44 protein-coding genes and 2 pseudogenes are annotated in these 49,274 nt (G+C 66.2%); 27 read left to right on the forward strand and 19 right to left on the reverse strand.

Going from position 1 to position 49,274, the window contains the following annotated elements; all coding sequences use genetic code 11:
- The 3 genes from VGG53_RS03645 to VGG53_RS03655 all read left to right on the forward strand — a co-directional run.
- Nucleotides 1-1,033: MMPL family transporter (locus tag VGG53_RS03645; protein ID WP_331516632.1), on the forward strand; the 1,033-nt coding region annotated here is incomplete at its 5' end.
- The gene (locus VGG53_RS03650) at nucleotides 1,023-1,742 is read left to right on the forward strand and encodes a TetR/AcrR family transcriptional regulator (protein ID WP_331516633.1); all 720 of its coding nucleotides are present in this window, start codon (nucleotides 1,023-1,025) and stop codon (nucleotides 1,740-1,742) included. The genes VGG53_RS03645 and VGG53_RS03650, both read left to right, overlap by 11 nt.
- A 25-nt stretch (nucleotides 1,743-1,767) precedes the next feature.
- Nucleotides 1,768-2,415, forward strand: a complete 648-nt coding sequence (locus tag VGG53_RS03655; protein WP_331516634.1) for a class I SAM-dependent methyltransferase — start codon at nucleotides 1,768-1,770, stop codon at nucleotides 2,413-2,415.
- On the opposite strand, the gene VGG53_RS03660 is transcribed toward VGG53_RS03655, so the two are convergent.
- Nucleotides 2,412-3,125, reverse strand: coding sequence for an NAD-dependent deacylase (locus tag VGG53_RS03660; protein WP_331516635.1), 714 nt, complete (start codon nucleotides 3,123-3,125; stop codon nucleotides 2,412-2,414). The two genes, VGG53_RS03655 and VGG53_RS03660, sit on opposite strands and share 4 nt — an antisense overlap.
- Nucleotides 3,126-3,218: 93 nt before the next feature.
- Between VGG53_RS03660 and VGG53_RS03665 the strand changes: the two genes are divergently transcribed.
- The gene (locus VGG53_RS03665; protein WP_331516669.1) at nucleotides 3,219-3,584 is read left to right on the forward strand and encodes a GntR family transcriptional regulator; all 366 of its coding nucleotides are present in this window, start codon (nucleotides 3,219-3,221) and stop codon (nucleotides 3,582-3,584) included.
- On the opposite strand, the gene VGG53_RS03670 is transcribed toward VGG53_RS03665, so the two are convergent.
- Nucleotides 3,557-4,114, reverse strand: coding sequence for a DUF1697 domain-containing protein (locus VGG53_RS03670; protein WP_331516636.1), 558 nt, complete (start codon nucleotides 4,112-4,114; stop codon nucleotides 3,557-3,559). The genes VGG53_RS03665 and VGG53_RS03670 overlap by 28 nt on opposite strands.
- Before the next feature lie 62 nt (nucleotides 4,115-4,176).
- Here VGG53_RS03670 and VGG53_RS03675 point away from each other — a divergent pair, with 62 nt between their 5' ends.
- Nucleotides 4,177-4,620, forward strand: coding sequence for a PPOX class F420-dependent oxidoreductase (locus VGG53_RS03675; RefSeq protein ID WP_331516637.1), 444 nt, complete (start codon nucleotides 4,177-4,179; stop codon nucleotides 4,618-4,620).
- 39 nt (nucleotides 4,621-4,659) lie between these two features.
- Complete coding sequence (locus tag VGG53_RS03680) at nucleotides 4,660-4,848, forward strand: DUF5302 domain-containing protein (protein WP_331516638.1); 189 nt, start codon at nucleotides 4,660-4,662, stop codon at nucleotides 4,846-4,848.
- Here VGG53_RS03680 and VGG53_RS03685 read toward each other — a convergent pair.
- Complete coding sequence (locus VGG53_RS03685) at nucleotides 4,845-5,252, reverse strand: DUF4345 domain-containing protein (RefSeq protein ID WP_331516639.1); 408 nt, start codon at nucleotides 5,250-5,252, stop codon at nucleotides 4,845-4,847. The genes VGG53_RS03680 and VGG53_RS03685 overlap by 4 nt on opposite strands.
- A gap of 123 nt (nucleotides 5,253-5,375) precedes the next feature.
- On the opposite strand from VGG53_RS03685, the gene VGG53_RS03690 reads away from it, so the two are divergent.
- Together VGG53_RS03690 and VGG53_RS03695 are read left to right on the forward strand one after the other, a co-directional pair.
- Nucleotides 5,376-5,957 carry an HhH-GPD-type base excision DNA repair protein gene (locus tag VGG53_RS03690; RefSeq protein WP_331516640.1) on the forward strand — a complete coding sequence of 194 codons (582 nt, stop codon included), beginning with the start codon at nucleotides 5,376-5,378 and terminating at the stop codon, nucleotides 5,955-5,957.
- Between the two features lie 16 nt (nucleotides 5,958-5,973).
- A complete protein-coding gene (locus tag VGG53_RS03695; protein WP_067334757.1) occupies nucleotides 5,974-6,120 on the forward strand; it encodes a DUF1059 domain-containing protein in 147 nt (48 codons plus the stop codon).
- Between the two features lie 27 nt (nucleotides 6,121-6,147).
- On the opposite strand, the gene VGG53_RS03700 is transcribed toward VGG53_RS03695, so the two are convergent.
- Nucleotides 6,148-7,083, reverse strand: coding sequence for a hypothetical protein (locus VGG53_RS03700; RefSeq protein WP_331516641.1), 936 nt, complete (start codon nucleotides 7,081-7,083; stop codon nucleotides 6,148-6,150).
- Between the two features lie 70 nt (nucleotides 7,084-7,153).
- On the reverse strand, nucleotides 7,154-7,867 hold the full coding sequence (locus tag VGG53_RS03705) for a hypothetical protein (protein WP_331516642.1): 714 nt from the start codon (nucleotides 7,865-7,867) through the stop codon (nucleotides 7,154-7,156).
- 131 nt (nucleotides 7,868-7,998) lie between these two features.
- On the opposite strand from VGG53_RS03705, the gene VGG53_RS03710 reads away from it, so the two are divergent.
- A complete protein-coding gene (locus VGG53_RS03710) occupies nucleotides 7,999-9,270 on the forward strand; it encodes a mannosyltransferase (protein ID WP_331516643.1) in 1,272 nt (423 codons plus the stop codon).
- On the opposite strand, the gene VGG53_RS03715 is transcribed toward VGG53_RS03710, so the two are convergent.
- The 4 genes from VGG53_RS03715 to VGG53_RS03730 form a co-directional block, all read right to left on the reverse strand.
- The gene (locus VGG53_RS03715) at nucleotides 9,267-10,376 is read right to left on the reverse strand and encodes an acyl-CoA dehydrogenase family protein (RefSeq protein ID WP_331516644.1); all 1,110 of its coding nucleotides are present in this window, start codon (nucleotides 10,374-10,376) and stop codon (nucleotides 9,267-9,269) included. The genes VGG53_RS03710 and VGG53_RS03715 overlap by 4 nt on opposite strands.
- Before the next feature lie 3 nt (nucleotides 10,377-10,379).
- The gene (locus tag VGG53_RS03720) at nucleotides 10,380-11,594 is read right to left on the reverse strand and encodes an acyl-CoA dehydrogenase family protein (RefSeq protein ID WP_331516645.1); all 1,215 of its coding nucleotides are present in this window, start codon (nucleotides 11,592-11,594) and stop codon (nucleotides 10,380-10,382) included.
- 4 nt (nucleotides 11,595-11,598) lie between these two features.
- Complete coding sequence (locus tag VGG53_RS03725) at nucleotides 11,599-11,775, reverse strand: hypothetical protein (protein WP_331516646.1); 177 nt, start codon at nucleotides 11,773-11,775, stop codon at nucleotides 11,599-11,601.
- 334 nt (nucleotides 11,776-12,109) lie between these two features.
- Nucleotides 12,110-12,967, reverse strand: coding sequence for an NAD(P)H-binding protein (locus VGG53_RS03730; RefSeq protein ID WP_331516647.1), 858 nt, complete (start codon nucleotides 12,965-12,967; stop codon nucleotides 12,110-12,112).
- Nucleotides 12,968-13,068: 101 nt separating this feature from the next.
- Between VGG53_RS03730 and VGG53_RS03735 the strand changes: the two genes are divergently transcribed.
- A complete protein-coding gene (locus tag VGG53_RS03735) occupies nucleotides 13,069-13,524 on the forward strand; it encodes a MarR family winged helix-turn-helix transcriptional regulator (RefSeq protein ID WP_331516648.1) in 456 nt (151 codons plus the stop codon).
- Between the two features lie 61 nt (nucleotides 13,525-13,585).
- Here the strand turns inward: VGG53_RS03735 and VGG53_RS03740 are convergent, their stop codons facing one another.
- The gene (locus VGG53_RS03740; RefSeq protein WP_331516649.1) at nucleotides 13,586-13,870 is read right to left on the reverse strand and encodes a 4a-hydroxytetrahydrobiopterin dehydratase; all 285 of its coding nucleotides are present in this window, start codon (nucleotides 13,868-13,870) and stop codon (nucleotides 13,586-13,588) included.
- A 26-nt stretch (nucleotides 13,871-13,896) separates the two neighbouring features.
- On the opposite strand from VGG53_RS03740, the gene VGG53_RS03745 reads away from it, so the two are divergent.
- Genes VGG53_RS03745 through VGG53_RS03755 form a run of 3 tightly spaced genes read left to right on the forward strand, consistent with a single transcriptional unit; the run spans nucleotide 13,897 to nucleotide 18,153 of the window.
- Entirely contained in the window at nucleotides 13,897-14,304 is a 408-nt protein-coding gene (locus VGG53_RS03745; protein ID WP_331516650.1) for a (deoxy)nucleoside triphosphate pyrophosphohydrolase, read from the forward strand.
- A gap of 55 nt (nucleotides 14,305-14,359) precedes the next feature.
- Nucleotides 14,360-16,249: a translational GTPase TypA gene (gene typA, locus VGG53_RS03750; RefSeq protein WP_331516651.1), complete on the forward strand. Its 1,890-nt coding sequence runs from the start codon at nucleotides 14,360-14,362 to the stop codon at nucleotides 16,247-16,249.
- Nucleotides 16,250-16,293: 44 nt separating this feature from the next.
- A complete protein-coding gene (locus VGG53_RS03755; protein ID WP_331516670.1) occupies nucleotides 16,294-18,153 on the forward strand; it encodes an ABC transporter family substrate-binding protein in 1,860 nt (619 codons plus the stop codon).
- 315 nt (nucleotides 18,154-18,468) lie between these two features.
- On the opposite strand, the gene VGG53_RS03760 is transcribed toward VGG53_RS03755, so the two are convergent.
- Nucleotides 18,469-19,053, reverse strand: coding sequence for a TetR/AcrR family transcriptional regulator (locus VGG53_RS03760; protein ID WP_331516652.1), 585 nt, complete (start codon nucleotides 19,051-19,053; stop codon nucleotides 18,469-18,471).
- 129 nt (nucleotides 19,054-19,182) lie between these two features.
- Here VGG53_RS03760 and mshB point away from each other — a divergent pair, with 129 nt between their 5' ends.
- The 4 genes from mshB to VGG53_RS03780 all read left to right on the forward strand — a co-directional run bounded on the left by mshB (nucleotide 19,183) and on the right by VGG53_RS03780 (nucleotide 24,131).
- Nucleotides 19,183-20,106 (forward strand): N-acetyl-1-D-myo-inositol-2-amino-2-deoxy-alpha-D-glucopyranoside deacetylase, encoded by a 924-nt coding sequence (gene mshB, locus VGG53_RS03765; protein WP_331516653.1) that lies wholly within the window; start codon nucleotides 19,183-19,185, stop codon nucleotides 20,104-20,106.
- 113 nt (nucleotides 20,107-20,219) lie between these two features.
- Entirely contained in the window at nucleotides 20,220-20,636 is a 417-nt protein-coding gene (locus VGG53_RS03770) for a hypothetical protein (protein WP_331516671.1), read from the forward strand.
- Between the two features lie 129 nt (nucleotides 20,637-20,765).
- Entirely contained in the window at nucleotides 20,766-23,357 is a 2,592-nt protein-coding gene (locus VGG53_RS03775; RefSeq protein WP_414688875.1) for a bifunctional FO biosynthesis protein CofGH, read from the forward strand.
- A gap of 9 nt (nucleotides 23,358-23,366) precedes the next feature.
- Nucleotides 23,367-24,131, forward strand: a complete 765-nt coding sequence (locus tag VGG53_RS03780) for a maleylpyruvate isomerase N-terminal domain-containing protein (RefSeq protein WP_331516654.1) — start codon at nucleotides 23,367-23,369, stop codon at nucleotides 24,129-24,131.
- A gap of 4 nt (nucleotides 24,132-24,135) precedes the next feature.
- On the opposite strand, the gene VGG53_RS03785 is transcribed toward VGG53_RS03780, so the two are convergent.
- Nucleotides 24,136-26,154 carry an NADPH-dependent 2,4-dienoyl-CoA reductase gene (locus VGG53_RS03785; RefSeq protein ID WP_331516655.1) on the reverse strand — a complete coding sequence of 673 codons (2,019 nt, stop codon included), beginning with the start codon at nucleotides 26,152-26,154 and terminating at the stop codon, nucleotides 24,136-24,138.
- Nucleotides 26,151-26,747: a PadR family transcriptional regulator gene (locus VGG53_RS03790; protein WP_331516656.1), complete on the reverse strand. Its 597-nt coding sequence runs from the start codon at nucleotides 26,745-26,747 to the stop codon at nucleotides 26,151-26,153. The genes VGG53_RS03785 and VGG53_RS03790 overlap by 4 nt, the downstream gene beginning before the upstream one ends.
- Nucleotides 26,748-26,958: 211 nt before the next feature.
- On the opposite strand from VGG53_RS03790, the gene fdxA reads away from it, so the two are divergent.
- The 7 genes and pseudogenes from fdxA (at nucleotide 26,959) to VGG53_RS03825 (ending at nucleotide 37,701) form a co-directional block, all read left to right on the forward strand.
- On the forward strand, nucleotides 26,959-27,285 hold the full coding sequence (gene fdxA / locus VGG53_RS03795; RefSeq protein WP_331516657.1) for a ferredoxin: 327 nt from the start codon (nucleotides 26,959-26,961) through the stop codon (nucleotides 27,283-27,285).
- Between the two features lie 23 nt (nucleotides 27,286-27,308).
- Entirely contained in the window at nucleotides 27,309-28,394 is a 1,086-nt protein-coding gene (dapC, locus tag VGG53_RS03800) for a succinyldiaminopimelate transaminase (protein WP_331516673.1), read from the forward strand.
- 75 nt (nucleotides 28,395-28,469) lie between these two features.
- Nucleotides 28,470-30,260 (forward strand): acyl-CoA dehydrogenase family protein, encoded by a 1,791-nt coding sequence (locus VGG53_RS03805; RefSeq protein ID WP_331516658.1) that lies wholly within the window; start codon nucleotides 28,470-28,472, stop codon nucleotides 30,258-30,260.
- A gap of 95 nt (nucleotides 30,261-30,355) precedes the next feature.
- Nucleotides 30,356-32,284: pseudogene (locus tag VGG53_RS03810) on the forward strand (APC family permease); the annotation flags it as partial.
- A gap of 134 nt (nucleotides 32,285-32,418) precedes the next feature.
- Nucleotides 32,419-34,368 (forward strand): annotated as a pseudogene (locus VGG53_RS03815) (APC family permease); the annotation flags it as partial.
- 82 nt (nucleotides 34,369-34,450) lie between these two features.
- Nucleotides 34,451-36,775 (forward strand): APC family permease, encoded by a 2,325-nt coding sequence (locus VGG53_RS03820; protein ID WP_331516659.1) that lies wholly within the window; start codon nucleotides 34,451-34,453, stop codon nucleotides 36,773-36,775.
- Between the two features lie 23 nt (nucleotides 36,776-36,798).
- Entirely contained in the window at nucleotides 36,799-37,701 is a 903-nt protein-coding gene (locus tag VGG53_RS03825; protein WP_331516660.1) for a pseudouridine-5'-phosphate glycosidase, read from the forward strand.
- Between the two features lie 6 nt (nucleotides 37,702-37,707).
- Here the strand turns inward: VGG53_RS03825 and VGG53_RS03830 are convergent, their stop codons facing one another.
- From VGG53_RS03830 to VGG53_RS03850, 5 genes are all read right to left on the reverse strand, one after another.
- On the reverse strand, nucleotides 37,708-38,784 hold the full coding sequence (locus VGG53_RS03830) for a PDR/VanB family oxidoreductase (protein ID WP_331516661.1): 1,077 nt from the start codon (nucleotides 38,782-38,784) through the stop codon (nucleotides 37,708-37,710).
- 10 nt (nucleotides 38,785-38,794) lie between these two features.
- A complete protein-coding gene (locus VGG53_RS03835) occupies nucleotides 38,795-39,706 on the reverse strand; it encodes an alpha/beta fold hydrolase (protein WP_331516662.1) in 912 nt (303 codons plus the stop codon).
- An 18-nt stretch (nucleotides 39,707-39,724) separates the two neighbouring features.
- On the reverse strand, nucleotides 39,725-40,633 hold the full coding sequence (locus tag VGG53_RS03840) for a metal-dependent hydrolase (protein ID WP_331516674.1): 909 nt from the start codon (nucleotides 40,631-40,633) through the stop codon (nucleotides 39,725-39,727).
- A 109-nt stretch (nucleotides 40,634-40,742) separates the two neighbouring features.
- Nucleotides 40,743-43,991, reverse strand: coding sequence for a thioester reductase domain-containing protein (locus VGG53_RS03845; protein WP_331516663.1), 3,249 nt, complete (start codon nucleotides 43,989-43,991; stop codon nucleotides 40,743-40,745).
- A 616-nt stretch (nucleotides 43,992-44,607) separates the two neighbouring features.
- A complete protein-coding gene (locus tag VGG53_RS03850) occupies nucleotides 44,608-45,633 on the reverse strand; it encodes a diacylglycerol kinase family protein (protein WP_331516664.1) in 1,026 nt (341 codons plus the stop codon).
- Nucleotides 45,634-45,724: 91 nt separating this feature from the next.
- Here VGG53_RS03850 and VGG53_RS03855 point away from each other — a divergent pair, with 91 nt between their 5' ends.
- From VGG53_RS03855 to VGG53_RS03865, 3 genes are all read left to right on the forward strand, one after another.
- Nucleotides 45,725-46,594 (forward strand): oxidoreductase, encoded by an 870-nt coding sequence (locus tag VGG53_RS03855; RefSeq protein WP_331516665.1) that lies wholly within the window; start codon nucleotides 45,725-45,727, stop codon nucleotides 46,592-46,594.
- Between the two features lie 124 nt (nucleotides 46,595-46,718).
- Complete coding sequence (locus VGG53_RS03860) at nucleotides 46,719-47,645, forward strand: DMT family transporter (RefSeq protein WP_331516666.1); 927 nt, start codon at nucleotides 46,719-46,721, stop codon at nucleotides 47,643-47,645.
- Nucleotides 47,646-47,673: 28 nt separating this feature from the next.
- Complete coding sequence (locus tag VGG53_RS03865; protein WP_414688876.1) at nucleotides 47,674-48,918, forward strand: alpha/beta hydrolase fold domain-containing protein; 1,245 nt, start codon at nucleotides 47,674-47,676, stop codon at nucleotides 48,916-48,918.
- Here the strand turns inward: VGG53_RS03865 and VGG53_RS03870 are convergent.
- Nucleotides 48,915-49,274, reverse strand: a 360-nt coding sequence (locus VGG53_RS03870) for an adenylyl-sulfate kinase (RefSeq protein ID WP_331516668.1), incomplete at its 5' end; no start/stop codon positions are given. The two genes, VGG53_RS03865 and VGG53_RS03870, sit on opposite strands and share 4 nt — an antisense overlap.

The following is a 49,274-nucleotide window of genomic DNA, read 5'->3' on the forward strand; positions in this document are numbered from 1 at the left end:
CCTCAGCCGCTACGCCGCCGATCTGTCACGGGTGACCGACGTTTCGGCGGTGTCGGCGCCGACCGGAACCTTCGTCCACGGCAACCTGGTAGGACCGCCGTCGGCGGCCACCGGGATGGCCCAAGGCAGCGCGTTTCTGACCATCGCCACCACCGCGCCGCTTTTCTCCCAAGCCTCCGACGCCCAGCTCGACCGGCTGCACGCCGTGCCCGGCCCGGCGGGCCAGTCGGTACAGATGGCCGGGCTGGCCCAGATCAACCGCGACAGCGTGGACGCGATCACCAGTCGGCTGCCGGTGGTGTTGGGCCTCATCGCCATCATCGCCTTTGTGCTGCTGTTCTTGCTCACCGGTAGCGTGTTGCTTCCGCTAAAGGCATTGGTGTGCAACGTCTTATCGCTGACCGCAGCGTTCGGTGCGCTGGTGTGGATCTTTCAGGACGGCCATCTCGGCGCGATGGGCACCACGCAGACCGGCACGCTGGTGGCCAACATCCCGGTGCTGTTGTTCTGTGTCGCCTTCGGCCTGTCCATGGATTACGAAGTGTTCCTGGTCTCCAGGATTCGCGAGTACTGGTTGACTGCGACCGCGTCGCGACCCGCCACGGCGGACAACAAGACCAAACGCGACGACAACGACGAGAGCGTGGCGCTCGGCCTGGCGCGCACCGGCCGGGTGGTTACTGCCGCGGCGTTGGTGATGTCGATTTCGTTTGCCGCGTTGATCGCCGCACAAGTGTCCTTCATGCGGATGTTCGGTCTCGGCCTGACCCTGGCGGTCTTGGCCGACGCGACGTTGGTGCGGATGGTTCTGGTGCCGGCGTTCATGCACGTTCTGGGCCGATGGGGTTGGTGGGCGCCCAAACCGCTGACCTGGCTGCACGACCGGTTCGGGATCAGCGAATCGCACTCCGCGACGATTCCCTTGACAGCCGATCCCGTGGGCGGACGGCACCGGCGGGCCAGCGGGGATCACGTCACATCCGCCGCACCCAGCGTGGCGTGTACAGCCGCGACGGTCGCCGATGGTGGCTAGCCCGGCTCAACCTGCAGCGGACAATCTTCGCCGGCGGCGTGCCCCGCGTGGATCCGGAGATCTGCTGCGCGACGAAATCCTGGGCGCTGCAACCCAACTCCTGCTGGAAACCGGGCACGCCAAGGCGGTGTCGATCCGCTCGGTGGCCGAAGCCGTGGGTGTGACGCCACCGTCGATCTACCTGCATTTCCACGACAAGGATGCACTTCTGGATGCGGTGTGCGCGGGTTACTTCGAGAAACTCGATGAGGAGATGCAGCGGGTATCTGCACTGCAGTCGTGCGCCGTGGACGTGCTGCGGGCGCAGGGGTTGGCCTACGTGCGGTTCGCCACCAGAAACCCTGAGCTCTACCGGATCGCGACGATGGGCGAGTGGAGATCGGGCAGCAATGTCGATGCCGCACTGGCGAGTTCGGCCTTCGAGCACATGTGCGCGACCGTGCGGACGCTGATGGAGGAGGACGTGTTCCCGCGGGGCGACGCGGCCGCGGTCGCCCTAGAACTGTGGAGTGCCGCGCACGGCGTGGCCTCGCTGCTGATTGCCAAGCCGCACCTGCCGTTCGGCGATGCCGAAGCATTCACCGACCGGGTGCTGCGTGCCCTCTTCTCGGGGAATATGGTGACCGGACTGGTCGGCGCCGATGCCACACCCGAACAGGTGGTGCAACGCTTGAGGGCGTTGCGGTCTTCGGTGCAAGGATCTCCCTAGTAACCGTTTCGAAAGGCCGGCAGCCATGACGTCATCGACCGCGGACACCGTCTCCCATCCGTTCTTCGCCCGGATATGGCCCACCATCGCCGCACACGAGACCGAACAGATGCGGGAATCTCGCCGGGAGAACCTGGCCGGCTTGTCGGGCCGGGTGCTCGAGGTCGGCGCGGGCACCGGGACCAACTTTGCGTTCTACCCTGATTCCGTCGAACGCGTCGTTGCGATCGAACCCGAGCAACGGCTGGTGGGGATGGCCCGGGATGCGGCCGCCGCCGCGCAGATTCCGATCGAGGTCACCAATCGAACGGCAGAGAGTTTCTTGGCTGAGGAGCAGTTTGACGCGGTGGTGTGCTCGCTGGTGCTGTGCTCGGTAGCCGAACCCGATCTGGTTCTGCGGCAACTGCTTTCGCTGCTACGACCGGGCGGCGAGCTGCGTTATCTGGAGCACGTTGCCAGCGGGGGAATTCGCGGACGGTTCCAGCACTTTGTCGACGCGACGGGGATTTGGCCGAGGCTGGCGGGCAACTGCCACGCCCACCGCCACACCGAGAGCGCGATTCGCGCTGCCGGATTCGACGTTGCCCGGACCCGGACCGAGCATGCGCTGCCGGCGTGGGTGCCGCTGCCGGTGTCGGAGTTCGTGCTGGGCCGAGCGCGACGCCCGGCCTAATTCAGTAGCGCGGGCAGTCGCTGCAGCAATGTCGGAAGGGCCGTGCTGGCCGACTCGCGCACAGTGATCGTGGCGTTGCTCGACAGGGGTGTTGGCTCCGGATTGACCTCGACGATGATCGCTCCGCGGGCCAGCGCCAGCTCGGGCAGGCTCGCCGCCGGGTAGACAATGCTCGAGGTGCCCACTACGACCAGCAGGTCGGCGGCGCTTGTCGCTTCGACCGCGTGCTGCCAGGGGCCCTCGGGCAATGCCTCGCCGAACCACACGATGTCAGGGCGGATCAGGCCACCGCAATCGCAGCTCGGTGGCTCGACTTCCAAGGCGGGCTCCCGCATTTCCGGAAGCTCACCGGAGTAGGGCAGACTGCAAGCCGCACAGCGGAATTCAAACAAGCTGCCGTGTAGGTGGTGCACCGGCGAGCTGCCCGCACGCTCGTGCAAGTCGTCGACGTTCTGGGTGACGACGCTGACCTCCGCGTGGTCCTGCCAGGCGGCGACAGCGCGATGGCCGGGGTTGGGTTCGACGGTGCCGACCAGGTAATGACGCCAGAGATACCAGCCCCACACCCGTTCGGGATTGTTCAACCAACCTTGAACACTGGACAACTCGTAGGGGTCGAACTTGGCCCACAGGCCGTTCTTGTCGTCGCGGAACGTCGGCACGCCGCTCTCCGCGGAGATCCCCGCGCCGGACAGCACCGTGATACGCACTCCACCAAGATAGCCCGGCGACAATGCAGAGCGCGTAGCGCGATGAGGAGGAGCCGGGCAGTGAATCTAGCGGGACTGCGGGATACTGAGCGGGTGGAGTTGGGGGAGTGGCTGCGGGTTGACGGGCGGGCGGATAGACCGCTGTTCGATCAGCTCCGCAACCAGATCATCGAGGCCATCCGGGCCGGCACGTTGCCGGCCGGGGCGCGGCTGCCGACGGTACGTGAACTGGCCGGCGAACTGGGCCTGGCCGTCAACACCGTGGCCCGGGCATACCGGGAGCTGGAGACCGCCGGCATCGTCGAAACCCGCGGTCGCTTCGGCACTTTCGTCGCTCGAGTCGACCCGTCGGATACCGCGATGGCGGCTGCGGCACGGACTTATCTCGACGTCGCGCGCGGACTGGGACTCGGCAAGGCCGAGGCGCTGCGCTACCTCGAGGATTTCGCGGACGACTGAGTCGCCAGGACTTTGACCAGCGTGCGCAGGTTGCGGGTCGTCGTCGACGACTTGTAGCGCTTCTTGCCCATCGTTTTGCCGATCGTGCTGTCCAGCGTGTGATTCTTGGCCACCTGCCAATAGATCACTCCCGCGGGCCTGGGTCCGCGCGCGATCTTCTCGTCGGCTGCTGCTTCGCTGGACAGCGCGGCGAGTTCGTCGAGCACATCGGCATCGCTGACAAACGTGATGTAGGAGTGGTATCCGTCCACCTCGGCCTCGAACGGATACCCGTCGACGATCGAACGCAACTTCGTGATCGGGTAGACCAGCACCCAGGCGTCGTAACCGAATTGCTTTCGCAGCGCCTTCTCGGCGGCCGCGCGCACCGCATCGGCGGCCTTGGGTGAATCCAACGTCACGTTTCCGGTAGCCAGAATCGTGCGGACCTCATCGAGTCCTGCGCCGGTCAACGCGGCCGCTACGTCAGCCATCTTCAGGTTGACACCGCCGACGTTGACGCCGCGCAGGAACGCCGCGTACTGGGTCATGAGCGCGATCGTAGCCACGCCGTCGCCCAGTCACGGCGTGATCTCCTGGGTAGGCTTGCGACATGGGGCGCCACGTGTTCGACGACAAGCTGCTGGCCGTGATCGCGGATAACTCTCTCGGCGTGCTGGCCACTCTCAAGCGGGACGGACGCCCGCAGCTGTCCAACGTCTCGTATCACTTCGACGCCCGCAATGTCGCCATTCAGGTGTCGATCACCGAGCCGCGGGCCAAGACCCGCAACCTGCGTCGCGATCCGCGGGCGTCGCTGCTGGTCAGCTCCGACGACGGCTGGTCGTATGCGGTTGCTGAGGGCACCGCGACGTTGACCCCGCCTGCTGGCGCGCCCGACGACGACACCGTCGAAGCGCTGATCACCTTGTACCGCAACATCGCCGGTGAACACCCGGACTGGGACGACTACCGGCAGGCGATGATCACCGACCGTCGCGTTGTGCTGACCCTGCCGATAGCGCACGTCTACGGGATGCCGCCGGGCGTGCGGTGAACCCCGCTGAACCGCGGCGGGCACGCTAGGCTGCGGGCTATGACTGGATCGAAGTCGGGGGCCGAGTCATCGGAGGACGACAACAAGCGCAAGTTTCGGGAAGCGCTCGAGCGTAAGAACGCAAAGTCATCGGGCGGAGCCGACCACAAGGACGGCGGCGGCGCCAAAGGACCACGCTCACACGGCCCGGTGGAGAACCGCCGGGAGTTTCGCCGCAAGAGCGGTTAGCCCCTAGCTGGCCTTTCGTCGGCGTTCGCGATCCCGAAAAATGCTGCCGGAACGATGAATTCGATCGCGGTGAGCACTTCCTGGAACCAGTGCGGCCGACCCTTGTTGACCAGTGAGATCACCCGTCCGACGGCGCTGACCAACATCAGGCCCGCCAGTAGGCGTATCTCCCGGGCCCGGATCGGCGATTTTCGGGCGGCCCCTAACCAGGCCAACCCGTAGCCGGCGAAATAGGCGGAGTAGAACCGCTCGCGTGAATCGACCGTCGCGTTGGCGTCCGCCGCACCGGGCACTGACGCGGTGCCGAGAACGAAGTGGTAGATCCCGATCACGATGCAGGTCAGCCCGGTGAACCCGGCCAGGTTCTTCAGGTGCCGACCGGTGAGGGCAGGTGTGTCGACCATTGCGCCACCGTAACTCGTCATGGCCAAGCCGAGCCCGCGTGTCGCACAACCCGGTCATCGCGGCGTCGATCTTCCGCGCCGGGAGCCGGCAGTGCCGAATGGTCGGGGGACTACAGTCGGCCTATGTCCGTGAAGCTCTGCCTGGCGCAGGAGCCGGAGGCCGATGCGCTGCTGTCGGAGAACCCATTCGCTTTACTCGTCGGCATGTTGCTCGACCAGCAGGTCCCCATGGAGACCGCATTCTCCGGACCCAAGAAGATCGCCGACCGGATGAGCGGTTTCGACGCCGCCGAGATCGCCGACTACGACCCGGACAAGTTTGCCGACCTGTGCTCGGAAAGGCCTGCGATACATCGCTTTCCGGGATCGATGGCCAAGCGGATCCAGGCGCTGGCGCAAATCGTCGTCGATCGCTACGACGGCGACGCCGCGGGGTTGTGGACCGTCGGTGATCCCGACGGCGCCGAGTTGCTGCGACGCCTCAAGGACCTACCCGGGTTCGGCGAGCAGAAGGCGCGGATATTCCTGGCCTTGCTCGGCAAGCAGTACGCGGTGACTCCCAAGGGTTGGCGGAGCGCCGCGGGCGAATTCGGCAAGGCCGGCACGCACCTGTCGGTCGCCGACATCGCCGATGCGGGTTCGCTGGACAAGGTCCGTTCGTACAAGAAGCAGATGAAGGCTGAAAAGTCGGCACGACAGAAATGAACCGAAAGGTGGCAACGTGAAGACACATCTGAACTGTCCGTGTGGTGAGGCGATCACCGGCAAAGACGAAGATGAATTGGTCGATCTGACCCAGGCCCACCTGGCCAGCGCGCATCCCGGTCTGGAGTACGACCGGGACGCGATCCTATTTATGGCGTATTAGCTGTACTGACGGCAGATCAGACTGGGCTCAGGGCACCACTGTCGAGCCGATGGTGGGCATGAACTGGCACTGCTTGTCCTTGGTCGTGACCTGCCCGAAGACCGTCGACATGATGCTGCCCGATCCGGTGTCGACGGTGGCGGTCAGCGTGGTCGGCCCCTGCGGGTTGATGTCCGGCTGCGGCTTGAGCGTCGCGCTGCCCGACTTGCCGGTGGTGAGGTTCACCCAGGTGACGTTGAGCGGCAGCTTCTGCACCTCGGCGGGTCCCGATGTACCGATCGCGGTGAATACATAGGCCGTCTGACCGGCGTTGGGACCCGGCGCCGGGATCTTGGCCGGTCCGGCCACCGACAGCACAGGCGCCAGCACGTTGCCGCCATCGGTCCCGCAGTTATTGCTGATCGACGGGTACATGAAGTCCTGCGTGGGCGGGGCGTCCGGGCTGAAGCCCGGCGTCGCAGCCTCGGGGGCGGGCGCCGGTGCGGCCGGAGCCGGCCCGGCGGGCGGTGCAGCCGCGGCCACCGGGACGGCGTTGGCGGGTGCCGGTGCGGCCGCGGGCGCAGGACCCGCCGCGTGCACGGGGTCGATACCGGTCGGCAGATGCGCCTGCGCACCCGGTTCCACACCCGGCGGGACGACATGGGCCGTCGAGGCGGCTTCGGGTGCCTGGACGAACTGGTTCACCGACGCCGCAACGTTTTTCGACTCATCGGGCGCCGACGGGCTTTGACTGAATGCCTGCGCCGCCGCCATCAGCAGCTGGGTGGCCTGCTCGGGGTTTCCGGCGGCCTGTTGGATGATCGGGCTCAGCTCGCTCAACGCCGGCAGTCCCGGCAGCTGTTGAGCGGGGATCGGCGCGGGCGGGGCCGGGTCGGCTGTCGCGGCAGGGGACAGTGCCACTGCGGCGCTGGATGCGATAGCCGCGGCGGCGAAGGTGCTGATCAGATTTCGTGCGATGAACATGGTGTCCTCCCAGTCGTCGATGTTGGTGGCCGGCTAGCGCGGTGGCGCTAGCCGGCCGGGGCGGGGCGCGTCAGGGCAGGGCGGAAACCGGGAACAGCAGCGGGTTTGGCGTCGCGACAGGTGCCACCGGTGCGGCAAGGCCCGGCAGGGACGCCGCCGGTGCGGCAACGGCCGGTAGGCCTGCCGCCGAGGCGAGCCCGCTGCTGAGCGGGGATCCCCCGCCGATCAGCGAGGTCAGGTCGCCGGGCAGCGACACCTGCTGCGGCAGCGGGAACGGCAGCCCCGGTATCTGCGGCAGGTTGAGCTGCGCCTGGGGCAGCATCCCCGCGGGGCCGGTCGCCGGTGCGGCCGCAGCCGGAACGGTCGACGTCAACCCGGGGATGCCGGTCGTCGGCGCGGTCGCGGCAGGCACCGACGGCGTCAACCCTGGAATCCCCAGTGCGGGCGAGGAACTCGTCGTCGGAGCGGTGGCCCCGGGAATCAGCGACGTAGCTCCCGGAAGCGCGGAGCCGGCCCCCGGCACCGCAGGCGTCGTCTGCGGCATCTTGATCGAGGCGCTGGCCAACGGCGGCGGGGTGGCAGGCTGTCCGCCCAGCGCCCCCGCGACGTTCTGCAGCACCTGGGGTGCGCCGGCCGCCGAAGTGACCAGCTGTTCCCCGATGTTGGGTGTGGGCGCCGGTGCCGGGTCGGCATGGGCTGTGCCCATCAAGCCACCCATGAGCAACGCTGCCGATGAGCCCGCCACGACAGCGGTGGCGCGTAACAAGGTTCGAACGGTTGACATGACTCTCCCTGAATCTCGATGACGGGTCCTCGGGGCCGATGGTTCGCTTGATGTCGAAGTGACTCAAGTGACACGTGTGGCATTTATTCGATCGTTACGGATACGTGTGACGACGGTGACCGAGCGCGCTCGTGACGGGAACTGCCGTGCGCGTCGGGGCCGACGTTAAAGTCGTTCAGATAGACACCACCTCGGCCGCCCCGGCGGCAGCTACCCACCGCCGGCGCGCGATTTCGATCAACACGCTCGGGCCGGTGCTCCTCGTCGTCAGTGTCGCCGCGCGGTTGGCGTGGACGTATCTGGCGCCCCACGGGGCCAACTTCGTTGACTTGCACGTCTACATCGGCGGTGCCGCCACCATCGACCATCCGGGCAGCCTGTACCGCTACGTCTACGCCGACCAGACGCCGGATTTCCCGTTGCCGTTTACCTACCCGCCGTTCGCCGCGGTCATCTTCTATCCGCTGCACCTGCTGCCGTTCGGCCTTGTCGCGTTCTGCTGGCAGGTCGGGACGATGGCCGCGCTCTACGGGGTGGTTCGGATCAGCCAGCGATTGCTCGGTGCCGGGGCCGGCGAGGGCCACCGGCTGGCAATGCTCTGGACGGCGATCGCGATGTGGCTCGAGCCGCTACGCAGCACGTTCGACTACGGGCAGATCAACGTACTGCTGGCGCTGGCAACGCTGTTGGCGGTCTACAGCACCCGGCGGTGGTGGTCCGGGCTGCTGGTCGGGTTGGCGGCCGGGGTGAAGCTGACTCCGGCGATTGCGGGGCTGTATTTCGTCGGCGCGCGCCGGTGGGGTGCCGCGGTGTTCTCCGCGGTCGTCTTCCTGGCCACCGTCGCGGCATCCGTGTTGGTCGTCGGCGATCAAACCCGTTACTACTTCACCGAATTGATCTTCAAGACCGACCGGGTCGGGCCGATCTGCACGATATTCAACCAGTCCTGGCGAGGCAGTATCTGTCGCATATCCGGCCACGACCCCGGCTACAGCCCGGTGGTGCTGATCGGGATCGCGGTCACCGCAATACTTTCCGTGCTCGCCTGGCGCGTGCTGAGCACCCGAGCCGACCAGCCGGACCGGCTCGGCCGGCTGCTGGTGGTCGAGCTGTTCGGGTTGCTGCTCTCGCCGATTTCCTGGACCCACCACTGGGTTTGGCTGGTGCCGTTGATGATTTGGCTACTGCACGGGCCGCTGTCTGCCCAACGCGGCGCGCGGATTCTCGGCTGGACCTGGCTGGCGCTGACCGTCATCGGCGTGCCCTGGCTGCTCAGCTTCGCCCAGCCGACCATCTGGCAGAACGGCAGACCCTGGTATCAGGCCTGGGGCGGGCTGGTCTATCTGGTCGCAACGCTGGCCACGCTGGCCTGGATCGCGACCCGCGGAAAGCGCACGGCTTAGCGCGCACCGACCTTCCGGAAGTGAAAGTCGCTGTCGCCGAACATCGCATCGATGACCAGGATCCGCTTCAGATAGTGGCCGATCGCCACCTCGTCGGTCATCCCGACACCGCCGTGGATCTGGACCGCGCTTTCGGCGATCGTCCGGCCGAGGCGGCCGACTTGCGCCTTCAACAACGAGATGTCGCGCGGTTGCGCACGGCCCGCTTCAACAATCGCGGTGGTGTAGAGCAATGTCGACCGTGCCTTGAGAAAGGCGATCTTCATGTCGGCGAGGCGGTGCGCCACCGCCTGGAACGTGGCGATCGGCACCCCGAACTGCTGCCGTGATCCGGCATAGGAGGCGGTTGTGTCCAGCAACGCACTCATCGCGCCAACAGCCTCGGCGGACAGCGCGAGTATTGCGTCGGCGATGATCGCGTTGATCGCCACCGCGGCATCGCGCGCAAGTAAAACCGACGGTGTATCGCCGAACGCGCAATTGGCGGCGTTGCGTCCATCGACCGTGCGATAGCTCGTCAGCGATACCCCCGATGCGTCCGGGGTCACCAACACCAGGCCTAATTCGCCCGCTGCGTGATCGGCACCCACCAGGCGCGCCGTCACCACCATCACGTCCGCGCCGCCGCCGCCAAGGACCAACCGCTTCTCGCCATTCAGGAGGTAGCCATCCGGACCGAACGTCGCGGTGGTGGCGATGCGTGCCGGATCGGCGGTTCCGCGTCCCTCCTCGTGGGCGAAGGCACCCAGCGATTCGCCGTCGGTGATCTTCGCCAGCCACTCACGTGAAGTGTCGATCTCCGGTGAAAACGCGAGCGCGCGACCGGCCAGGATGATCGACGAAAGGTAGGGCTCACTCATCAGATGCTCACCGAACACTTCGGAGATGGCGACGACGTCAGTCGACGATCCACCCAGCCCGCCCACCTCCTCGGGGAAGGGAAGCGCCAGCAGCCCGAACTCTCGAAGCTGGTGCCATACTGCGCCCGAGGTTCCTCTTTCGGATCCGATGATCGCCTGCCGCTGGTCGAACGTATAGGACCGGCCAAGGTACTGCGACACGCTGTCGCGCAGCATCGTCTGCTCATCGGAAAAGGTGAAGTCCATCTGTCAGCCCTTGCCCGTCAACGGCAGGCTGCGCGCGATCAGGTCGCGCTGTACCTCGTTGGTGCCCGCATAGATCGTGGTGGCACGCGAGTTCAGATAGAAGGGCATGGCGATCAGGGCAAGCTCGTCACTCAACCCGGGTTGCGAGGAACCGACGGCGAGCGCCTCCTGCTGCAGTGGAAGCGCCTCCAGGCCGGCGACGCGCGTCATCATCACCGAGAGCTGCTGTGTCAACTCGGAGCCCATCGTCTTCTTGACCGAGGGAAATGCCGGGTCGTCGGCGACGGGATGGGCGCTGATCGCAAGCTTCTCGAAATACTCGTAGGACGCGACGTCGGCCTCGACCTGTCCCAGGTCGCGTTGGAAGACCGAATCATCAGCCAGTACACCACCATTCGGTGCGTCGGCCGTGGTGCTAGCCTCGCGGATCAGCCGCAACCGTCGGCGCAGGAACGGACCCTGCGCCGAGCCGCCGCGCTCGTGCTTAAGCAATGCCTTCGCGACCGTCCAGCCGTCGTTCTCCTCGCCAACTCGTCCGGACTGTGGTACTCGAACGTCATCGAAGAACACCTCGCACTGCTCGGGAAAGCCGTCCAGGCCAACGATTGGCCGGATCGTCATGCCCGGATAGTCCGTGCGCTCCAGTAGCAGAAAGGTGATGCCGCGCTGCTGCTTTCCTTCCCGACTGGTGCGCACCAGCATGAACATCCGGTTGGACCGGTGGGCCAGTGTCGTCCAGATCTTGCTTCCGTTGATGACGTAGTCGTCGCCGTCGGCGACCGCGGTGCAGCTGAGCGACGCGAGATCCGAACCGGAGTTGGGTTCGGAATAGCCTTGCGTCCAATAGTCCTCGGCCGCAAGAATTCTCGGCAGGTACTTGGCCTGCTGCTGCGGCGTGCCCAGTTCCATCAGGAGTGGGCCCACCATCTGAAGACAGTTCGGCAGCAGTGGCGGCAGGTCACGCGCGCAGTACTCCTCAGCGAAAATGAACCGTTGTTCGACCGACCAGCCGGGTCCGCCGAACTCGACGGGCCAGCCCGGGGCCGCCCAGCCCTGCCGATGCAAGATGGCTTGCCATTGCATGACCTCGTCGAACGGGGCGAAGGCACTGGTCGTCTTGCGACCGGCCTCGCGGATCGCCGGCGTCGGCGCGGTATCCAGAAAGGCCGCCACCTCCTCACGGAAGGCGTCGAGTTCGGGCGCGAAGTCGATGTGCATAGGATCAGCCGCGCTTGCCGGAGAAAGCGACCATGCCGACACCGTCTGCTCTCTTCAAGTCGACGACGTGGCGGCGGAGTTCGGCGAACATTTCCACCGTCACAACGTTCAACTTTTCGGGGCGGTTGAGGGTGAGCCGAGTCCACCCACCGAAATCCTCACACTGCACCAATGCGTCCATTCGGATCCTTCTCCGTAATCATGCGACGATCACCGCGCTATGCCGCGGGAAGCCAGCTACCCCGGTAAGAACGACCATCCGGGTGTAAACAGTGACCGCGAACGCAGCTATGAATCGCCGTTTCTTGACACCCGTCTAGTTTGATCGACTGAACTATAGGCACCCGGCAGTGTCAAGGCTGCGGCGCTCATTGCGGAGCCCGGGGTTCGTAGCGTGCTCCTGTGCATGTATTCCCCGGCTTCTTCGAAGAGGAGCAGCCGGTGGCCGGGATAGCCGGTGTGGAAGCCGCCGTACGCCGGTGTCTGCGAGGGTGCGACACGCCCTCGTCGTCGCATCACCCGGCGGGGCGAAACGCGTCCTTGTTGCGCAGGCACCAGTCCGCGAAAGTGCGCGGCGGACGCCCCAGCAGCGATTCCACAGTGTCGGTGCGAAACCCGGTCGTGTCCCGCCGCATCAGTTCCAGCCCTTCGATGAGCGCCGCGGCGAGCGCCGCCGGCGCTCCGTCGGGATACCGGGAGCGCACGGACTCCTCGGACGTGACGGCGAGCTGGACCTCGATCGGGTGGCCGATCGAGGCCGCGATGATCGCGACCTGTTCGGCGATCGTGAAGGTCTCCGCACCGGTGAGGTAGTACTCCCGGCCTTGGTGGCCGTCGTCGGTCAGCACCACGGCGGCCACGGCCGCGATGTCGGCCGGGTCGATCGGGGCGTAGCGGCCGGGGCCGGTGGGATCGACGACACCGCGGCCGGTGCGGATGGGCTCCGCCCATTCCAGCGCGTTGGTCATAAAGCCACCCGGCCGCAGGATGGTGCAGGATATACCGGAGGCCTTGACTATCGCTTCCCGTTCCAGATGCCAGCGTCCCATCGCGGGCACCGGGTCGCCCATGACGTTGTATGAGGACAACAGCACGATGTGTCGGACATCGGCCGTCGTGGCCGCCCGGACCATGGCGCGGACGTGGGCGCTCCCGATTCCTGGAACGAGCAGGAACAGGCGGTCGACCCCGGCGAGCGCGGGCCCCAACGTGGCGGGATCGTCCAGGTCCCCGATTATCCGTTGCGCCGAATCTGACAGGTCGGCCGCACGTTCTGGATCGCGGACGAGGATCCGGAACTTGACGCCCTTGGCGTCGAGTTCCCGAACGAGTTCCCTGCCGATGCGTCCGGTGGCTCCCGTGACAAGTATCATCGCATCTCCTAGTCATTAGCCGTCAATTGATAAGATAGACGGCTAATGACTAGCCGTCTATCGATTGTTTGGTGTTTCGCTGGCCACCGGGAGGGCTGCGCGTGTCGGAGTTCCTTGACCTACACGGACGGACGTCGAAACTGCTGCGGGCGTTGTCCAATCGGGACGTGCGCAGACACGGCTTGCATTTGGGACAGGATCTGGTGCTGTCCTTGCTGTGGGCTCGGGACGGACAAACGCCGGGAGAGGTGGCCACCGCGCTGAACGTCACCACCCCGACGATCGTGAAGATGACCACGAGAATGGGCACGACGGGCCTGCTCACCCGCGTGCGCGACAGTCGCGACAACCGACTTGTCCGGCTGTGGCTCACCGACAAGGGCCGGTCCTTGCGCGACCCAGTCGAGGCGGACCGGGCGGCGCTGGAGGACGTCGTCACCTCCGACCTCACCGTCGATGAGCGCGTATGCCTCATCGGCGCGCTGACGAAGATCCAAGCCAGGGCTTACCGACTGCTTCACCCGCCCGCCGATACGCCCGGCCGGTCGCGGTCGTGAAATGTGTTGCTCGATATTCGCCAATAGCAATTTATTTGAGCGACACTAGTTCCCGGTGAGGCTAGTCCTCGATGATGGCGTCGATGTCGCGCGCCATCGCCACGTCTTTGTCGGTGATACCACCCTCGGAGTGCGTCACCAATGCGAAAGTCACTGTCCGCCAACGGATATCGATGTCAGGGTGATGATCCTCGGCTTCGGCATGCTCGGCCACCCGGCGCACCGCGTCGATGCCGGCGAGGAACGCCGGAAACTTCACTGATCGACGCAGGGCGCCCTGCTTTCGTTCCCACCCGTTGAGGTCAGGCAGTGCGGCGTCTACTTGTTCATCCGTTAACACAGCCATATTTCAACCGTATACCGTCAGCCGCGATGCTCAACCAGATCGTGGTCGCCGGAGCGATCGTCGCCGAGTCGCTGGCGCTGATTGCACAGCGCACGCGGCCGCCGGAACTGGCCGGCCGCTGGGAGCTGCCGGGCGGCAAGGTCGCCGCGGGTGAGACCGAACCCGGGGCGCTGGCCCGCGAACTTGCCGAGGAACTCGGTGTCGACGTCGCGGTCGGGCCGCGTCTGGGCGACGACGTTGCCCTCAATGCGACGACGACGCTGCGGGCCTACCAAGTCAGGCTGGTTCGCGGCGAACCGCAGCCGCACGATCACGCCGCGTTGCGCTGGGTTTCCGCGGCGGAGCTGCACGACGTCGACTGGGTCCCCGCCGATCGCGGCTTTCTGCTGGCGCTGAGTCGTCTGCTGACCACCGCGACAGAGGTCCCGCGGTAAACGTCACAGCCGCTCAGTTTCGCGATACACGACCTGCACTGAAACAATCACCGGCGTGGATTTCCGAAACGTCGCCATCGTCGCGCACGTCGATCACGGCAAGACGACCTTGGTCGATGCGATGTTGCGGCAATCCGGGGCGCTGACGCATCGCGGCGACGACGCAATCGAGCGCCTGATGGACTCGGGCGACCTGGAGAAGGAAAAGGGCATCACGATCCTGGCGAAGAACACCGCCGTACACCGCCGGCACCCGGATGGCTCGATGACGGTCATCAACGTCATCGACACGCCGGGCCACGCCGACTTCGGCGGCGAGGTGGAGCGGGGCCTGTCCATGGTCGACGGCGTGCTGCTGCTCGTCGACGCCTCCGAGGGCCCACTGCCGCAGACGCGCTTCGTGCTGCGCAAGGCCCTGGGGGCACACCTGCCGGTGATCCTGGTCGTCAACAAGACCGACCGGCCAGACGCCCGCATCGCCGAGGTGGTCTCGGAGAGCCACGACCTGCTGCTCGACGTCGCCTCCGACCTCGACGCCGAGGCCCAGACCGCCGCCGAGGACGCCCTGGGACTGCCGACGCTGTACGCGTCGGGACGGGCGGGCATCGCCAGCACCACCGAACCGGCTAACGGCGAGAACCCCGACGGCACCAACCTGGACCCGCTGTTCGACGTGCTGCTCGAACACATTCCGCCGCCGCAGGGCGACCCGGAGGCGCCGCTGCAGGCGCTGGTGACCAACCTCGACGCTTCGGCGTTCCTCGGTCGACTGGCACTGATCCGGATCTACAAGGGCCGCATCAAAAAGGGCCAGCAGGTGGCCTGGATGCGGGAAGTCGACGGCCATCCGGTCATCACCAACGCCAAGATCACCGAACTGCTGGTGACCGAGGGCGTCGAGCGCACCGCCACCGAGGAGGCCATCGCGGGCGACATCGTCGCGGTGGCGGGCATCCCCGAGATCATGATCGGCGATACGCTCGCCGATCCGGAGCATGCCCACGCCTTGCCGCGCATCACCGTCGACGAGCCCGCCATCTCGGTGACCATCGGCACCAACACGTCGCCTCTTGCGGGCAAGGTGTCCGGGCACAAGCTCACCGCGCGCATGGTCAAGTCTCGGTTGGACTCCGAGCTCGTCGGCAACGTGTCGATCAAGGTCGTCGACATCGACCGGCCGGACGCCTGGGAGGTGCAGGGCCGAGGTGAGCTGGCGCTGGCCGTGCTCGTCGAACAGATGCGTCGCGAGGGCTTCGAGCTGACCGTCGGCAAGCCGCAGGTGGTCACCCAGACTGTCGACGGCAAGCTGCACGAGCCGTTCGAGGCGATGACCATCGACTGCCCCGAGGAGTTCGTCGGCGCGATCACCCAGCTGATGGCCGCCCGCAAGGGCCGCATGGAGGAGATGACCAACCACGCCGCCGGCTGGGTGCGGATGGACTTCATCGTGCCGAGCCGCGGACTCATCGGCTTCCGCACCGACTTCCTGACACTGACCCGCGGCACCGGCATCGCCAACGCCGTGTTCGACGGCTACCGGCCGTGGGCCGGCGAGATCCGGGCGCGGCACACGGGCTCGCTGGTGTCCGACCGCAGCGGGTCGATCACCCCGTTCGCCATGATCCAACTGGGCGATCGCGGCCAGTTCTTCGTCGAACCCGGTGAGGACACCTACGAGGGCCAAGTGGTCGGGATCAACCCCCGCGCCGAGGACCTCGACGTCAACGTGACGCGCGAGAAGAAGCTCACCAACATGCGGTCGTCGACGGCCGACGTGATCGAGACGCTGGCCAGGCCGCTGGAACTCGACCTCGAGCAAGCGATGGAGTTCTGCGGCGCCGACGAGTGCGTCGAGGTCACCCCCGAGGTGGTCAGGGTGCGCAAGGTCGAGCTCACGGCCAGCCTGCGCGCGCGGGCGAAGGCGCGGGCCAAGGCCCGCGGCTAGCGGGTCGGATGGCCGTCGTCGGGCAATCGGATCCCGATACCCTGTTGGGCGTGCCGAAACGAGCCCGCCGGGTCTGCGCGACCACCGGCGTGTTGGTTTGGTTGCTCGCGTTCGCCGGCTGCGCCGTCAGCCCGCCCCCGGCGCCGCAGAGCACCGAGACCTCGCGCAGCACGCCGCCGCCGCCGCAGCGCAAGACGCAGATCATCATGGGCATCGACTCGATCGGCGCCGGCTTCAACCCGCATCTGCTGTCCGACTTGTCCGCGGTCAATGCCGCGATCAGTGCGCTGGTGCTACCCAGCGCGTTTCGTCCGGCGGCCGATCCGGCCACGCCGACGGGATCCCGGTGGGAAATAGACACCACGCTGCTGCAGTCCGCCGAGGTGACCAACGAAAACCCGTTCACGGTGACCTACAAGATCCGGCCGGAGGCGCAGTGGACCGACAACGCCCCGATCGCCGCCGACGACTTCTGGTATCTGTGGCGGCAGATGGTAGGCCAGCCCGGTGTGGTCGATCCGGCCGGTTATGACCTGATCACCGGCGTGCAATCGATCGACGGCGGCAAGCAGGCCGTCGTCACCTTCGCCCGGCCCTACCCGGCATGGCGTGAGTTGTTCAGCAACATCCTTCCGGCCCACATCGTCAAAGACGTGCCGGGCGGTTTCCCGGCCGGCTTGGCTCGCACCCTCTCGGTCACCGGTGGGCAGTTCCGGGTGGAGTCCATCGACCCCCAGCGCGACGAGATCCTGCTGGCCCGCAACGACCGCTACTGGGGACCGCCGGCCAAGCCCGACCTGATCCTGTTCCGCCGGGCCGGGGCGCCCGCCGCGCTGGCCGATTCGGTTCGCAACGGCGACACCCAGGTAGCCCAGGTGCACGGCGGCTCAGCGGTTTTCGCGCAGTTGTCGGCGATCCCGGACGTGCGGACCGCCCGGATCATGACGCCGCGGGTCATGCAGCTCACGCTGCGCGCAAGCGAGTCCAAGCTGGCCGACGGGCAGGTGCGCAAGGCGATCCTGGGGCTGCTCGACGTGGACTTGCTTGCCGCCGTGGGCGCGGGCAGCGACAACACCGTCAGCCTGGCCCAGGCGCAGATACGGTCGCCCAGCGACCCGGGCTACGTGCCGACCGCGCCGCCGGCGCTGACCCGAACGGCGGCGCTGGGGCTGCTGGAAGCGGCGGGCTACCAGATCGACAACGACACCTCGACGCCGGAGACCACCCGCGGACACGTCAGCAAGGACGGCAAGCAGCTATCGCTGGTCATCGGCGTCGCGGCCAACGACCCGACCTCGGTGGCGGTCGCCAACACCGCCGCCGACCAGTTGCGCAACGTCGGCATCGCCGCGACCGTGCTGGCGCTTGACCCGGTGGCGCTGTACCGCGATGCGTTGGTGAACAACCGGGTCGACGCCCTGGTGGGCTGGCGCGAAGCCGGCGGAAACTTGGCGACGCAGTTGGCGTCCCGCTACAGCTGCCCCGCGTTGGAGGCGACCACGGTATCGACCGCGACCGCCCCCACCTTGAAGCCCCCGGCGTCAGCCGGCCCGTCCGGTTCGGCTAAGCCCGCTCCTGCCACCACGCCGACTGCGACGACCTCGACGCCGGCTGCCCGCACACAGGAGCCCGGTGCGTTGGTGCAGGCGCCGTCGAACCTCACCGGTATCTGCGACCGCGGCGTGCAGTCGGACATCGATGCCGCGCTCAACGGCGCCAAGGACATCAACGACGTCGTCAACGCGGTCGAGCCGCGGCTGTGGGATATGTCCACCGTGCTGCCGATCCTGCAGGACACCACGATCGTCGGCGCCGGTCCGAGTGTGCAGAATGTGAGTCTCTCCGGCGCGGTGCCGGTCGGCATCGTCGGCGATGCGGCGCAGTGGGTGAAGACCGCTCAGTGAGCCCGCCGGCAGCCCTCGGTAACGATTCGATATCTGTTAGACAAAAGTTAATGAATCAAGGTCATTAAGGTTGCTCTCAGGTATTGTTCGATACACCGGTTCAGTCACAAGCCGGGCATGTCCCAGCTACTGGAGGCGTCGCGATGCAACGCGACGGATCCTCCGCAGGTTCTTCTGATCGAAGTCCTGCCTCGACCACCCATACGCCAAAGGCGGACCGACCAGGGGGCGGCCCGCCTTTGGCTTTTTTCGGCTTGGCCCACCGCCGGGCGCTGGGCGCTGCCCAACCTGAAAACTAGTGCGCTGCAACAACGGTCATGTGGAATGCGGCAGTACGGTGTCGACGATCTGAGCGAGCTGACGCTTGTTCGGCGGAGCGCCGGTGAGCAGCAGCTGCTGGTTGATCAACGCAGTGCCGACTCTCGCGGTGTACGGCGTCAGCGTGGCGGCATCGATCTCGCCGTTGGCCGCGCCGGCCTGCAGGATCGACTCGGTCATCCGTAACCGAGGTCCGACTACCGCGTCGGCGAAGATCGCGCGCAACTCCGGCTCGTGTAGCAGTTGCTGGATGGTGAACAGGCCGGGGAAGGCGGTCTTGCCCGCGACCAGGTCGCAGTGCGCGCCGAAGAATGCGCCTAAATTCTCCCGCGCCGACCGGTCCGGGCGAGGCTCGGGCAACGGCGGCAACGCGTAGCGCAACGCCGCCTGAACCAGGTCGTGCTTGCTGGACCATCGCCGATACAACGCGGCCTTGCCCGTACGTGCCCGTGCGGCGATCCCTTCCATGGTCAGTCCGCCATAGCCAACAGCAGCCAATTCGGCCAGCGTCGCGTCGTAGAGGGCATCTTCGAGTTGCTTGCCGCGGCGGCGGGTGCGAACCGTTGCCGTCTGCTGTGCCATGCGACGATAGTAGCCAGCAACGTATCTTCAGCCCGAGCGGGGCTTTGCCGAGTCGGCGATTATCTTTGCTGCTCAGTGGTCTATGCCGCGAAATCCTTTGCCGCGCAGCGCCCCGGTAGGGTGCGTCCCATGCAGGAAACCCCCCGGCTGTTGTTCGTGCATGCCCATCCCGACGACGAGACCATCACCAACGGCGCCACGATTGCGCATTACGTCGCGCGCGGGGCGCAGGTGCAGGTGGTCACCTGCACGCTGGGCGAGGAGGGCGAGGTGATCGGCGACCAGTGGGCGCAGCTGGCCGTCGAGCACGCCGACCAGCTCGGCGGGTACCGCATCGGCGAGCTGACCGCCGCGCTGCGCGCCTTGGGCGTGAGCGGGCCGACCTACCTGGGCGGCCCGGGCCGCTGGCGTGATTCGGGCATGGTGGGCACCGAACCTCGGGGCCGACCCGGTGTTCAGCGGTTCAGCGACGCCGACGAACGCGAGGCCGTCGGCGCGCTGGTGGACATCATTCGCGCGCTGCGCCCGCACGTCGTGGTGACCTACGACCCCAACGGCGGATACGGGCATCCCGACCACATTCAGACCCACGTCGTCACCACCGCGGCGGTGGCCGCGGCCGGCACCGATGACTACCCGGGTACGCCGTGGGCGGTGCCGAAGTTGTATTGGACGGTCATTGCCCGCAGCGCGTTCACCGCGGGGTGGGAGGAGCTGGGCGCCGGCGATTTATTGGACGACTGGGTGATTCCAGCGCCCGACGGTGACTATTCAGCTTTTCAGGAACTCGGCTACGGCGACAACGAGATCGACGCCGTCATCGACGACTCGGATGCGCTACCGGCGAAGACGGCGGCACTGCTCGCGCACGCCACCCAGCTCACCGTCGGACCCACCGGCCGGGCGCTCGCGTTGTCGAACAACCTCGCCCTGCCGATCGTGCCGCAGGAGCATTACATTTTGGCCGCCGGCGCCGCAGGACACCGTGACGAGCGCGGTTGGGAGACCGATTTGCTCGCCGGTCTCGACCTGGCCGCGCCGGTCACACGGTAGGCTTCCGGCATGGACCCGGATCTGGACCAGAATCAGCAACACTGGCAGGACCGACTGGACAGCTTCCAGTGGGAGCTCATGTCCATCGTTTCCCAGTTGGACACCGTCCCAACCTGACCGCTACCACGCCGCGCCTCGGCCAGATCGGCGACACCGGCGTGACGGACCCCGCGGTCCGAATCGTTGTTCTGATGTTGCTCGCGGTCGACGGCGTGCTGTCCGCGGTCGGTGGCGCGATGCTGTTGCCGACCTATATCGGCTCCGTCCCGTTTCCCATCAGCGCGTTGATCAGCGGCCTGCTCAACGCGGCGCTGGTCTGGGCGGCCGGACGGTGGACCACATCGGCACGGCTGGCCGCGCTGCCGCTGTGGACCTGGCTGCTGACCGTTCTCGCGATGTGCCTGCCCGGCCCGGGCGGCGACGTCATCTTCGGTGGACGAGGCGTGCTGGCATACAGCCCGTTGCTGCTGCTCGCGCTGGGCGCACTGCCGCCGTTCTGGGTGCTGTGGCGGCACCGCGTCGTGCCCTGACCAGTCGTGCGACCTCGTCGGTCATCGCCGGGAGGGCAGGGACTCCCTGGTGCACCGCTGGAGACTACTGTTGTCGCTCATGGCACGCGTCGGGTCGCAGATTGATGGGGACGTGCGGATGAAATTCGGATGGCCGGAAGTTACACCAACGTGCCGTTGACTCCGGGCGAAGAGCCGACCCTGCTGCCCAGCCTGTCGGTCCCCCCGTCACCAGGCGGCTCCGCCATCCGGCGGGTACTGCGGCGTGCCCGCGACGGGGTGGCGCTGAACGTCGATGAGGCAGCGGTGGCGATGACCGCACGCGGCGAGGATCTGACCGATCTGTGCCGCAGCGCCGCGCGGGTGCGCGACGCCGGTCTGGAGGCGGCCGGCCGGCGAGGTGGCAGCGGGCGACTGCCGGTCAGCTACTCGCGCAAGGTATTCATTCCGGTGACCCATCTATGCCGGGACTCGTGCCGCTACTGCACGTTCGTCACAGTGCCCGGCAAGCTGCGCGCCCAGGGCACCGGAATGTATCTGGAGCCCGACGAGATTCTCGACATCGCCCGTCGCGGCGCTGAACTCGGTTGCAAGGAAGCGCTGTTCACGCTCGGCGACCGTCCGGAAGATCGGTGGCCGGAGGCGCGCGAGTGGCTGGACGAGCGTGGTTATGACTCGACGTTGTCCTATCTGCGCGCGATGGCGATCCGGGTGCTCGAGGAAACCGGCTTGTTGCCGCACCTGAATCCCGGCGTGATGAGCTGGTCGGAGCTGTCGCGGCTGAAGCCGGTGGCGCCGTCGATGGGCATGATGCTGGAGACGACGTCGCGGCGGCTTTTCGAGACGAAAGGCCTTGCGCACTACGGCAGCCCGGATAAAGACCCTGAGATCCGGCTGCGGACGCTGACCGATGCGGGTCGGTTGTCGATTCCGTTCACCACCGGTCTACTGGTCGGCATCGGCGAGACGCTCACCGAACGGGCCGAGACGCTGCACGCGATTCGCAAGTCGCACAAGGAGTTCGGTCACGTCCAGGAAGTCATCGTGCAGAACTTCCGGGCCAAAGAACACACCGCGATGGCCTCGGCGCCCGACGCCGGCATCGACGAATTCCTGGCGACGGTGGCGGTTGCCCGGCTGGTCCTTGGCCCGGCCATGCGTATCCAGGCACCGCCTAATCTGGTGTCGGCGCAGGAGTGCTTGGCGCTGATCGCGGCCGGTGTGGACGACTGGGGCGGCGTCTCGCCGCTGACACCCGATCACGTCAACCCCGAGCGGCCCTGGCCCGCACTCGACGAACTCGCCGCCGTCACCGCCGAAGCGGGATACGACCTGGTCGAACGGCTGACCGCGCAACCCAAGTACGTGCGGGCCGGAGCGGCGTGGATCGACCCACGAGTGCGCGGACACGTTGTGGCGCTGGCTGATCCGGACACCGGGCTGGCTCGCGACGTGACGCCGGTGGGCATGCCGTGGCAGGAGCCCGACGACGTGGCATCCTCGGGCCGGGTCGACCTGAACGCAGCGATCGACACCGAAGGCCGTAAGACCGAGACCCGCAGCGATCTGGACAGCGCATTCGGGGACTGGGAGTCTATCCGCGCGCAGGTGCACGACTTGGCCGCCCGGGCGCCCGAACGCATCGACACCGACGTGCTGGCCGCATTGCGTTCCGCCGAGCGCGACCCGGCCGAGTGCACGGACACGGAGTATCTCGCGCTGGCGACGGCCGACGGCCCCGCGCTGGAAGCGGTTGCCGCACTGGCGGATTCGCTGCGTCGCGATGTGGTCGGTGATGACGTGACGTTCGTGGTGAACCGCAACATCAACTTCACCAACATCTGCTATACCGGCTGCCGGTTCTGCGCGTTCGCGCAGCGCAAAGACGACGCGGACGCCTACTCGCTGTCGGCGGACGAGGTCGCCCAGCGGGCGTGGGAAGCCCACGTCGTCGGTGCCACCGAGGTGTGCATGCAGGGCGGCATCGATCCCGAGTTGCCGGTCAGCGGCTACGCCGATCTGGTGCGTGCGGTCAAGGCGCGCGTGCCGTCGATGCACGTGCACGCGTTTTCGCCGATGGAGATCGCCAACGGTGTGACCAAGAGCGGCTTGAGTATTCGCGAGTGGCTGACCAGCCTGCGGGAAGCGGGTCTGGACACCATCCCGGGCACTGCCGCGGAGATTCTCGACGACGAAGTTCGGTGGGTGCTCACCAAGGGCAAGCTGCCCACCTCGATGTGGATCGAGATCGTCACGACTGCCCACCAGGTAGGCCTGCGGTCGTCCTCGACGATGATGTACGGCCACGTCGACGATCCGCGGCACTGGGTCGGCCACCTCAATGTGTTGCGCGACATCCAAGACCGCACCGGGGGTTTCACCGAGTTCGTCCCGCTGCCGTTCGTGCACCAGAACTCGCCGCTGTACCTCGCCGGGGCGGCGCGGCCCGGGCCCACTCACCGTGACAACCGCGCCGTGCACGCTTTGGCGCGGATCATGTTGCACCGCCGCATCTCTCACATCCAGACCAGCTGGGTCAAGCTCGGCGTCGAGCGCACGCAGGTGATGCTCAACGGTGGCGCCAATGATCTTGGTGGCACGTTGATGGAGGAGACCATCTCGCGGATGGCCGGCTCCGAATTCGGCTCCGCCAAGACCGTCTCCGAGTTGACGGCGATCGCCGAGGGTATCGGCCGGCCGGCCCGTCAGCGCACCACCGACTACCACCCGCTTGCCGCGTAGCTTGGGACCATGAGCCCGCGGATCGACGACGACCGGTTCCCCGAGTGGCAGCCGTTCGTCGAGGCGGTGCAGCAGCGTCGGCCCGACGCCGGCACCTGGTGTGAGGCCTGGACGGTGCGCGACATCGTCGCTCACCAGGCCGGCAACGCCGACGAGCTGGCCCGGGTGCTGGGTGCCCACCTGGCCGGCGAGCCGGTGGCGACACGCGGATTCGAAGAACGCGAGGCCCCGCTGCGGGCGATGAATGACGCCGACCTGTGGGCGGCCCTGCACCGAAACATGGCCGTGCTCAATGAGGCCGCCGAGGCCGGCGACGATGTGCCGGCCGACACCGACGTTGCCTGGACCGGACGCACCATGAAGGTGCCGTGGTTCGCCGAGCACATGCGAGAAGAGCTGGTGCTGCACGGGTGGGATATCACCGGCGACGACGCGGCGGCGCAGGCGCGGATGGCACAGCCGTGGATGACGACGCACAGTGTGCTGGCGGTGGGCAAGCCGCTGCTGGTCAAGGGCGCGCAGCAACTGCGGCCGGGCGAACGCATCGAGGCGCGCCTGCGGGTGGCCGGTGCCGACGATGTGCTCCTGCGCGCGGACGCCGACAGCGCCACGATCGAGCTTGCCGACCCGGACGGGCCGGCAACGCTGGAAACCGATGCTGCCGCAAGGGTTTTGCTGCTGTGGGGCCGCCGCCCGGCCGACCCGTCGCGAATCTGCAGCCGCGTCGGTCCGGAGACGCTGGGCCGGCTGCGGGCTCTGCTGTCCGGCTACTGAGCGGCTACAGCCGGGCCGCCAGCTCGGTGCCCTGTTTGATGGCGCGCTTGGCATCCAGCTCCGCAGCGATCGCCGCGCCACCGATGACATGCGGGTTGATCCCGCCGCGGCGCAACTCGTCTTCGAGGTCGCGCACCGGTTCCTGACCGGCGCAGACCACGATGTTGTCGACCGCGAGCAGCTGTGGCCGCTCGCGCTTCGGGCCGAAGCTGATGTGCAGCCCGGCGTCACTCACCCGCTCGTAGTTGACGCCGGAAAGCTGGTGAACGCCTTTGGCTTTCAACGACGCCCGGTGCACCCATCCGCTGGTTTTGCCCAGTCGCTTTCCCTGGGCTCCGGTTGTGCGCTGCAGTAGGTAGACCTCCCGTGCGGGCGGCGCGGGGATCGGAGTGATCAGTGCGCCCGGCGCTTCCCACGGGTCGGCAACGCCCCATTCGGCCTTCCAGTCTTTGAGATTCAGCGTGGGCGACTCGTCGGTGACCAGGAATTCGCTGACATCGAAGCCGATGCCGCCGGCGCCGATCACCGCGACGGTCTTCCCGACCGGCTTTACGCCGGTGATGGCTTCGGCATAGGTCAGCACCATCGGATGATCGATGCCCGGGATGCGCGGAATCCGCGGTGCCACGCCGGTGGCCAGTACCACATGGTCGTAGCCGGCCAGGTCGGTGGCCGACACTCGAGTGCCCAGTCGTACTTCCACGCCGTGGGTCTGCAGCATCGTGGTGAAATACCGGATGGTTTCGTTAAATTCCTCTTTGCCCGGGATTCGGCGTGCCATGTCGAACTGGCCGCCGATGAACGTGTGGGCCTCGAACAGCGTGACCTGGTGACCGCGGGCAGCTGCGTTGACCGCGGTCGCCAGCCCGGCCGGGCCGGCACCGACGACCGCGACCGAGCGCGTGCGCCGGGTCGGAGACAGCACCAACTGCGTTTCGTGCCCGGCGCGTGGATTGAGCAGACACGACACCGTCTTCTTCACGAACGCGTGATCCAGGCAGGCCTGATTACAGGCGATGCAGGTGTTGATCTCGTCGTCGCGCGCGCCCTGGGCCTTGAGCACCCACTCCGGGTCAGCCAGCAGCGGCCGGGCCATAGAGATCAGCTGCACATGGGTGTCGGCCAGGATTTGTTCGGCGGCCTGCGGCATGTTGATTCGATTGGACGCCACCACCGGAATGTCGACGTGTCCGGCGACGGCATGGCTGATGTCGACGAAGGCGTTGTTAGGCACCGACGTGACGATGGTCGGCACGCGCGCTTCGTGCCAGCCGAAGCCGGAGTTGATCATGGTTGCGCCGGCGGCTTCGACTTCGGTTGCCAGCGTGAGGACGTCGTCCCAGCTTTGGCCGTCCTCGACGAAGTCGGCCATCGACATCCGGTAGCAGATGATGAAATCGGATCCGACTGCCGCACGTGCGCGACGCACGATCTCGACCGGAAATCGGCGGCGCTTCTCCGCGGTGCCGCCCCACGCGTCGTTGCGCTTGTTGGTTCGCGGCGCCAGAAACTGGTTGATCAAATACCCTTCGCTGCCCATGATTTCGACGCCGTCGTATCCGGCCTCACGGGCCAGCTGCGCGCAACGGGCGAAGTCGCCGATCGTGCTCTGCACGCCGCTCGACGAGAGCCGGCGCGGACGAAACGGGTTGATCGGGGCCTTGATCGACGACGCGCTCACCGAAAGCGGATGGTAGGCATACCGTCCGGCGTGCAGGATCTGCAGCAGGATCTTGCCGCCTGCGTCGTGCACCGCGCTGGTGACGCGGCGGTGTCGGCGTGCCTGCCCGGTCGAGGTCAGCTCCGAGGCGAACGGCAGCAACCAGCCGGTCCGGTTGGGTGCGTAGCCGCCGGTGATGATCAGGCCGACACCGCCGTGCGCGCGTTCGGCGAAATACTCGGCGAGCCGGTCGAGGTGGCGGGCACGGTCCTCCAGACCGGTGTGCATCGAGCCCATGATCACCCGGTTGCGCAGCGCAGTGAATCCGAGATCCAACGGGGACAACAGGTTTGGATAGGTCATCGCTGCTCCCGTGTTGGATCCGGTAGGGCGCTGGTGACTTCGTCGAGCCAGTCGATGGTGCTTTCTTCGGCGCGGATTCCGCCGCGCAACACCAAATACTGATGTAACGCGTTGCCGCGCAACGCCGCTGGATCGGGAAACTGTTTTTTCTCGAACCCGCGGTAGGTGTCCAGCAAGTGCGCGCGTTCGGCGCGCAGGGCAGTGATCTGTGCGTGCAGCGCGGCGGTATCGCCGTAGCCGGCACCGCGCAGCTTGACGGCTACTTCACGGGTGCGGGTGTCGCTGAGCGCGCCACCCCGTCTGGAATTGCCGTAGCCGGATCCGCCTTGCCCCAACGGTGCGGCGATCCAGCGCGCCAATTCCGCCCGGCCGGCCTCGGAGACGGTGTAGACCTTTTTGTCCGGCCGCCCGCGTTGCGCAACCGGCGTCGCGGCCACCCAGCCGTCGTCTTCCATCGTCCGCAGGGTGCGATAGATCTGCTGGTGCGTGGCGCTCCAGAAATAGCCGATCGAGCGGTCGAACCGGCGGGTCAGCTCGTAGCCGGAGCCCGACTGTTCGCACAGCGACACCAGGATCGCGTGGGGGAGTGCCACGCGCGCAGCATAGGAACAGCGGGCCGCCCTATGCAACTAGTTGCACTGCATCGACGCGCATAGTGACCAGGTGCTTGCGTTATATATGCAACGTCTAGTATCAGTAACCAAGACTCCGCATCGCCGGAAAGCGAAACGCTCGTGCACACTGGTGCGGGCTTTGGCCTACGGCACAGCCAATCAGCCACCTGGAGACCGTGAGGAGACGTCTGTGACGTACACGATCGCCGAACCGTGCGTCGACATCAAAGACAAGGCATGCATCGAAGAGTGCCCGGTCGACTGCATCTACGAGGGCGCTCGAATGCTGTACATCCACCCCGACGAGTGCGTCGACTGTGGCGCCTGCGAGCCGGTCTGCCCGGTCGAGGCGATCTACTACGAGGACGACGTGCCCGAGCAGTGGAACCAGTACACGCAGATCAACGCGGACTTTTTTGACGAGCTCGGATCTCCCGGTGGCGCAGCGAAAGTCGGCTTGACCGAGAACGACCCGCAGGTCGTCAAGGATCTCCCGCCGCAGGGTGAGGGCGACTGAGCCACCTGATGGGCCGCCGGCGGCTGTCGGGGTCTCTGCCGGAGTTCCCGTGGGACACCCTGGCCGACGCGACCGCGCTGGCCAGGTCGCACCCGGGCGGCATCGTCGACCTGTCGGTCGGCACACCCGTCGATCCGGTGGCCCCGCTGATCCGTGCGGCGCTCGCCTCGGCCGGCGCCGCGCCGGGATACCCCGCCACGGCGGGCACACCGCAGCTTCGCGAGTCGGCGGTTGCCGCGCTGAGCCGCCGATACGGCATCACCGGACTGACCGAGGCGGCCGTGCTACCGGTCATCGGCACCAAAGAACTCATCGCCTGGCTGCCGACCCTGCTCGGTCTTGGCGCCCAGGATCTGGTCGTGGTGCCCGAGCTGGCCTACCCGACCTACGACATCGGCGCCCGGCTGGCCGGCACCCGGGTGCTTTTCGCCGACTCGCTGACCCAGCTCGGCCCCCAGGCGCCGGCACTGTTGTACGTGAACTCGCCGAGCAATCCGACCGGGCAGGTGCTCGGCGTCGATCATCTGCGCAAGCTCGTGGGCTGGGCTCGGGACCGGGGCGCGGTGCTGGCCTCCGACGAGTGCTACCTCGGCCTGGGCTGGGGCGCCCAGCCGTTGTCGGTGTTGCATCCGTCGGTCTGCGACGGCGACCACACCGGTCTGCTGGCAGTGCACTCGCTGTCCAAGAGCTCCTCGCTGGCCGGGTACCGGGCCGGCTTCGCCGCCGGGGACTCCGACCTGGTCGGCGAGCTGCTCGCGGTGCGTAAACACGCCGGGATGATGGTGCCGCGGCCCGTTCAGGCGGCGATGATCGCCGCGCTGGACGACGACGCCCACGAGCGTGAGCAGCGTGACCGCTACCGGCAGCGCCGCGATCTGCTGCTGACGGCTTTCCGTTCGGCCGGCTTCACCGTCGACTATTCCGACGCCGGCCTGTATTTGTGGGTCACCCGCGGCGAGCCGTGCCGTGACACCGTCGCCTGGTTGGCGCAGCGCGGCATTCTGGCGGCGCCCGGTGAGTTCTACGGCCCACGCGGCGCCCGGCATGTGCGGGTGGCGTTGACCGCCACCGACGAGCGGATCGCCGCGGCGGTCGACCGGCTTGGCTAGTGTCGAGTGGCCACTTACGACACGCGGAATCGCGATCGGCGTGCAACAACGTCCCACTCGGAGGGAGCGGCGCTGATGACTGAGTACGGCTTCGAGGCAGTCGACCGGCTGCCGTTCAGCACCGAAGAGAAGGCACAGCGGTACCGCACCGAGAACTATCACGGCGCCGTCGGTCTCAACTGGTATCGCACCGACCCCACCCTGCAGGCCACGATGGCCTACTACCTGCAGCCAGGCGAGCTGGCCGTCGTCGAACCTCATCTGGACAGCATCGGCGAATTGATGGGCGGTCCGGTGGCCCGCTGGGCCGAACAGACCGACCGCACCCCGGCACACCTGGAACGCTACGACCGGTGGGGCCACGACATCAGCCAGGTAGTGCAGCCGGCGTCCTTCGTCGAGTCCAAACGAGCGGTGCTGCACGGGCAGCAGGCGCTCAAGGAGGACGCCCAGCAGGCCGGCGTCAACCCGTCGCTGCCGCTGTTCGCGGCCAACTATCTGCTGAACCAGGCTGACATCGGCATGGGCTGCGCGCTGGGAACCGGCGGCGGCATGGTCAAGTCGCTGGTCGCGGCCTATGCCCCCACCGACGTGCGCGAGCATGTGCTGGCCAAATTCGCCAGCGGGGAGTGGGAGGGCGAGACCGCTCAGCTGCTGACCGAGCGGGCCGGCGGCTCGGACCTCGGGATGTTGGAGACCACGGCCCGACGCGTCAGCGGCGACAATGGCGGAGCCTGGCTGCTTAACGGGTTCAAGTGGTTTGCGTCCAACTGCGACGGTCAAGTGTTCGTCGTGCTGGCCAAGCCCGAGGGCGCCCCGGATTCCGGCCGCGGCGTGGCGACCTTTCTGGTGCTGCGGACCCGTCGCGACGGCACCCGCAATGGCATTCGCATCCGGCGACTCAAGGACAAGCTCGGCACCCGATCGGTGGCCTCCGGTGAGGTCGAGCTGGTCGACGCGGAGGCCTTCCCGCTGTCCGGCGAACCCAGCACCGACGAGCAATCCGCTGACGGCAGGGGACTGGGCCGGATGATGGACCTGACCAACGCGTCGCGGCTCGGCATCGCCCTGTTCGCGCTGGGTAACGCGCGCCGCGCACTGGTCGAATCGCTCTGTTACGCCAGGCAGCGGCGGGCGTTCGGCGACCGGCTGCTCGACAAGCCGCTGATGCGCCGCAAGCTCGCCGAGATGATCGTCGACGTGGAAGCCGCCCAGGCGCTGGTGTTCGACGGCCTGGGTTTCGCCAACCACCGCCAGCGCCGCCCGGTGCGGCAGCGTATCGCCGTGCCGGTCACCAAGCTCAAGGTGTGCCGGCTGGGCATCACCATGGCCTCCGACGCGATCGAGATCCATGGTGGCAACGGATATATCGAGACGTGGCCGGTGGCCCGACTGCTGCGGGACGCACAGGTCAACACAATCTGGGAAGGTGCTGACAACATACTGTGTCTTGACGTTCGCCGGGGCATCGAGCGCGCCCAGGCTCATCAGCCTTTGCTGGAACGCCTGCACGAAGCGGTCTCAGCCTCGGACGACGACGAGACGACACGCCTGGTGCGCTGCCGCGTCGACGATCTGGAAGCGGCGATCACGGCCTGGAGGAAACTCGATGGCACGGTTGCCGAGGCGCGGCTGTTCGCGCTTACCCGCTTCATCGGCGATGTGTATGCCGGCGCCTTGTTGACCGAGCAGGCCGCCTGGGAGCGGGCCGCCCGCCAGAACGGCCGCAAGGCGCTCGTGGCACGCTTGTACGCATTGCGCTACCTCGCTGACCAGGGACCACTTCGCGGCATGGACGTCGAAAGCGACGATGCGATTGAACGATTCGATGAGTTGGTTGAGGGTTCGCTTTTGATCGACCGATAGCGGGCTTCCCCACTTCGCCTCGTCCCGGCGCGCATGATTGGCCGGATGCATCGTAGGCTTTCCCGGGACCATCAAGATTTCGTCAAGAATTTGGGGTGACACGATTGGCTGACGCGCAGGGGATCGCGCCATCTTTTTCCGATGGCTGGAAGCGGGCCTTCCTCGGGAAACCAATGATCAACGACCAGTTGCAGCATGAGAGATTGTCGAACCCTGTTGCGCTGGGCGTGCTTTCGCCTGATGCGATTTCCTCGACCGCCTACGGCTCAGAGCAGGTGATGATTGAGCTGCTGCCGGCCGCGGGGTTGGCTGCGTTCTCACTGTTGATTCCGATCACCGGTGTGATCCTGGTGATTCTGGTGTTGGTGGCCGCCTCGTTCCGCCAGGTTGTCATGGTTTACACCCGGGCCGGGGGCTCGTATGTCGTTACCCGGGACAGCTTCGGGCCGCGAGTGGCGCAGGTCGCCGCCGCGTCATTGCTGATTGACTATGTGGTCACGGTGGCGGTGCAGTCCGCGGCCGGGACGGTGGCGGTGGTCTCGGCGATACCGGTGTTGGGCCCGTACAGCTTGGAAATGACGGTGGGCATTGTGCTGCTCATTTGTTATGCCAATCTGCGCGGTTTGCGAGAAGCGGGTCGACCATTCGCGATCCCGACGTATGCGTTTGTGACGATGGTGTCACTGATGATCGTGGTCGGGGTGGTGCGGGAACTTTTCTTCGGCGGTTTACCGAAATACGATCCGGCTCACATTGTGGGCGCGGTTCCGGTCCATCAGGGCAATGGATTGGTGATGGGTGCCACGGTACTGATCTTGTTGCGGGCGTTCGCCAATGGTGGTTCGTCGTTGACCGGGGTGGAGGCGATCTCAGACACCGTCAGCAGTTTCCGCAAACCCGAGGGCGTCAACGCGCGCAAGGTGATCACCGTGATGGCCTGTGTTTTGGGCTTTCTGTTGACGGGGGTGGCGTATTTGACGTATGTCACCCACGCCACGCCGTATGCGAACGGCTATCCGTCGATGCTTTCCGAGATTGCCCGGGCTGTTTTCGGCAACGGGATGATCGGCCATGTCTTGTACATTCTGGTGCAGACAGCGACGGCGGCGATTTTGATCACCGGTGGTAACACCAGTTTTAATGGATTTCCCACACTCGCCAATTTCGTTGCCGGCGACCGTTTTCTGCCGCGGCCGATGATGAAGCGTGGTCATCGGCTGGTGTTTTCCAACGGCATCATTACGCTGACCGCGCTGGCGGTGGCGCTGCTGGTGTTCACCGGTGGATCGGTGAATGCGCTGGTGCCGTTTTATGCGATCGGGGTGTTCACCGGGTTTTCGATGTGCGGCTACGGTATGACCAAATACCACCTCATTCATCGCGAGCCGGGCTGGCGGTACAAGCTGGCAATCAACCTGTCGGCAGCAATCTTGTCGACGATCGTGGTGGGGATCTTCGCCGTGGCGAAATTCACCGAAGGCGCGTGGCTGATCGTGGTGGTCTTCCCCATCCTGGTGCTTTTCTTGATGCGGCTCAACCGGCAGTATCGCGCCGAGGCGTCGGTGTTGGAGACCTCGCTCGTGGACGCTCCGGACTGGGACAAGCATGACCGGCACCGGGTGTTCGTCTTCGTGGACAGCGTCGATTTCGCCGAGATCGAGGCGATGCGCTACGCCAAGGGGCTGCACGCTGACGAGTTGACCGCCGTGCACTTCGTCCTGGACGCAGCTCGTGCCGCGCGATTGCAGGAGCGCTGGCAACACTTCGGGCACCGCACCGAGTTGCGGCTGATCCAGTGCCTGGATCGAAACTTGAACCGGGCCGCACAAGATCTCGTGTGCCAGGTCAAGCGGGACCACCCGGACACCACGGTAACGGTGCTGTTGCCGCGCCGAGAGTTCGCGCCGCTGGTCGGCCGGCTGCTTCATGACCGCACCGCCGACAAGATGGCCCGGGTGATCAGCCGAATTCCGGGTGCGAGCGCGCAAATCATGGCCTACGACATCGAGTCTCGAATCGCGCAGATCACTCGGGCGCGAGGAGGATCTCCAGATCGGCAGAGCGTTGGGGATAGCCGGCTAGACGTGGCCCAACCGCAATAAGCCCGGCTGGATGGTTCAGCCCCAGATCGTCGAGTAACCCGAGGAAGTGATGCGTTGTGACAAAGCCGGACCAGAACTCGAGCATTCCGCCGTCTTTCGTCGATGGATGGAAGCGCGTCGTCCTCGGCCAGCCGCTGACGACCGAGCAGCTTGAATCGGAACGGCTGACCAATCCGGTTGCGCTGGGCGCTATTTCGCCGGACGCGATCTCGTCGACCGCGTACGGGCCCGAGCAGGTCATGATCGAACTGCTGCCCCGCGCCGGGATGGCTGCATTCACGTTGCTGCTCCCGATCATCGGCGTCATCCTGTTCATATTGTTGCTGGTCTCGGCGTCGTATCGCGGAGTTGTCACCGCATACACCCGTACCGGCGGGTCATACATGGTGGCACGAGACAACTTCGGGCCCCGGGTGGCGCAGATCGCGGCTGCGGCGTTGTTGATCGACTATGTCGTCACCGCAGCGGTGCAGCCCGCGGCCGGGACCGTCGCGGTGGTGTCGGCGATACCGCTATTACGGCCCTATCACCTGGAACTGACGGTGGCGGTGCTGATCTTGATCTGTATCGCCAACCTGCGGGGATTGCGGCAATCGGGCCGGCTCTTCGCGATCACGACATACTGGTTCGTCGCCATGATTCTGCTGACGATCGTCACCGGTCTGATTCGTGAAATGTTCTGGGGTTTACCGAAATACGATCCCGCCCACATCGACGGAGCGGTGCCCGTCCATCAAGGCAGCGGACTGGTCATGGGCGCGACGGTCCTGGTGCTGTTACGAGCATTCGCCAACGGCGGTACATCGCTGACCGGCATCGAGGCGATCTCCAACACCGTCAACGTCTTTCGCGAGCCGCAGGGCGTCAACGCCCGTCGCGTGCTGACCATAATGGCGTGCATCTTGGGGGTCTTGTTGGCCGGGGTTGCCTGGCTTGCTTTCGTCACCCACGCCACCCCGTATGTGGATGAATACCCATCGATGCTCTCGGAGATCACGCGTGCGGTTTTCGGCAGCGGTACGATCGGCAACGTCTTCTACTTTTTAGTCCAGGCATCCAGTGCCGCAATTCTTTTCACCGGCGCGAACACCGGGTTCAACGGGTTCCCGGCCCTGGCGAGTTTCGTTGCGGAAGACCGCTTCTTGCCCCGGCCGCTGACCAAACGCGGACACCGGCTGGTGTTCTCCAACGGAATCATCACGTTGACCGCGCTCGCGGTGGCGCTGTTGCTGGTCACCGGGGCATCGCTGAACGCGCTGGTGCCGTTTTACGCCATCGGGGTGTTCACCGCTTTCGCGATGGCCGGCTATGGCATGACCAAACACCATCGCACTCGTCGTGAGCCGGGCTGGCGTCACAAAGCGGCGGTCAACCTGTCGGCGGGGATCATGTCGACGATCGTGGTCGGCATCTTCGTGGTCGCCAAGTTCACCGAGGGCGCCTGGCTGGTTGTGCTGATCTTTCCCATCCTCGTCTACGCCTTGGTACGACTGAACCGGCAGTACAGCGCCGAGGCATCCGTGCTGGAGATGTCGCGCAACGAGCGTCCCGAGTTGGCCAAATACGCGCGGCTGCGGGTGTTCGTCTTCGTGGATTCCGTCGACCTTGCCGAGGTCGAGGCGCTGCGCTATGGAAAGGGCCTGAACGCCGACGAGCTGCTCGCCGTCCACTTCGTGGTAGACGCCGACCATTCCGCTCAGCTGGAGGAGCGCTGGCAGCACTTCGAGCACGACACCCAGCTGCGGGTGATCGACTGTCCGGACCGCAATTTGAGTCGGGTCGCACAGGAACTGGTCGTGCGGGTGAAACAAGAGCATCCCGACACCAAGGTCACGGTGCTGTTGCCCCGTCGAACATATTCGACGTTGCTGGGTCGTCTGCTCCATGACCGCACCGCCGACAAGATGGCCAGGGCTGTCAGCCGCGTCCCCGGAGCCACCGCGATCATCGTGCCGTACGACGTCGAGTCGCGTATCGCCCGGGTTGATCCGGACGCGCTGGCGCAAGCCGGCCGCGGGTAAAACTGGCGAACGACTGAAGCGTGCCGCCTAGACTGCTCCGGGACGCTGAATCTCAGATGGGGTGGTCGTGACAGCTGAAGCGCGCGAGCAGGACATACCTCCGTCTTTCTCTGACGTGTTAAAGCGCGTCTTTCTGGGCAAGCCGCTGATCACCCAGGAGTTGTCCAACGAGCGGCTTTCGAATCCCGTTGCCCTGGGCGCGCTTTCACCCGACGCGATCTCGTCGACGGCCTACGGTCCGGAGCAGATCCTGACGGAGCTGCTGCCGCACGCCGGGTTGGCCGCGTTCGTCTTGTTACTGCCCATCATGGGTGTGATCCTGGTGATCCTGGCGCTGGTCGCCGCATCGTACCGGCAGGTCGTGATGGCCTACACCAAAGCCGGCGGCTCCTACATCGTCGCCCGGGAGAACTTCGGGCCCAAAGTGGCGCAGGTGGCTGCCGCGGCGTTGTTGATCGACTACGTCGTCACGGTGGCGGTGCAGTCCGCGGCGGGCACCGTCGCGGTGGCGTCGGCGCTGCCCGCGCTGGGGCCCTACAGCCTGGAGATCACCATCGGGGTGGTACTGCTTATCTGCTACGCGAATCTGCGCGGATTGCGTGAGGCCGGCCTGGCGTTCGCGATTGCCACCTACTCCTTCGTGCTGATGATCGTCGCGATGATCGTGACCGGCGTTGTCCGGCACCTTATTTGGGGCTTGCCGCAATATGATCCCGGCCACGCCGCGGGAGCAGTGCCGGTCCATCAGAGCAGCGGCCTGGTGATGGGCGCCACCGTTCTGGTGCTGCTGCGGGCCTTCGCGAACGGCGGCTCGTCGCTGACGGGTGTGGAAGCCATCTCCAACACGGTCAACGTCTTTCGTAAGCCGCAGAGCGTCAATGCCCGGCGCGTTCTCACCACCATGGCCTGCATTCTGGGGCTATTGCTGGCGGGGGTCGGCTATCTCGCCTACGCCACCCATGCGGCGCCTTACCTCAGCGAATATCCGTCGGTGCTTTCTCAGATTGCCCGCGCGGTCTTCGGCAACGGGATCATCGGCCAATCCATGTACGTCTTGGTCCAGGTATCGACGGCGGCGATTTTGTACACCGGCGCCAACACCAGCTTCAACGGGTTTCCCGCGCTGGCGAGTTTCGTTGCCGAGGACCGCTTTCTGCCGCGGCAGCTCATGCAGCGCGGTTATCGGCTGGTGTTCTCCAACGGCATCCTCACACTCGCGGCGCTGTCGGTGGCGCTGCTGGTGTTCACTGGCGGATCGGTCAATGCGCTGGTGCCGTTTTACGCGATCGGAGTGTTCACCGGCTTCTCGATGGCCGGCTATGGAATGTCCAAACACCATCTGGTGGAACGCGAACCGGGCTGGCGACACCGGTTGGCGATCAACTTCTCCGCGGCGGTGTTGTCGACGATCGTGGTGGGGATCTTTGCCGTGGCCAAGTTCACCGAGGGCGCCTGGCTGGTCGTCGTTGTGTTCCCGATGTTGGTGTTCGGGCTGATCCGGCTCAACCGCGAATACCGGGCCGAGTCCGCGATCTTGGAAGCCTTTCGCACCGACCGTCCCGAGATGACCAACTACGCGCACCATCGGGTGTTCGTCTGCGTCAACTCGCTTGATCTCGCAGTGCTCGAAGCACTGCGCTACGGCAGGGGATTGCGCGCCGACGAGTCGATCGCGGTGCATTTCATGATCGACTCTGACCATGCTGCCGCACTGCGAAAGCGTTGGGATGACTTCGATCTCGACACCCGGTTGCGGGTGATCGATTGCCCCGACCGGCAGATCGTTCGCGCCGTGCAAACGCTGGTCGTCAGGGCCCGAAACGAACACCGCGACACCCACGTGACGGTACTGCTGCCACGCCGCACGTATGCGCCGTTACTGGGACGACTGCTGCACGACCGAACCGCGGACAAGATCTCCCGAGCGGTCAGCCGAATTCCGGACGCCGCGGCCACCATCGTCCCCTACGACGTCCAGTCTCGGATCCGCGAAGCTTTCCCGGACGTCTTGGAGCAACGCATTGCCGCCAAGGTCGAGGAACTCGAGATGCGGATTTGGCGCGGCGAGGACGAGCCCGCTGAGAACTACGAGCACCCGGAAAAGCCCGCGACGGTGATCGACGTGAACGATGTGATTCCGGGACGACGCGCCACGGTCGAAGGCCGGGTCAGTGAGATCGAAGACATCACCAGACGCGGAAAAACGTCCCGCTGGATTGTTGTCGGCGACGACAGTGGCGAGATCCGGGTGACCTTCCGGCCCGGGCACGGCGACGACATTCAACCCGGTCAAGTCCTGCGCGTGACCGGGAAGGCTAGCCAGAGCGGCACCAAGCAGGTGTCGATGCTCGATCCGACGTACGCGGTGATCGAGACACCCGAGGAGTCTTAGCCCAGCGACGTAGGGTGCAATCCGTGCCCGTCCACCCCGAGGTCTCCGACGCGTTGGCCGCCGGCCGGCCGGTGGTTGCCCTGGAGAGCACGATCATCAGCCATGGTCTGCCGCGGCCGGACAATCTGCGCGTCGCACGCGAGATCGAGGCGGCGGTGCGATCCGGCGGAGCAGTACCGGCGACGATCGCGATCATCGGCGGGGAGCCGCACATCGGGCTCGACGATGTCGCGCTGCGGCGTATCGCGGAGGGTGACACCGTGGTCAAGGTGAGTGTGCGCGACGTCGCGGCGCTCGCGGCCCGGGGCGGAGACGGTGCGACCACCGTCGCCTCGACCGCGCAGCTTGCGGCAGCGGCGGGCATTACCGTCTTTGCCACCGGAGGGCTGGGCGGTGTGCATCGCGGAGCCCGCGACAGCTGGGACGAGTCGGCGGATCTGATGACCCTCTCACGCACTGGTGTGCTGGTGGTCTGTGCGGGCGTCAAGTCGATCCTGGATGTCGGGGCGACCCTCGAGCGGCTGGAATCGCTGAACGTCGGTGTGATCGGCTATCGCACCGATCGGTTTCCGGGCTTTTACCTCGCCGATTCCGGTCACCCGGTGGGCTGGCGGGTGGACACACCGCAACAGGCCGCCGATGTGCTGCGCGCCAGGCGGCGGCTGGGCGCCGACGGGTACGGGCTGGTGCTGGCCAACCCGATCACACCCGCCGACGAGATGGACCGCGCGTTGCACGACCGCGTGCTGGGCGCCGCACTGGCCGCCGCCGAAACGGCCGATGTGCGCGGCAAGGACGTCACGCCGTTCCTGCTCGACTTCTTTCATCGCGAGACGTACGGCGCATCGGTGGCGGCCAACGTCGCGCTGGTGCTGTCCAACGCCCGGTTGGCGGGGGAGATCGCCGCGGCTTACCTCGCGGGCTGAGAATGCTCAGGCGTCGATCACCACGCGGTCGCTTTTCCCGCGTGAAACGCAGACCAGCATCTCGTCATCGCCCTCCGCAGTGCGGCCACGTCGGTCGACCTGCCCGGCCATCACCTTGACCTTGCAGGTCCCGCAAAAGCCCTGCTGGCACGAATACGCGGTCGTCGGGTTCTCGTCTCGCATCACGTCCAACGCCGACCGGTTGGCCGGCACGCTGAGCACGCGCCGGGAGCGGGCGAGTTCCAGCTGGAAGGGGGTACCGTCGACAACCGGCGGCGGGCTGAACCGTTCGTAGTGCAGGGGTGCGTTGGCGTGCTCGTCGCGCGCTCCGCGCACCGACTCGAGCATCGGGCTGGGACCGCACACATAAACGGCCGTTGCCGGTCCGGCATCGGCAAGCAGCTCGGCGGCGGTTGCGAACCGGCCACGCTCGTCGTCCGCCCACACCGTGACCCGGTCCGGCGCCACCGCCATCACCTCGTCCAGCAGCGGCATGTGCTGCCGGCCGCGTCCGGCATAGACAGCGCGCCAGTTGATTCCGTGTTGCTGGGCCAGTTGGATCATCGGCAGAATCGGCGTCACCCCGATGCCGCCGATCACGAACAACACCTCCCGCTCGTCGGTCACCAGATAGAAGGCGTTACGAGGGCCCTCGAATTCGCAGGTGCTGCCCACGTCGAAACTGTCGTGCATCTCCAGCGAGCCACCGCCGCCGTCGGCAATCCGGCGCACGGCGATACGGTAGTCGGTTCGCCGCCCTGGCGGACCACACAGCGAGTACTGGCGACGGCGCCCCGAGGGCAGTCGAACGTCAATGTGCGCGCCGGGTTTCCAGGACGGCAGCAATCCGCCTTGCGCGTCGGCCAACGTCAACGCGACCACATCCGGGGTCAGCGTTTCGCGCTTGGTGACCACCGCGGTGATGGTGCGCTGCACCGGCGTCACTCGCGACGGCGTCCACCGCGAAGCCGCCGCAAAACCGCCGAACACCGTGCCCACGCCGTACAGCGCCGTGTAGGCCCGGTCGCGCCCGCGGCGTTGGTACAAGTCGGCGGGCCTGGTGTTCCAAATAGTCTCTGTCACAGTGCAATTCCTATGCTGATCGGTTGTCGACCCAGTCGCTGGTGAGACGGGCGATGACCTCGGGATGAGAGGCGACCACCCAGTGGCCGCCCTCGATCGGGACGACGCGGCCGCCGGCCGGGATCGACCCGGTGTACCGCTGCAGGGCGGGCGTGACGAAATAGTCCTTGCGCGCCGCCAGCACCTGCACCGCGACTGTTGTCTGCGGCAGCTGTGCCGGCGGCGCCAGCATCGGTGCGGGCATGTTGGCGCGGTACAGGTTGAGACCGTTGAGGTAGTCGTCGATCGATCGGGTTGTCGCCGCCCGGCGCCGGCCACCGGCACGTGCCCGGCCGAGGAGCTCAACAGCCTCAAAGGTTTTCACGGTCGCGCGGGACCGGATCGCTAACTCGGGCACACCCGGGCACAGGAAGAACCAGATGTAGGACGACGCCAGAATCTGTCTCACGACGGCGAACAGTGCGCGGGGGGTGCGTGGCGATCGCAAGAACTTGCCCGCATAGTTCAGGTGCGGACCCGAGATCGAGGTGAACGACCCGATTTTGGTCATCACGCCGTGGTCGGTGACCGCTGCCCAGCCTTGGATCGAGCCCCAGTCGTGCGCCAGGAGGTGGACATGATCCACGCCCAGGCTGTCGATCACCGCGCCGACGTCGGCGACCAGCTGGTTGAGCCGATACCCGGAGCGCTTTGTCGGCGTTGAGGATTCGCCGGCCCCGCGCACGTCGTAGGCCACGAAGTTATACCGGTCGATCAGGTTGGCGGCGACCCCATCCCATACCTGGTGATTGTCGGGGTAGCCGTGGATCGCCAGGACGGTCGGGCGTCGCGGGTCGATGTGGCCATAGGCGTGTACCGCCAGCGAGACGCCGTCCGACGCCGCAACCGTGGTTGCCTCGGTGATGGTTTCAGTGCTGGTCATGGGCCCTCCGCCTGGTGCTCAGTGCGACGCGCGTGCAGCGGGTGATCTGGCCAAGTAGTCGATCGCGCGTTCCACCCCGCCCAATTGGGAAGGATGGAACTTCGGCGTGTAGTACGCGCCGATCACGCGCAGGAACTGAAATGGCCCGGGCACCAACCGCAGGCGCGCCGCGCGGAAGTAGTCACGCCAGCGCGGCTTGGCTCTCGGTGGCAGATGCGGGTCGACCGAGTACATGAACCGCACGCCGCGGATGAACAACCACAGCAACGACGGCGTGATCAGCAGCTGGGTGCGCACCTGCCGCCAGTACCCGGCACGCAGGTGTTTCATGGTGTCGAACGCGACTGCCTTGTGTTCGACCTCTTCGGCGCCATGCCAGCGAAGCAAGTCCAGCATCACCGGGTCGGTGCCGAGCGCGTCGTGTTGTGGGGTGTCGAGCACCCACTCGCCCAGGATGGCGGTGTAGTGCTCGAGGGCCGCCACCATGGACACCCGCTCGAGCAACCAGCTCTGCCGTCGCCGGCGGCTCCACCCGGGCCGGTCACCGATGAGCTTCTCGAACAGCCAGGCCATCTGGTCGGTGAACGGCGTCACGTCGATGCCCTTTGCCGCGAAGTGGTCCTGCACACCCGCGTGCGCTTGAGAATGCATGGCCTCCTGGCTGATGAAGCCTTGCACATCCAGCCGCAGCTGATCGTCTTTGATCAGCGGCAAGGTGTCCTTGAATGCCTCGACGATGAACTCCTCGCCCGCCGGCAACAACAGGTGCAGGACGTTGCAGAAGTGGGTGCTGAAGGGCTCGTTGGGCACGTAGTAGAACGGCAGCGTCGCCCAGTCGAACTCGACATCACGTGCTTGCAGAACGATCCGCTCGTGATCGAGCGACGCGTCATGCGGACCCGCCGCCCGGTCGTCGACTGTGTACATCATCAAACCCCTTGTGTCGCTGGGTTGTTGGTAGGTTATTGCGCGCCGACCCGCTAGGTTGTCGCGCGCCGACCCGCTGCGCCCGGCTTCGCCGCGCTTGCGGTCGTCGCTAGGCACTGCGTTGCTCTTCGGCCTCACCCTCGGTGATCAACCGCTGCTCCCGCAAGAACCGGACGAGATGCTCGACCGTGTCGGTCAACGCGGGCTCCCGCAACCGGGTCTTGACCAGTCCGCGCGTGTGCCGGTATTGGGTGTTGTCGTAGCGCTTGTCGCGCATCGCCGCGATCTTGTCCGCCGACCGGGTGATGAAATCGACCAGCGGATACATCTGGTCATTCGGCGTGCAGCGGCGGTTCAGCTGCTCGGCGAAGGACGGGATGTCATGGTAATCAAAGTGATACCCGTAACGTTCGGACAAGATCCGGGTGATGTCCGTCAGGTTGTAGTAGTCGTCCGCAGTCATATTGAACACTGGGCAACCACCGTCCGTCTCTTCCGGCAGGTCCATCAGCGCGACGACGTGGTCGGCGATCAGGTCTGCGGGCAGCAGGCTGATCTGGTTGAGCGCGTTCACGGCCAGGCCGTGCTCGATCATGAACGCTGTCAGACGCACCAGGATGTCGTCCTGGCTGCCGTAGCCCGCCTTGGTGGGCGAGATCAGCGAGGGCCGGTAGATGCGCACATCGAGTCCTTTGGCTTGCGCCGTCAGCGCCAGCTGCTCGGCGACCCACTTGGTCTGTGAATAGCCGAAGTCCAGGCCGCTCATCTTCGCGTTGGCATCCCACTCGCCGACCACCGGCTCGGTGCTCCAGCCGTAGATGAAGGTGCTGGAGACCAGGTGGAAGGTCTTGCGGTGCGAGGTCATCGCCAGGCGCAACAGCTCGCGGGTGCCTTCGACGTTGGCCGGCCGCAGGGCGTCGTAGGTCCGGACGTAGTTGACCAGGGCGCCGTTGTGGACGATCAGGTCGACGCTGCCGGCCAGTTGCTGGAAGGCCTCCTCACCGATGCCCAAGGCGGGCTCGGCGAGATCGCCACAGATCACCCGTACCCGCGCCCGGACTTCGGATTCCAAAGCCGGCGACCATAACTGGGCCTGGCGCAGCGAGGCGACGATGCGGTCCAGGCCGTGATCGGCGTCCGTGGCGCGGACCAGTGCGTGCAGGGTGTAGGACGTCTGCGCGAGCAGGCTGCTCAGCAGGAACGGTCCCAGGAACCCGGTCGCCCCGGTCAGCAGCAAGTCGCTTGGTTTGCCCGATCGTTCCGGCGGGAGCGCCGGCAGCGGTAACGCCGCGTCGGTGCGCATCTTCGTGGTCTCGTATTCCTCGTACTCGGCGGAAATCTCGGCCAACGACTGGCGCAGGGCGTCGAGCGGCTGCCCGGACCCCTCGCCGAATTGCCGCATCAGCCGGAAGAATTCGGCAACCGTCAGGCGCTGCAGCAGACGCGTGTTGACGTCCTCGGCCAGCTCACCCGCGCCGTTCTCTTCGAGCAACGCCTGCAAGTCCGTGCGCAGCTCGGCCAGGCTCAGCGAGTCGATGCCGAGATCGGCAAAGGAGCAGTCCTCCTCACCGGTCAGGTCGTAGCTCTCGATGAGATGACGGAAGCGTTCCGGTGGGCCCGCAGTCGCGTCCGCTGCTTCGTGGGCCCGCTGGGTGTGGCTGGCCAGCACTGCCAGCTCGCCGTCCAGCCAGAGCTGGCGGGTCTGGGCGCGCCGGACCTTCCCGGAGGTGGTCTTGGGAATGACGCGCGGCGGCACGAATGCGATGGTGTGCGGATCGATGTGGCAGTGCCTGCGGATCGCCCGTGCCAATGCCTTGCCGTCGGGCAACTCTTGTCCGTCGCGCACCTCGGCCACCACGACCAGAGCTTCTTGTTCCTCATGTTCGACCGAGAACGCAACGACGCAGCCGTTGCGGACTTGCGCCGCCGACCGCTCGACGACGGCCTCGACGTCCGAGGGGTAGGTGTTGACCCCGCGGACGATGATCAGATCCTTGGTCCTGCCGCAAACGAACAGCTCGCCCTCGTAGAGGAAGCCGAGATCGCCCGTCCGCAGATACGTGTGCTCGTCATCGCCGGTGATGCGGGCTGCGAACGTCTCCGCGCTGAGCTCCGGGCGGTGCCAGTAGCCGCGCGCTTTGGATGGTCCGTCCACCCAGATCTCGCCGATTCGGCCCTCGCCCAGACCTTGCCGCGTCTGCGGATCGACGATGCGAACCACGCTGTCGGCAATGGGCTGGCCGCTGCTCACCAGCGGCGCTTGGTTGTTGTTCTCGGGCAGCGCCTTCTCGACGCGAACCAGCTTCTGTTGCAGCGCCCGCTTGTTGACGGCCAGGGTCTGGCGCCCCCGCAGGGTGACGCCCAATGTGTTCTCAGCCAAGCCGTAGGCGCCGGTCACCGCTTCGGGACGCAGACCGTATGGGGCGAAGCGTTCCCGGAAGCGGGCGAAGGTGTTGGCCCGCAGTGGCTCTGCCCCGATGACCATGGCTTCCAGGCTGCTCAGGTCGATCCCGACCAACTCTGAGTCGGGAAGCTTGTCCGCACGCAGGCAGTACTCCAGGGCGAAGTTCGGCGCTGGCGTGCGGGTGGCGCGCACCTCGCTGATGAGCCGCAGCCATGCCGAGGGCCGCTTGAGGAAGTCCTCCGGTGACATCCCGTGGGTGGTCCCGCCGATTACCGCCATGAACAGGTAGGCGGAGATCAAGCCCATGTCGTGGTGCTGCGGGAGCCAGCTGACCGCCACTTCGCTGACCGTGAAAGGCGAGGAGTTGGCGATGACGTTGGCGTGCGTCACGACCACGCCCTTGGGATCGCTGGTGGAACCCGAGGTGTACTGGAGGAAAAGTACCGAGCCGGGGGTATCCGCCACGGGTGCACCACCGAATTCCTGGGTGCCATCCGTCGCGAACCAGGGCAGCTCCGGGAGCCGTTGGCTGTCCGGCCACGGCAGGGCGCCATCTCGCTGGCCGAGCGACAGGTTATAGGCGTGCTCAAGCTGCTTGGTCGACAGCACTGCCTTGGCCTGGCTGTCCCGCGCGATGAAGCTGAGCTTGGCCAACCCCGCTTCGAAGGCCATCGGCAAGGGCGGGCTGACGGGTACAGCGATCACCCCGATGCGCGCGCAGGCGAAGAACGCCGCCACCATTTCCAAACCCGGGGGGTAGACCAGCAGCGCCCGATCTCCCTTGGTCAGCCCGGCTTCAGTGGACAAGTAGGCGGCGAGCTCGCGCGTCCGCTCGGCGAAGGTCAGGTAGGTGTAGCTCTCGAGCTCCCGGCCTTCGGCGTCGAGAAACCGGTACAGGGTCTGGTCCGGCCTCCGTGCTTCCCACATCTGCAGATAATCGATGAGCGTCTTCATCGCAGGGGTCATCCCTTCGGTCGGTGTCAAAACGGGAAAACAACTTCCTTGGTGATCGGTAAAGCCAACATAGCGCCGCCGACTAGAGGTAAGCAAAGTGTCTTGGACATTAACGGGCAGTGCACACTAGTTTCACAGCCTAAGCTTAAATAGTGCGCCAATTCGCGTGGTCTCTGCGTATCTACGGAAATACGTATCTCAGTACCTCAGTGGGGTTATGAGCAGGCGTTTTCTTGGCCAACTGCTCTGCATGTACTGATCTACGGATCTCCGTATCCACGTACGAATTCCATTTTAGGGGCCGGTTACTTTTTCCCTACAGCCATTCTTGGCGAGACGATCATGGCCAATTTGAAAACAACAATGCCCCTTTCAGAGGGCGCGTGAATTCAGCCGTGTTCGCCCTTGCCGCAGGCCAGCGGCGATGCAAACGATGAAAAGCCGCTCACAAAACCGGGGCTGGTGGTGCAGTGCCGTGGTTCCTCCGAATGACGCCGGCGGCAGCGGATGAGCGAACCGGACCCGCCCGCACCCGACGACTATCTACTGAAGTACGGAACTGATCTACTGAAATACTGGCGGCCGGCCCGTCGGATGGCGGACGCGCCGACGTGATTCAGGCCTCGCGGCGCGCCCGGACGTTCGGCGACGCCCGCAGTTGAGCGACGCGGATGCCTGGTCCGGCCGCGGCCACCAGCCTGACGACACCGAGGAAACGCTCGCCGTCGATGATCGGCGACAGCGGCTCCCCCTCGGCCTCGATGACCATCTCCCGGCCGTTGACGTCGCGCACCCGGTCACCGCGGATGGTGCCGTTGGTGAGCGCGGCGGGGAGCTGCACGACGATCTTTGACGGCCTCAACTCCCCGGCTTGAAAGTGCAGCGCACCCGGTTCGGCGGCCTTCGGGAAGAGTCTGAACGGGCCGGCGATACGAAGGTCGATCGCCCCGGCGTGCAGCAGCCGGTGGGTCCGCGTCGGGACCTCCTCGCCGTCGATGACCACACGGGCGCGCGTCGGAGTGAACAGGACCGACGCGTAATTCGGTGTCTTCAGGCGGCGGGGAGAAACCTTGGAGGTCAGGTAATCGCCGAAGGTGCGGGCTATCACCCGGGCGACAGCGAGGCGGTCGTGGTCCGGGTTGTCGTAATACCTTTCGTAGAACCGGTTGCCGACGCCTCCGGCGGCGAGCCCGAAACACAGCCGCTCCAGCGTCCCGCCGTCGGCGGTGCTGCCCGTGAGCTGCAGCGTGTCCAGTCTTACCTCGGGTGGCGGTCGATCCGCTGCTGCTGCGGCCGTGAGCGCACGAATGATCGCATCGGGTCGCCCCCGCACCCCCGCCTTGCGTGCTACGGCGTTGACGCTGCCGCCGTTGGTGGGCACGAATGTCGGCCAGCGTTCCGGATCGGGGATGCAGTGCTGAACCTCGTTGACCAACCAGTGCAGCCCGCCGTCGCCGCCGTCGCCCACCAGGTGGGTGACTCGCGGCAGGAGTCCCTGCAGGGTGGTGCGCAGGTCCTCGATGGAAGCCGTCTCGTGCACCTCGCCCCACGGCCCGACGATGCGGCGCAGCTCGGCGGTGCGACGACCTGCCGTCCCGCGATTCCTGCGGGCGAGCGGATTGACGATGACGCCTAGATACATCCGGGTCGCTCCGGTGCGGATCCGCTGGCCATCCCACGCACGATACCTGTGGCGTTCTGGTGGCCGAGATCACCTGGTTAGGGTGGCTGCCATGCCTGGTTGGACCGCAGCAGAGCTGCCCCCGTTCGCTGGACGCACCGCGATCGTCACCGGCGCCAACGCCGGATTGGGTGAGGTGACCGCTCGCGAGCTGGCCCGCGTCGGCGCCCATGTGATCCTCGGCGTGCGCGATACCGAGAAGGGCCGGGCGGCCGCGGCCCGAATGACCGGCCACGTCGAGGTGCGCGATCTGGACCTGCAAGATCTGTCCTCGGTGCGGGCCTTCGCCGAGGGCATCGATCGAGTCGACGCGTTGATCAACAACGCCGGCATCATGGCGACCAGGCACGCGGTGACGGTCGATGGCTTCGAGAGCCAGATCGGCACCAATCACCTCGGTCATTTCGCGTTGACCAACCTGCTGCTGCCCATCCTCACCGACCGGGTGGTGACGGTGTCCTCACTGCTGCACAACATCGGCTACATCAGCCTCAAGGATCTGAACTGGCAGTCCCGTAGGTATTCGGCGTGGCTGGCTTACGGCCAGTCCAAGCTCGCCAACCTGCTGTTCACCAGGGAGCTACAGCAACGGTTGACCAACCGGGGAACCGCGGTGCGCGCGCTGGCCGCGCACCCCGGCTGGTCGCACACCAACCTGCAAGGCAACTCCGGCCGCAAGCTTGGCGATGCTTTGGTGTCGGCCGTCGACCGTATCGTTTCCACCGACGCCGACTTCGGTGCCCGGCAAACGTTGTATGCCGTATCGCAAGATCTGCCGGGCGACACGTTCGTTGGCCCGCGACTCGCCCTGTATGGCCGTACCCAGCCGACCTGGCGCAACTGGTCGGCCAAGCGCGCGAAAACCGGCGCCGCGCTCTGGGCGCTGTCCGAACGGCTCACCGGCACGACGTTCCCGCTCTAACAGCGGGCGGGGAAGATCACAAGCCGCGGTTGGGGCTTTCTGCCGCGGTCGCGCGCCCTACCCGCGGGGCACGCGACTAGATTGGGCGACGGCGCAACTACTGGGTGGGCGAGGAGGTCATGCCATGTCGAACACGGATCTGGCAGCGGTTCTCGCGCTCTGCGCCGCGCTTTCATCCGCGATCGGCAACGTGATCCGCCAGCGGTCCGCCCAGGAGGTCACCGACAAACAAGTCGGCCACTTGGCATTGTTCGGCATGCTGTTGCGCGACACTCGGTGGTGGCTCGGCGGTTTGGGCGACATCGGTAGCTATGTGTTCCTCGCCGGGGCCCTCGACAAGGGCTCGGTGCTGTTGGTGATGTCGCTGCAAGTCACGGCGCTGCTGTTTGCGTTGCCCATCTATGCGCGGCTGACCCGTCATTCGATAACCCGCCAGGAGTGGCTGTGGGCGCTGTTGCTGGTCGTGGCGCTGGCGGTGGTCATCGCGGTCGGGGATCCGACGGGCGGCCAGCAGCGCGCGCCACTGCACACCTGGATTGCGGTGGCCGTTGTGCTGGGTCCACCGTTGGTGTTGTGTTTGCTGGCTGCGCGGATATGGTCGCAGCGTCCGGCCGCGGCGGTATTGCTGGCGGCGGTGGCCGGTTCGTTGTTGGCGGTGTTCGCCGTCCTGATGAAGGGCGTTATCGACATCGTCGAACACGGCCCGGGCCAGCTGTGGCGCACACCGGAGTTGTATGCGTGGGTGTTTTGCGGCGTGGCCGGAATGATCTACCACCAATCGGCCTATCGCGCCGGTGCGCTGACCGCCTCCCTGCCGACGATCATCGTGGCAAAGCCGGTGGTGGGCGCGGTGCTTGGGATCGCTGTGCTGCGCGAGACCCTGGAAGCCGACGGCGTGGAGTGGTTCGTGCTGGCGATGGCAGCGGTAGCGGTCATCGTCGCGACGGTGGGACTGGCTCGTGGTGAAGCCGCCAGCATGACGGCCGGCGCGGGACGTGACGTGCGAATCGCCGATCGACCCACGCCATCGCGGCAACGCCTGGGCGGCTGAGATCCTGCCGGCTCCGGTGGGTGGTTAAGTGGTGGCCGTGAAGAAACTGTCAGCTGCGCTGGCCTCGCTGGCCGGGCTCGCGGTCACCGCCAACGGTTACCAGCCCCTGAGCAAGCGCGGTTACCTCTCGATGTACGCGTTCAGCTTCGGGGTGTTCGCATCGGAACTGCCATTGCAACTGCTCGCCGGTCAGGCGGCGCTGCTGGCCGCCGTGACCCGCACACTCTCGCCGCGATCGCGCCGATTCAGCTGGTTGGTTTCGGCGCTGTCGTGGTTGGGTCTATTCGGGTTGAACCGCATCGGCCATCAGTCCAAGCTGCCACTCAGCGCCGCGCTTGACGCCGGGATGGGTACCGATCGCCGCACCGACTCGGCCGGTCTGTGGAAGCGACCGGAAGGCGCGGGTACCGCCAAATCTCCCGGCCTGGTCCGGATGATGCGGATCTACGGCGACTACGCGCACGAGACCGACATCAGTTACGGCGAGCACGGCTCCCGGAACCACCTCGACATCTGGCGGCGGCCCGACCTCGACCGCGGCGGTCGCGCGCCGGTGCTGCTGCAGGTCCCCGGCGGTGCCTGGATGGTGGGAAGCAAACGCCAGCAGGCGTATCCGTTGATGAGCCATCTGGCCGAACTGGGCTGGGTGTGCGTCGCGATCAACTACCGGCTCAGCCCACGCTCGACCTGGCCGGATCAGATCGTCGACGTCAAACGTGCGCTGGCGTGGACCAAGGAGCACATCGCCGAGTACGGCGGCGACCCGGACTGGGTGGCGATCACCGGCGGCTCGGCCGGTGGACACTTGTCGTCGCTGGCCGCGGTCACCGCGAACGATCCGCAATTCCAGCCCGGTTTCGAAGACGCCGACACCAGTGTGCGGGCAGCCGTTCCGTTCTACGGGCTCTATGACTTCACCAGGAACGAGGCGATCCATTCCTTGATGGCGCCGACGCTGGCGAAGTACGTGTTCAAGCTCCGGCGGGCGGAACTCACCGAGGCTTTCCGGGCCGCCTCGCCGATCAGTTATGTATCTCCCGACGCCCCACCGTTTTTCGTGTTGCACGGACGTAATGATTCGTTGATCCCGGTCGAGCAGGCCCGCGAATTCAGCGCGCGGCTCCGCGAAGTCAGCCGCCAACCGGTCGCCTACGCCGAACTGCCGTTCGCCCAGCACGCGTTCGACATCTTCGGATCGCCGCGGGCCACCCATGCGGCGCTGGCCGTCGAGCAGTTCCTCGCCGAGATCTACCAACGCACCACCACGGTCTAAGCCGACGACGGTCGAGCGCTGCGCTCGTTCAGAAGGGCGATGATCTGTGCCGCCAGATCGTCGGTGTCGGCGCCGGCGGTATCGAGCACCAGATCGGCGTCCTCGGGCGGCTCGTAGGGTGCGTCGACGCCGGTCAGCCCTTTGAGTTCGCCGCTGCGCGCACGGGCGTAAAGACCTTTGGGATCGCGCTTTTCGCACTCGGCCAGTGACGTGGCGACGTGGACTTCGATGAAGGGCAATCCGGCGGCATCGTTGAGCGCGCGGGCGGTTTCGCGGTCCGACCTCAGCGGCGACACCAGCGACGCCAACGCCACCACACCCGCGTCGGCCAGCAGCCGAGTCAAATGGCCGACGCG

This window comes from Mycobacterium sp. (assembly GCF_036490025.1).
In the GTDB taxonomy this organism is placed as follows: domain Bacteria; phylum Actinomycetota; class Actinomycetes; order Mycobacteriales; family Mycobacteriaceae; genus Mycobacterium.

Bases quoted from the DNA above. Each gene is read 5' to 3' on its own strand.
- VGG53_RS03680 (WP_331516638.1), top strand. From the start codon at position 4,660: ATGACTGGATCGAAGTCGGGGGCCGAGTCATCGGAGGACGACAACAAG.
- VGG53_RS03840 (WP_331516674.1), bottom strand. From the start codon at position 40,633: ATGTACACAGTCGACGACCGGGCGGCGGGTCCGCATGACGCGTCGCTC.
- VGG53_RS03745 (WP_331516650.1), top strand. From the start codon at position 13,897: ATGCTCAACCAGATCGTGGTCGCCGGAGCGATCGTCGCCGAGTCGCTG.
- VGG53_RS03675 (WP_331516637.1), top strand. From the start codon at position 4,177: ATGGGGCGCCACGTGTTCGACGACAAGCTGCTGGCCGTGATCGCGGAT.
- VGG53_RS03845 (WP_331516663.1), bottom strand. From the start codon at position 43,991: ATGAAGACGCTCATCGATTATCTGCAGATGTGGGAAGCACGGAGGCCG.
- VGG53_RS03670 (WP_331516636.1), bottom strand. From the start codon at position 4,114: ATGACCCAGTACGCGGCGTTCCTGCGCGGCGTCAACGTCGGCGGTGTC.
- VGG53_RS03730 (WP_331516647.1), bottom strand. From the start codon at position 12,967: ATGATACTTGTCACGGGAGCCACCGGACGCATCGGCAGGGAACTCGTT.
- VGG53_RS03775 (WP_414688875.1), top strand. From the start codon at position 20,766: ATGGCCGGAAGTTACACCAACGTGCCGTTGACTCCGGGCGAAGAGCCG.
- VGG53_RS03860 (WP_331516666.1), top strand. From the start codon at position 46,719: ATGTCGAACACGGATCTGGCAGCGGTTCTCGCGCTCTGCGCCGCGCTT.
- VGG53_RS03805 (WP_331516658.1), top strand. From the start codon at position 28,470: ATGACTGAGTACGGCTTCGAGGCAGTCGACCGGCTGCCGTTCAGCACC.
- VGG53_RS03685 (WP_331516639.1), bottom strand. From the start codon at position 5,252: ATGGTCGACACACCTGCCCTCACCGGTCGGCACCTGAAGAACCTGGCC.
- VGG53_RS03720 (WP_331516645.1), bottom strand. From the start codon at position 11,594: ATGCACATCGACTTCGCGCCCGAACTCGACGCCTTCCGTGAGGAGGTG.
- VGG53_RS03650 (WP_331516633.1), top strand. From the start codon at position 1,023: ATGGTGGCTAGCCCGGCTCAACCTGCAGCGGACAATCTTCGCCGGCGG.
- mshB (WP_331516653.1), top strand. From the start codon at position 19,183: ATGCAGGAAACCCCCCGGCTGTTGTTCGTGCATGCCCATCCCGACGAC.
- VGG53_RS03850 (WP_331516664.1), bottom strand. From the start codon at position 45,633: ATGTATCTAGGCGTCATCGTCAATCCGCTCGCCCGCAGGAATCGCGGG.
- VGG53_RS03760 (WP_331516652.1), bottom strand. From the start codon at position 19,053: ATGGCACAGCAGACGGCAACGGTTCGCACCCGCCGCCGCGGCAAGCAA.
- VGG53_RS03835 (WP_331516662.1), bottom strand. From the start codon at position 39,706: ATGACCAGCACTGAAACCATCACCGAGGCAACCACGGTTGCGGCGTCG.
- VGG53_RS03740 (WP_331516649.1), bottom strand. From the start codon at position 13,870: ATGGCTGTGTTAACGGATGAACAAGTAGACGCCGCACTGCCTGACCTC.
- VGG53_RS03700 (WP_331516641.1), bottom strand. From the start codon at position 7,083: ATGTTCATCGCACGAAATCTGATCAGCACCTTCGCCGCCGCGGCTATC.
- VGG53_RS03855 (WP_331516665.1), top strand. From the start codon at position 45,725: ATGCCTGGTTGGACCGCAGCAGAGCTGCCCCCGTTCGCTGGACGCACC.
- VGG53_RS03655 (WP_331516634.1), top strand. From the start codon at position 1,768: ATGACGTCATCGACCGCGGACACCGTCTCCCATCCGTTCTTCGCCCGG.
- VGG53_RS03715 (WP_331516644.1), bottom strand. From the start codon at position 10,376: ATGGACTTCACCTTTTCCGATGAGCAGACGATGCTGCGCGACAGCGTG.
- VGG53_RS03705 (WP_331516642.1), bottom strand. From the start codon at position 7,867: ATGTCAACCGTTCGAACCTTGTTACGCGCCACCGCTGTCGTGGCGGGC.
- VGG53_RS03725 (WP_331516646.1), bottom strand. From the start codon at position 11,775: ATGGACGCATTGGTGCAGTGTGAGGATTTCGGTGGGTGGACTCGGCTC.
- VGG53_RS03690 (WP_331516640.1), top strand. From the start codon at position 5,376: ATGTCCGTGAAGCTCTGCCTGGCGCAGGAGCCGGAGGCCGATGCGCTG.
- VGG53_RS03785 (WP_331516655.1), bottom strand. From the start codon at position 26,154: ATGACCTATCCAAACCTGTTGTCCCCGTTGGATCTCGGATTCACTGCG.
- VGG53_RS03780 (WP_331516654.1), top strand. From the start codon at position 23,367: ATGAGCCCGCGGATCGACGACGACCGGTTCCCCGAGTGGCAGCCGTTC.